This is a genomic window from Pseudoalteromonas sp. CR1, from assembly GCF_019392235.1.
Taxonomy (GTDB): Bacteria; Pseudomonadota; Gammaproteobacteria; order Enterobacterales; family Alteromonadaceae; genus Pseudoalteromonas.
Genome location: NZ_JAHXRM010000008.1, coordinates 115,343 through 171,850, shown reverse-complemented (window position 1 = coordinate 171,850; position 56,508 = coordinate 115,343). Strand labels below are relative to the sequence as shown.

The window sequence follows — 56,508 nt, the reverse complement described above, 5'->3', positions numbered from 1 at the left end:
TGGCGGAGTGGACGGGACTCGAACCCGCGACCCCCGGCGTGACAGGCCGGTATTCTAACCAACTGAACTACCACTCCGCATTTTCGTTGCTGTTTAGGTCTCCCTGACAGCGGCGTGAATAATACGAACCAGCCCCTACTTCGTCAAGGGCTTTTTTGTTTTTTTACAGGTTTTTTAGTCATCTGACATCGAAAGGTTTAAAATTTCACCTGATTTGTCATTTTTTGAACCGTTTTTGTCAACTTGATTTTTTTCTGTGTCGTCTGCATCTTGATTCGCGTGTTTCTTTTTATTTAAAAAAGGTAAAGATAGTTTAATTTTAATCGGTTTTTTTTGTACAAATATTCGAATAGCTAACCAGCCAAGTAATATAATTAAAATATTACAGCCAATTATTAAGCTCACAATAGTTGATGTGGCCATTTTTTCTTCTTCAGGCTCAATTGGTGTGGCTTGTTCGGCTGCAACAACTGTTGCAGGATCAACTTCTGGCACGGCTTCTATTGGCCGGGCTATTTCAAATTTATAGGTTGGTAAAGTGGCCATAAATTCACGGCCGTTATTGTTAGTACCAAAAACAGACAGTTCTACACTGTATCGACCCCAATCATAGTTTTTAATTATCAACTCTCTGGTTTCACTTTGCGTAGCGTTAATTGTAAACATTTGCTCTTCGTTATTTGGGTAGTAAATCTTACCCTGAAAAATAACGGTCTCAGGTTTAACTATTTTATTGTCTATTGCGATCGTTAATTTATGTTCATCAATATTTTCATCTGCAAGTGCAATATCGAAACCAAACGGTGGTTCATGCACAATGATGGTGTTTTGAACGACCCTGCGTTGCAGTAAGGGAGTTGAAATGTAAAGTTCCGGTATCCACTCACCTTCAGGAAACACAAGTTTGAACTCACCGGTAAATACGCCATCTTTTGGCCGTTCATCAAATCCACGCCCGTCGTCTTTAAATTCGGCGACCTCTTGAACACCTGCGCCAAAGTTTGCAAAGCTATCGTTATTCGTACTTACAAAGTCAACATTAAGACTCACAACGTCTCTAAATAGATTTGCGTTAATGGGTTCACCATCATTTAATATTTGGCCAGTTACTTTTATAGTCTCGCCTCTAAAAAGCATGGGGGGTAACGGCTCTGCCTTAAGCGATATTTCACCCAGTACAACAATTCTGCTATCTGGTGAAATACTTCCTATAACTTGCCACGGACCTGGCATTGGTTTTTTTATAGTGACAAGGTCATAGCTAAGCTCGTCAAACCATTCAATATTCGTATCTCTAACTGCGTTGGTGGCAAAATACTTACTGCCATCAGGCCTAACTAAGATAACGGCAGGTGTTCCTGGTTTTCTGAAAAAGAGTAATGTGATTTCGTCTATTTGGCTGTCAATTCGAAAGCGATTGTCGAGTAAGGGGATTTCATTTTGCAGGCCATCCCGTTTTAATACTTCAACTTGCTCTGCGCTGTAAGCATTACTTGGTAACAAGCTTAGTGCACATAACACGATTACAAAATACATTATTCTCATTATAAGGCCTTATTCAGCGCGCCATAGGCATTGGCCGCCTTCTTTATTTACAAGATCCAATCTGGCTTCGTGTGCGCTTTGCTCTTCATCTGTGGCGCGTAATACAACCAATGGCTCTCTTTCGCTGGTTAAACGTCTTATACCACCTTGCTGTTGCTCGCTACCATCATCTTTGTTTTGATTTAAGTTTAACTTTGTTTGTCCGCCTGTCATGGCAAGATAAACATCAGCTAAAATCTCAGAATCCAGTAACGCGCCGTGTAAGGTCCGTTTGGCGTTGTCTATGTCGTAACGTCGGCATAACGCATCTAGGTTATTCTTTTGACCAGGATGCAAATCACGCGCCATTTTAAGCGTGTCGAGAACTTGACAGTAATCATGGGTATTTGGAAAGCCTTGATTAAGCAATGCAAATTCATTATCCATGTGGCCCACATCGAACGGGGCATTATGAATAACAAGCTCAGCGCCTTTTATATAGTCAAAAAACTCTTGTGCAATATCGCGATAAAGCGGTTTGTCGCGTAAAAATTCATTAGTAATACCGTGAACGTCAATCGCTTCTTCTTCTATGCTACGTTGCGGATTAATATAAACATGAAAGTTATTACCTGTTAAACGACGGTTTACTAACTCTACACAACCAATTTCTATAATCCGGTGCCCTTGTTTAGGGTCTATGCCGGTGGTTTCTGTATCTAAAACTATTTGTCTACGTGCCATATCGAATTAAGCCTGACTCTGGTATCTTTCTATAATCACTTTATTGTACATAAGATCAAGGTAAAACAGTGCAAAAAACCGTAGAGATTTACACCGATGGCTCATGTTTAGGTAATCCAGGCCCCGGTGGTTATGGTATTTTTATGATTTATGACGCCCATGAAAAAAAATTAAGCCAAGGCTATAAGCTCACCACTAACAATCGCATGGAAATGCTCGCGGCTATAGTGGCACTTGAATCACTTAACCGTGCTTGTGTTATAAACCTAACAACAGATAGTCAATACGTAAAACAAGGTATTGAGTCATGGATTTCAAATTGGAAAAAACGTGGCTGGTTAACGTCAGCTAAAAAGCCAGTTAAAAATGTAGACTTGTGGAAGCGCCTAGATGCAGCTTGCAGCCAACACACAGTAAATTGGAAGTGGGTTAAAGGTCATAGCGGCCATAAGTACAACGAAATAGTTGACGATTTAGCTCGCGATGCAGCTGGCAGCAAAGATTTACTCGAAGATGTAGGCTACCAACCTTAATTTATTTGCTGCTAACGGTTGTCACTTTTTTGGTCGCACGTTTTGTAATGCTGCTTAGAGGTTTGCCTAAGCCCCGCCCCTTTGACAGGCACAAACTGTGGTCGAGCATGCCACTTAGGCTTTATTGGTGTAAGTGGGGCAACGCGCTTTCGAGCCACCAGCATATAAACACTGCCCATTGGTTTTAAATATTGCTTGGCAAATGATCGCCAAAATTCAAACCGTGATAATCTGTTTCCCCTCGCTAGTGATGAGTAAATAAATCGCTCGTCACTTACAATTTCAAACCCCAATAAATTTAGCCAATCTTTTACTCTTGCAGGGGTAAAAAATCGTCCTGTCCAAGGTAGTTTTTGCCCGCTAAACGGCAACATTTGCGCTAGCCCACACAAACTCAACGGATTAAACCCTGTAATTAAAACGTAGCCGCCAGGTATAAGTGTTCGATGAGCTTCTCGTAAAATGTGGTGTGGATCTGAATGGTACTCTAAGCAATGGCTTAAAATACACGCGTCAACGCTATGCTCATAAAAAGGCAATTCGTCTATGTCTGCCACAACCCCCGTATAAGGTCCCGGCTCTGCGACACACACTTGGTGCTTAATGGTACTTAAACTTGTATTTAACTCACCGCTTAAATTACCTAACTTAAGCATATGGTAACCAAACATACGTGGTAGCCAATATTGCATTTTACGTTCAATATCAGCTTGCAAATAATCCCCGTGAGGGAACTGCTGCCACGACAGTGGTTTGGGTCCTTCTTGAAAACTAAGGGCTGGTTTCATTTTATGAGCTCGTTATACTATGCGTTAAGTGTCACTTTATAGAGCAATTTAACATGGTGCAAGTCAAAGCAATTAAAGCCTTTTCAGATAATTATATTTGGTGTTTAACCACTGAAAATAGCTCTCAAACATGGGTCGTTGACCCCGGGCAGGCTGAGCCTGTGCTAGCGTATCTTGCAGCACAAAATTTAACATTGGGTGGCATTTTAATTACCCACCACCATTACGATCATACCGATGGAGTTGCGCAACTAATAAAGCAAAACCCGACAGTTAACGTATATGGACCTAAAAACAGTCCATTTAAAGGTATAACGCACCCATTGGTTGATGACGATTATATTGAAGTTTTAGGTATTAGCTTCAAAGTGTTAACCACCCCAGGGCACACACTGGATCATATTTGTTTTGTGAATAACGACATAGCATTTACTGGTGATACCTTATTCAGTGGTGGCTGTGGCCGTTTATTCGAAGGAACCAGTGAACAAATGTGGCATTCTCTTAACAAGTTAAAAGCACTGCCTGCAGCGTGTAAAATATTTTGCACTCACGAATACACACAAGCAAATTTAGCCTTTGCCAAAGCCGTTGAGCCACGCAACCCTGCGTTAATTGCGCACAGTGAGTTAGTAGATGAGCTAAGGAAAGAAGATAAAATTTCCTTACCAACCACAGTCGGAAAAGAGCTTAAAATAAACCCGTTTATGCGTAGCGACATTCCAACTATTACAGAAGAAGTACCTGAAGAATTTATCTTGGTTACAAAAAACAATGAACCTTGGCGTAACTTTGCAGCTCTTAGAAAGTTCAAAGATAATTTTTAGCGCATATGCGTTTAATATTTAAAATCATTAACTTGAAATATATAAACACGTCCGACTAAGTGCTGTAATTGTCATAAAGTGGTAATGTTAGTTTATAAAAGGTAACATTTGCCGAGTTTTTTTACCCGATGTATTGGTATTTATGAATAAATCTCCTCTTATAATAACCTTGGCGCTTGCGCTAAGTGGTTGTCAAACATTGACCACCTTAGACTCAAACTCTCAAGAAGCAAATCAAGCCAGTGAGCAGCTTGAAGGTGCGAGCCCAAATGATATTAACAATGCATTAATGGTAAACGCGCAATATCAACAACTAGATAGCGATGAACTAGAAGCGCCTGTGTTTGACGATGTATGGGAGCGAATTCGTTACCAACTATCGATTAATGTTCCTCAAAACCGCCCAGTTGTGGCCGAGCGTAACTATTACGCAAAGCATCAACGTTATTTAGACCGTATTTCAAAGCGTGCAGAGCCGTACCTTCATTTTATTGTTGAAGAAGTAGAAAAACGCGAGATGCCAATCGAAATTGCGCTCCTTCCTATTGTAGAAAGCGCTTTTGATCCCTTTGGCTATTCTCATAGAACGGCCTCCGGTATTTGGCAATTTATGCCACAAACAGGTGAACGTTTTGATTTAAAACAAAACTGGTGGTACGACGGTCGCAGAGATATTGTGCAATCAACCCGTGCAGCATTAGATTATTTGTCTTATCTTCACAAAACACTTGAAGGTGATTGGCTCAATGCCATAGCCGCCTATAACTCTGGTGAAGGGCGCTTGATGCGCGCAATTAAAAAAAATCGTAAAAAGCATTTGCCTACCGATTTTTGGTCATTAGATTTACCAAGAGAAACCACGGCTTATGTACCAAAGCTACTGGCACTGGCTGACTTATTAAAACGCTCGGATGAATTTAATGTAACGTGGAAACCTATTATCAACGCCCAAGTGGTAGACGTTGTTGATGTGGGATCACAAATAGACCTTGCTCTTGCTGCCGAAATGGCAGACATGACATTAACCGAGCTTTACAGATTAAACCCAGGGTTTAATCGTTGGGCTACTGATCCAAATGGCCCGCACTCTTTGCTTTTACCCATTGATAAAGCACAGCAGTTTTCTGAAAAACTTGCCAATACTGATATTAAAAATAGGCTTCGTTGGCAACGATACGTGGTAAAAAGCGGCGATAGCTTGTCTGTGATTGCTAAAAAGTTTACCACTAGCACCAGCGCGATTCGATCTCTGAATAAGCTTGATTCGAATACAATACGCATTGGACAAGAGCTATTAGTGCCGTTAACCGACGGTGCAATAAATAGCGAGCACCTACCAAAGCAAATGCGTATGGCTGCTAATAAAACATCACGCACTAAGCTTTCTCACACCGTAAAAAGTGGCGATACCTTATGGGATATTAGCCGCGAATACGATGTCACAATGGATGAATTGGCAAAGTGGAATAAGCTTAAAAAAAATGCAGTGCTGCGCTTAAATCAAAAGCTCACAGTGTATAAATCACAAAATACAACGGCCAGCGCAACTAAAAGCACTAACCGCACGATTACGTACAAAGTGCGAAGAGGCGATTCACTTGCGCGTATTGCGTCTAAGTTTAATTTAACGGTAAGCGAGATTATTAAATGGAATAATTTAGCTGGTCAAAAGTACTTACAACCGGGGCAAAAATTAAAGCTTAAAGTGGATGTAAGAAGTAGTTAACTACAGCAAACAAAAAGGAGCGCATGCGCTCCTTTTTGTATACCAATAAAAATTAACCTGGTAGCTTTTCAAGCCATGCTTTTAACCAAGGCTCTGTCACTGGCCAAGGCTCAAAATCCTCACACGCATCAATCTCTAAACGGTTACCGACAGGTTTTGCTTGTAAATCACGTAACAATTCGTCAAAGCTTCGACCTGCACCGCAAAAAGTGTCACCATAGCTTCTGTCGCCCATAGCAACAACACCAAAAGGCTTGTCTGTAAGCATAGGGAAACTACTATTAAGCGCATAATATAAGCCAGCTAGGTTACTTGGCACGTCACCCTGTCCTGTCGTTGAGGTAACAATTAATATGTTTGTTGCGTTTTTAATATCGTCAAGCGAAGACTCTGTGATGAGCGTGGCGCTATGACCTGCCTGTTCAATACAAGCTGCTATATCACCGCTTAAACGTTCAGCACCACCATTTACAGTGCCTACAAAAATACTAATATGTGCCATTAATAATCCTTCTCTTCGTTCGGCCAACCAAGTTGCTCACAAATTTGTAGCATATCATGACCTAGTGGCGCTTTAATCGTTATTGGTTTGTTAGTGTAAGGGTGCACAAAACTCAGCTCAGTTGCAAACAGCATTAAGCGTCGTAATTCAAAGTGATCCCTAAAAAATTGGTTGTGCTGGTTGTCGCCATGATTAACATCACCAATTATAGGTAACGATAAATGCTTTAAATGCCGGCGAATCTGATGCTTGCGCCCTGTTTTAGGAAAACACTCGACTAATGAATACCGCACCGTTGGGTATTTGCCTATAGGAATGGGCAATGCAGCTTGATACAAACAATTAAACTGGGTTTGCGCCTCCTGTGGCGCTTTGTTTTGATCTGCAAATTTATCGGCAATTTTATCAAGCTCTTCTTTTAAAGGTTTATCTAAAAAAACCGACTCAGGGGCAAATCCCCGAACAAAAGCTAAATATCGTTTAGAAATAGTGCCCTCAATAAAAAGCTGATTTATATCGCGAGCAGATTCTGAGCTAAGTGCAAAAATTAAAACTCCTGACGTGGGCCTATCAAGCCTGTGAACAGGAAAAACGTGCTGGCCTAACTGATCGCGCAACATTTGCATAGCAAATTGAGTTTCATGTTTATCTAAAAAGGAACGATGCACCAATAGCCCTGACGGTTTATTAATGGCAACAAAGTTTTCGTCTTGGTACAAAATGTCGAGTTCGCCGTATTCAGTTGGCGCTAGGCGCTCACTCATGCGGTTCCCCTAATAGTGTATCTAACTGTGTCAGCACCTCTATAATTTCATCACTCCCTGATTTATTAATCAAGGTCATTTGAGCCATGGGGGCAATAGCAAAGTTTCGCGGTAGTGGTTGATTATGAGTGATTAAATGCTGCATTTTTTCAATAAACACAAACTGCAACCACTGTTCAAACGCCATCGAATCGTGACAAAAAGGAACACTAGAATTTAGTGCTTCTGCTGAAATTGGCTCAGATTGCCAAAGTTGATGCTTTTGTAATAGTGCCTTCAATTGCACTAAAAAAGCTTGGGTTTGTTGGTACATAACCACCCTCTTTTTAAGTTATACGGCAATTATACCCTGTTCCCACACAGCTCGCTATGGCGTATAATCGGCCCAATTTGCAGTAAAAAAACAATCGGGAATACAATGAGTGATCAAATAGCAACCTTAGGCCAACTTTTAGATGGTGCTGGCACGCAATGGCGGGCTTTTGATATTGGCAGGCACATTACTAAACTCGATAAACAACAATTTTTAGCTATTGAACAAGCTCAAGTACCTTACCCTTACCCGCTTGCTGGTCATGCATGGCTTGCAATTCAATTTTGGGATGCCAAAGCGAGTAAAGAACCTTATGTGTGGTTTTTAAAATTTCCGCTTGATGAGCAGAGTAAATTAGTCAGTGCAAGTCGTGATCACTTTGCCGATATGGTTATTCAAGCAATTGGCACTGAAATTACGGGTGAAAAAGCAGAGGGGAAGCTTGATAATAACCCTTATGTATTTACACCTAACGCAAATAAACTGGCTGCATTTAACGCGCAAGTTAAAGTGTTACTAAAACAACCCGCTTCTCAATACTACGAATACGCGCAGCTATACTTTAGCGCAAAGTTGGGCTTTGATAATTGGCAAACTGTTGCACTGCAAGGCATTGCTGATTTTGCTCTGCGTCTTGATAACGATCAAAACTTAAGTAACTTGAAAAAAGCGTGGACGCATTTACCCCTTGAAGTATTGCAACCACTTAGCGCAATGCTTGAACATGTAGAAATACCGCCAACGTTGAGCGAGCTTTTGCTGGTGCACGGTCTAGCAGCGATTGAGAAAAATGATACCGTAGCTTTAACCGCTGCTCTTCGCTCAATCTCTAAAGGTCAGGCGCAAGGCCTATGCGCACAACTTGTTGATGCAACATTAAACTCATCGCTTAAAAGCAACTCGGACGTACTTTTAACTATTGCTGGGCGTTGTTTTATACAGTTAGAAGACCCCGAACGATTGCATATATTTATGGATAACTGTGCACAACATCAAAAAATAGAGGCGCTTTTTCCAAGTATTTTTGCGGATTTAGTTGCAATACCGACCATTCGACCTCACCTATTAGGTTTATTACGAAAAGAAGATCGAAGCGAAGCCCTCGCTCGTGCAATTGGAAGGTTATTCTCTTAAATGGCAAGTTTATGGACGTTTATATTAATTGGTAGTGTTATTTATTTGTTTTGGCTAAATAGAAAAGTTGCCGAAGCGGCTAATGTTCATGCTAAACGTCAATGTGAGCAATTAAATGTGCAACTTATGAGTGTTGCTTGCACAAAGCGTCGTTTTGGTTTTCTAAAAAGTGGTAAACCTGGAATAAAAAGTGAGTTTTCATTTGAGTTTTCAAGTGACGGTGAAAATGCGTATCAGGGAATGCTTATTATGGAAAATGAGTTTTTAAAAAGTGTTGTCGTTCCACCACACAAAATCTGAGTGATCTTATGCATTTAATGTATAAAATTATTACAATTGTATAGCACAAAAAACTAAGGCGTAACTAAAGTTACGCCCCAATTGGACTGCTTCCTGCTAGATATCCACTATCTATAATCCGTTTTTTCATCCCCTGAACGAGTAAACAACCCTGTTTACCCTCACATTGCATCATGCAATATCCATCGCCACCTTGGCAAACCCACGTAAACTAACACTTGGCTAAATCTATAGCGTCATCCATGTTAATCCTTTAAAGTAGCGCCCTGCCACTTTGTGCATCCTGCGGCGTCCCTTCGCTTTCCCGGCATTCACGTACAATCTAATACGCGGCTGCGTCCTGCAACTTTATCCTTTATATCCCTAAAGTAGCTCCTGCCACTTAGTGCATCTTGCACTTCCTGTTCATCCTTGCTGTCCTTGTTAACTTGTCCTTTTTGCATCCTGCTAGCATCTGCTGTTTTGCCTATTCCTTATCCGTGGCAGTAGCTTATTCGTTAAGCTATGTCTTCTTGACAAGGTAAAGTTTAGAGCAAACGGGAGGAGGAAGTAGTATGTGAGATAAAATAATTCTTTGTCATAAAAAAGAACAAATTTATAAACCAATGAAAAACAATAAGTTAAATTAAAAAAGGCGACTGAATAGTCACCTTTAACTGATTACTCTCACGTCAATGTAAGATATATCGCACGGACTCATGTCCGTTTGGGCGTATTAACTTACACAACAAGGGTTACATTTTTACCCTAATGCATCTTTGAATAATAACTCACCAGCAACTTGGTTAAACGTAAGCTGTTTGAAAGTAATAAATCCCTCAGATTTAAATAACGCTGTATGCTCATTGCGAGTTACAAATACAGCTAAACCAGAAGACTCACTATTTAACTTCACCAGCTCATCAAGTCCTCTTAGCAAATACCGGCCAAACCCTTGCCCATGAAAATGCGGATCGACTGCAATAAAAGCTAAAAAGTAATAACGGCCTTTTTCTTTGAGCGTATCTCTAATCGTTTGTTCTTTTTCTATTAACTGATTAGTTTGCAAATAACCCGCACTTAGCATTAATTTTAAACGCCAATGCCAATAACGCTGAGCTTGAAGTTGACTTGTAGAATCGAACATACAGGCCACGGCTTTTAATTTACCACTTCGATAAAGTCCTATTAGCGGTTGCTTCTCTTGCCAAAAACTACTGAGTTCTTCACGTATTAATGCGCGTAACTTTTTTTCGTAAGCTGATTTATTTGCATCATCATAGCTAAGCATTGTTTTTAATACAGGGTCATCATGATATGCCTGATAAATTAAGCTTGCGGCAGTGCTTATATCTTCTGCTTCAATGTATTGTACGCTGAACGTTTCTGCGTGTGCGGTTATACTCATTGTATGTCCTTTATTGTTTTAGCCGTAAATATAATCAAAGCTTAATTACTAAAGCTATACGCGAATAACTGCATTTACGAGTATATTTAACCTAATATATAAATACTAAAAATCCTATATTGCGCCGTTTACCCACTATAGGGGATAAATAAGGTCACGTTACTTGTTATTTTTACTATCCTTAATCAACCTCTTAACAAAGGGGCTGGCAATTTATTATTCAGAACCTAAATTACTATATACCTAAAGTATTTAACCGACAATTCAGCTTGAGTTTAGCTAACGCATTGTAGTGTTGGGTCTTAAGGTAATTTTGTTTATTTAAAGGAGTCGTACCATGGATACTACTAAACACGATATTCATACATTATTTGCACAACTTGGTTTACCAAATTCAGAAAATCAAATAGATGAATTTATTGCCTCTAATGAGTTACAAGACACAACACTACTTCAAGATGCAGCATTTTGGGATGAAGCCCAACAGCACTTTTTAGCTGAATCGCTTGCTGAGGATGGTGCTTGGAGTGAAGTGATTGATGAGCTAGATGTTCGCCTTCGCCAAGGTAAATAAAAAATTTAACTAGATACCTGTTTAAATGCCTTTAAAAATATTAACCCATTATGATTTTTAGTGAGTACAAGGCTAATTTACAGGTCAATATTTAACTTATTTCAAACTTACTCAAGGTAATTAGCGTTAAAATTAGCTAGTAGACGTAGGTTTTTATCCTAAGTATCAGGTTATTTAATGTAGCCTACCCGTTTTATTGCTACCATAGCACCCGCGCAGCATACACATGCTGCGTTTTATTTAATTTAAGAGTTATAAATATAATGAATTCAGTTGTATTTGATGCAATTCAAGTCCTTTTAGATGAAGGCAAAACACCCACAGTCGCATTAACTAAAAGTCGCTTAGCCCAACCGGTTCCTATGCCAATGATTATTGCAGCTGTGAGCCAATACAAAAATAACCCGGATTCTATAAATAACTTTGTTAAAACCGCGCAGCAGCCAGAAAATGCTGAGCTAAAAGCAAGCCAACTAGACAGAATTGAGCAAAAACTTGATCAATTACTTGCACTGCTAGAACGAAAATAATTTGAGACTATAAATGTTTGTTGTTGATTTAACATTTGATTGTTACCAAGACACTACCCTAGAGCAAGCCGAATACGCTATTAATCGATTAGTGAACGCCTTGCGGTTTAACGGGCAAATAATGGGAGAAGAATTTCCCACAGTTTTAAAAGACGGCTTTTTTATAACCCGTGTTATGTGTCCAACCGAAGACGCCATGCACCCACTAAATAATAGCCCTTTTGTTAAACATAGCATTGAAAAACTGCATAATGCGGGGTTATTAGCACCTAAAGTAAAAGTTATTGGCCAAGATATTCACTCTAATGGAGCCGATTGCTGCACTGAGCCATCAAGTTATATTTTATACACTACTTATGTGCATACATGCAGCCCTCTATATTGTGGCGACGACTTTTTACCTGTGCCATTATTTCGCATCCCAGCTATTGCCAATGGCGATTATAAAACGCTTATTAAGTGGCAAGAAGATTGGCAAGCATGCGATCAAATACAAATTAATGGCGCAACACGCTGTGAATTTCCTGCTCTTGAGGAGATATCTAGTACACAAAGTGATTTATACCGCCGTGGAAAAGATATAACCAAACGCATTAGCTTTTTAACTAAAAAGCCCGTTTATTACTATTTATACCGTGTTGGCGGTGTAGATAAAGCCTCTGAACTTGAGCGTAAATGCCCTAGCTGTAATAGCGATTGGAAACTAGATGAGCCATGGTTTGGGCTATTCGATTTTAGATGTGAACCGTGCGGTTTAGTTTCGAATGTGTCTTGGGATTTTCAATAGCCATTACCAATGACTTTTTAAAATCAGCTTAGTGATAACGCTAAGCTGATTCATTAATTATAATTTAAATTTCAAGCGCTTTTAAAAACGACTCTATAGTAGGTGCAAGCACATGATGCGTTTTTTTACCTACATGTTCTAAACATACTTCCCCTGTATGAATTAACACACTCACCAATAAATCTTCTTTATCTGTTAAACCAATGAACACAGTTTCTGGCTGTTTTAGCTTTCGCTTCATTAATACATGGCCAGTTATATTTTGTTGAAGCATATCAAAGTCGTCGCTATTCCATGCTTGTAGTAGTTCAATTTGATGGCCGTCAATTGTAGCTAACACACTACCGCCATACATGTGTCCATAAAGCTCGCTTAACGCTGTTGGAAACTCAAGCTCAAGTGCATTAGCTAAATTGTTCAATGAACCGGCTGGTTGTTGGCGTATCCCCTTCCATTGAATATACCCTTGCTCATCAACCTCACCAACTTCACACGGGCTCGGCCATTGCGTATCGTGCATGATGAGTGGGTACTTTGCGGTATTTTTAAGGGTATTTTCGCTAAATTCTTTGTGAAGTTGTTCTAACTGCATCGCAACAGACATACTGTGAAACTCATTTAAATTAGATATAATGCGCACATTGTAACTATTTAAGAGCAAACATGACAGATTACAGCAACTCTCCAGATCTTAAAGGCAGTGTATTAGGGCAGTCTACCGAATACGTAGATGTGTACACGCCCAGCTTGCTTTTCCCGATTGCGCGCAAGCTAAATCGTGATGCTTTAAATATTGATGAAGCTCAATTACCCTTTAAAGGCCAGGATATTTGGACCGGTTACGAGCTTTCTTGGTTAAATGCCAAAGGCAAACCGCAAGTAGCCGTTGCTTTATTTACTTTTGAGTGCCAAAGCAGCCATATTATTGAGTCTAAGTCTTTGAAGCTTTATTTAAATAGCTTTAATCAAACCCGATTTGAAAGCATCAACATTGTTAAGCAGCATTTAATTGACGACTTGTCAGCCGCTGTAAAAAGCCCAGTGCAAGTGACATTGTACAAAGCCGACGATTTTAACTGCTTACCTTGCACTGCGCTTCCTGGCGACTGTATTGATGAGTTAGATATTGAAATTGATAACTACGATATTGATGCCTATTCACTTAAAGCACAAAGTGATGAAATAGTAACAGAAACGCTCAATAGCCACTTGCTAAAATCTAATTGCTTAATAACGTCTCAACCAGATTGGGCCAGCATTATTATTAGATATACTGGTGAAAAAATGTGTCGAGAATCACTTTTACGCTACTTAATTTCATTTAGAACGCACAATGAGTTTCATGAGCAGTGCGTAGAGCGTATTTATAGTGACTTAACCACGCAACTCAACATTAAAGAGCTTGAAGTGTATGCGCGTTATACACGCCGAGGCGGATTAGACATAAACCCATACCGTTCTACGCATTATAACGAAACACCGTTTGCCGTTAAGATTAATCGTCAGTAAATACGTTAAACACTCAAACATAAATCTTAAAAAAGGAGCCTCAGCTCCTTTTTCAAAGTTTAAATAACGCGCTTTGTTGGGATAGGCATACCACATACATCAACGTAATTATACGATTGGACAAACCAGGGTTCTGTTCGGTTTTTACGCGCATTTATGAGCTGCTTAAACGATGCTGAGTTTGCCTTCATTACCTTAAATACTGTTGCGTCGGTTTTAATATCAGCCAACACTTCAATATTCGTTATTGGATTAAACGCCAGCCCCTCAGTGGGTAAACGCTGCAAACGATTAAAATGCTCCATGCCCTTAAGAACTCTACCAAAAACTGTAATATTTTTGTCTAGGTAACGAGGACCTTGCCCAATAGTGACAAAAAATTCGGTACTTGCGCTGTTTATATCGTTACCACGTGCCATTGCAAATACACCATTGCAATGCACTTGCCATGTTTGAGTCTGTGTTTGGTTTTGCGCGACAGCAAAGCCATTTAAAAACCCCGTTACAGGCGCGTATCCATCGCCTTTTAACTCGGTAATTTTTAGTGGTTGCGATGTTGGTAAATAAAACTCTGCAGGTACGGTTTTATTCGCTGTTTTTATTTCTTTTTTACCCGAGCTGTCGCCACCTTGTGCTACAAACCCTTCTACAAAACGATAAACACGGGTGTTTTTATAAAAGCCTTCTTGCGCTAACTTTTTGATCTGTTGGGTGTGTTTTGGAGCTAGTTGTGGATTTAATGCTATGTAAGCCGACCCCGTAGGTAAGGTTATTTTTAAAATATTTTGAGGGTCGACCACTTGCCACTCATCTGCAGTTGCATTTTTTATTACATCATTGGCACTAAGTGGTGTTTGTATATTTATAACGGATTTATTGTTAGCTGTCGTAGCGCACCCGCTCAGCAAAAGTGCCATAACATAAATTGAAAAACGTGTTTTCATATTCAACCTATTATTTTTATTATTTAAAAGTAGCCTTAAGCAATCTAACTTACCTAAAGCGTTTTTTGTTTAATCCCAGTCAAACTTATAGAGCACATCAACATTTTGGTATAAACCACTGGTTACCTCTATATAGAGTTGCGACAACAATTGGTAACGAATAGCCACTTCACTGAGTGACTCAAATACCCCAACGCTGTATTTAACTTGTAAGCTTGGCGCAACATAGCCTGAAATTTCTACCTTGGTGCTGTCACCACTTCCTGACGAACTTAAACTGACGTCTGATAAACCAAATGTTTCACCTACCTTCGAGACAACCCCTTCGCTTCTACTGACCCCTTGAGAAAGTAATAGCTGGGCAAGCATAGCGTTGCTTGATGCTCCCTCTCCCTCTCCTAACGGTTGCCCATTGAGTAAATATGCTAAGGTATGGGCCTGATCCATTGCAGGCTCAGAAAACAGTTTAAGAGTGGGTTGTTTAACATTCCCCGTAAGCGTAACACCAGCTATAACGCCATTTGCTGTATTAGCTGGGTTTCTGATTGCTTTAATATTCAAATAAGGGTGTTCAATGGAGCCACTAAAGCCCACCAGGCCTGTTCTTATAATTAAATTTTGCCCAAATGCTAAATAAGTGCCATTTATTAAATTGAGCTCACCTGTTGCAATAATTGGAACGCCTTGGCTCATTTTAATCGCTAAATCACCAGCCACTTTAGACTCTAATCCGAACGACTCTACTTTAACGTCATTTTTAACAATGACGTTTAAGTCTATGTCGTAATCAAATGGTACCTTTTCGTTGGTTTCAGTTTTTTGATCAACAATAATCTCATCGTCACTAACCTGCACAGCACCTTCTGGAAGCTCTTCAATCGTAATACGACCATAAGGTACAACTACCTCACCCGCTAATTTAAGTGCATTATTGGCTAACCCTATTTTTAAATCTGGCGATATTTTAAAGGTAACGCCTTGCTGCGCGCGTACAAAAAACTGCTCGCCTTGCACATTTACATTTACTTCAGGTTGCTCACCTTGCCAATCAACATCGCCGTTTAGCTTTACATTGCCACCTTGATTGTCGTTTAAATTGCCCTCTATTGTGGCGGTCGTTTTATCAAATAATATGTTTATATTTGATTTTTGTAGCGCAATAGGAAGCTGATCACCCTCAAGGTTTATATCGTTTATATTAAGCTCACCATTTAATAATGGGTCTTTTAACGTACCCGCAAGTGCGACCTTACCGCTAATATCACCTTTTAATTGCTCAAGAGTTTCAATAAAGGGTTGTAAGTCTGAAAGTAATATTTTATCAATATTAATTATGCCATTAAGCGCCTGCGTATTTTGTATGTCATCGATATTAATGTGTGTATTAATTTTGCCTAATACGCTTGATTCTAAATTAGCTTTGAGCTGCCCCTTTTGAGAATCTGAAAAAGCACTAATACTGAGTGTTTCTATAGGTAATTTAAAGCGATCTTCTTCTGAGGTTAAAACAGTGGATAAGTCACTTGCGTTTAAATTTGCGCGTAATGTTTTAAGAGCGCCAGCATTCCAATTGAGCGCCACATTACCTTTTACATCACCAAGTGTGCGAATATTATCGGGTAAAAAGTGTTTAAGCTCTTCAAGCGCTAAGTTACTTAATTTAGCATTTAGTTGCCCAATTTCTTTTGTTTGAGCCAGTGTATCTATACATAATTTACTTCGATCAGACGCCCAACAATGAGCACTCACATCAAAATCACTCGTTTGACTGTTAAACATAACGACAATATTTTGAGTGTTGTTAAAGCTTAACTTTTTGTCGCTAAGTGTTACATTACTTACCTCACCATTCCAGGTAGCGTTATTAATTTTACCATTTACTTCAAGCTCAATACTGCCCTGCTCGGCATCAACCGAAGCGGTTAGCTGATGATCTGCTTTGTCGCCAATTGCATCTATTTTTATGTTATATATTTGCTGATGACCCACTAACGCTGAACCGACATTTACTGACACATCTGTTTGCCAATCGGCAGCGGTATCTAATTGGCCTTTTACATTAAGTTGATTAATATTAATGTCATCAAAAATAAAACTATCGAGTATTAGCGCTAAATCGACTGAAGGCGTTAACCTCTGCCCTCTTACTTTTAAATCGGCGTTGCCGTTTGCAATAAATGGCATGTTAGCCTCTTCGTTGCTTTTAAGCGTTATTTTACCGTCGACTTTCCATGTATCGTCAACTTGGCCGCTAAGTACCAACTTATTCGTGCCACTACTTAAATAAAGGCTGTCGATATTTGCCTCTAGTGTATTGTTTAGCTGAAAGTTTGACGCAAACTCAAGGGGGACCTCGTTTAGTAATCCGCTTAGCTTAGTATCATCCATTTGTAGTTGCCACGAGCCTTCTTCCGCATTGAATGAACCTTTAAATTGCCCTGAAACATCGCTAGTGGCCGCATCCGTCAAATACTGTGCCTTAAGGTTTGAAAGCGAGCCTTTAAACCCCGCTTTAATGCCCTGCTGCCAATTAATATTAGCTTTTACAATCGCGCTACTTTCACTGGCTTTAATACTTAATGTTTCAAGCACGGCTTGCGTTAAGCCACCTGTTAACTGTGTATTGAGGTCAACAGCCGGGTATGCCCCTAACTGGCTAGTCGCTATTAAGTTAAGTTGGTAATCATCGGCATTGCCTTTGGCATTTAAGCTAACATTATTTACTTTTAGCTGGTTGCTTTGCGCATCAATGACCCATTGATTAATTTTGCTGTTCAACTTAAACGGGTAATTTTGTTGCTTTAAATTAGCGTTCGCAGTTAACGTGAGTGGGTATTGGCCACTCGTTTCTAAATTCAAATTCAAGTTAGCTAAATCACCATTTAGCTCTAAATTTGCTTGGTATTCATTACTGTTTAAAGTCACTTGGCCTTTTAAAGGCAAGTTACCGGCAAGCTCGGCATCTAATTGGGTATTAAGCTGCCACTGCTCGTATTTAGCTGAAAGCGACTGCACATTAATAACGGTGTCTTCTACACTTAATAGCAGCGAAATATTTTCGATATTATGCTGCGCATCGCCCTGCTCAATTGTTACTTTTGCGATATCAAAGGCTTCAATGGCCAAATCAATAGGTGATGTAAATTCAATATCAGGAAGTGCTGGTAATTGCGTAAGTGCAGCTTTGTTGCTTTGAGCAGTTTGTGCCTTGGTGGGTTGTGCTTGCTCTTTTAAAGCAACAAGTATACTAGGGATATTTAAGCTTTTTACAGTGAGCTTTGAATCCTCAACCTTAGCTGATAATTTAAAGTTATTAACGTTCAGATCTGCACTAGGGTGGTTTAATGTAAACTCTTTCACCGCTATATTTTTTAATGAAACATTAAAGGGTAAGCTAATTTTTTCAAGGGGCTCAGAAGGCGTTTCATCTTGTATTTGGGCTGTTTTTGGCAAGCTTAATTTTATAGATTTAGCACTTAAGTTATCAATGCAGATACCATCACACTGCCACCAAAATAAATCGATTTTTAATTGTTGAGCCTTAAAATCTAAACCGTTGTTTTTAAAATTAACATTAAACGCATCGTTATAAATAAAGCGGCCATCTTTAATTTCTATGTGTAATCCATCAACAACTTTATTTGCCGTGTAGGCAATAAATTGATTACCGGGTGCCGTAAATAATAAACAAAATACGCTAATAATTAGCGAGACTAAAATTGCACTTACTATGGCTGTTATTTTTTTTAATATTGGCATTAAATTTCTGGCCCTATGGTAATACTTAAACGTGTACTTTTACTCTCTTTGGTTAAGCCCCATGCGTGGTCTATTCGAATAGGGCCTACTGGCGTTAAATATCGAAAACCAAAACCAGCACCCACTTCAAACTCATCTGAAAAATCGTTCGTAGCGGTACCACCATCAACAAATAATGCTGCACGCCAATTTTGAGCAAACTGGTAGTTGTACTCCATAGTACCCGATAGCAAATACTTACCCCCTATTAGCTCACCGTCCTCGTTTTCTGGTGAAATTGACTGATAAGCAAAACCACGAACACTTTGGTCACCCCCAGCATAAAATCTAAGCGAATAAGGTACATTATTTATGTCATCAACGAGCATTGCGCCAACGTTTGCCTTAAGGAAAACTAAATGCTTATTAAGGTATGTACGAAGCCATGCATGCTGTAATTGGACTCTCAATAAATTCGTACTGGAAAGTACATCATCTAAGCCAAACTCTGCTGAAATAAGCCATTGCTCCCCCCAATAAGGGGTAGTCCCACCTTTTAAATTTTTGCGAGCATAACTAATACCCGGCATTAACATTTCAGTCGACTCTTTTGGATCATCACCAAGACGAAACGTCTCTTGGTCTCTACGTAAAAACGCTGTTCTTACCCATTTATCCTCTGTAAGCCACTGCCTTTGTAGTTGCGCGGTTAATATCTCGCTGTAAGTATCATCAGCAAGTTCGTCTTCCAATTTATAACCAACTGAAAAACGCCATAAATCATCATTAGGATCGTCTACAGGAACAGTGTATGCCATTGAGAGATCTTGTTGCTTTTCGGCGATATTCATATTTGTATCAAGGTAATGGCCATCTTCTGTGATCCAAGGCTTACTCCACTTGAAGCGTACTCTAGGGCCTAAGTCGGTACTAAAACCACCCCCTATTTCAAAGCTGTTTGCAGGTTTAGGAATAACCTTAACTTTGATAGGAACTTGGGCGTTTTTACGCGCTGTAATATCTGCATAAACACGCACACTAGCAAAATAAGGTGTGCTTGATAGCTTAAGGTTATAATCAGCTATGTAAGTTGACTTATATGGTTGTCCTTGGGTAAATGGCGCTAAAGAACGGATATATTTTTCAGCTGGCGTATCACTGGTAATTTCAATACTCCCATATTGATAACGCACACCGGTATTAATCACGAACGTAACAACGGCACTATTTTTTTTAATTGAAATTTCTAATTTTCGAGCAGGCCATTTAGCATCAAAATAACCACGCTCCAAAAGCATGGATTCTATTTTTTTATACGCTGACTCATAGTTACCATGATTCAGCACATCACCCTGTTTTAAATTGGTATTTTTTATGATGGTTTGTAATTGTGTATCGTTCTTCCCTTCACCATTTAAAGTAATATTAATGGTGTCTATACGTGTAGCAGGACCGCGCTCAATTTTAACAACAAGCTCACTGTCGTCTTTGTTAAATTCAACCTCAATAGTTGGGCTATAATAACCTAAGGCTTTTATGCTGTTTTGTACCTGCTTTTTGGCATAACGTTGAAGGGTTCTTGTTGGTTTTTCACCTTTAAGCTGCTTTAAGTAAAGCGCTACGTTTTTTTCTAAATCGCCATTTATGCCTTTAATTTTGTAGTCTTCGATGACTCTTTCTGCCGCATCGGAATTTGCAGCCATAAAAATAGTGGCAATGCACATGCAACGTAAAAACTTAATAAACAAGTAAATATCCTTACTCTTATATACTACTTAAAACGAGCTAATGTGGCGCATATTAACATAGCCATAATGACCAACACATTAACTTAATGACAAACTCAGTTTAATTATGAAATGCGAAGAAGATAAAATTAGTACGCGTTAAGACAATATTTTAGTTACAATAGTGCCAACGAACACAAAATTATTTTTAGATGAGTTTTTAATGCAATTTCCAGATGACGAAAACGGCCAGCTGTTAGCCGAAATAGCCGCTGCAGGCGTCGATTTAAGTAAAATGCAGCAAATCGATTTTTTCATTTTATTTGAACAACAAACCGATGCTGATAAGTTTGCTAAAGATATTGTTTCTGATGCATTAGTACAAACCGCCGACGTTGAAAAATGTAAAGACACCGGCGTTTGGGAAGTAATTACTCATGTACAAATGGTACCAGAGCACACATTACTAGGCCAAGCTGAACAGTACCTAGAAAGTATAGCGAATGGCTATAACGGTTACGGTGACGGTTGGGGATTAATGGACGAAGACGCCGCCTAATATTTTAAAATCAGTTAAGTTTAACGACTTAACTGATTTGCCTTTCTAAAGCTCCCTTTATAATCAAATAACTTATCTGCTACTTTCCAACCATATTTTTTACTTTTTCGCGCAATCACAAAGTCAGGGGGCACTAAGTCAAACTGCGCTTTAACAACCTGCTCTGCTGTTTTAAAATTTGTTGGTTTTTGACCATGCCCTAGCCGTTTACCAAATTGCCTGTTAAATATAAACTGACCGCCTTTATTACTCAGGTTATAAACTTCATCACAACTTGCACCGTCTTCGTCAAAATACGTGATTTTGATTAGTTCATCTTTAAGCTGAGTTACTGTTACACCGCTACAGCGAAGTACTAACGCATCTTTTAAATTTAACGCATTACGAAGCTTGTCGTCTGGATCAGCCATTATGGCGCCACAATCGTGGCATTTACGAGCTGCAATATCATTTTGTGCACCACATTCTTCGCATTCTTTAAATCTAAACCGATAATCACATTGAGCTTTGTTACCTTCATCATCTTCTAATAGCCCTTGGCAACGTCTACCAAAATGCTCTGTTACTTTACCATCGGAGCCTGTTTTGCCCCAAAATATATTGGCAAATCCGCAACCAGGACAAAGCACTTGGACAGGCTCGTTATCACTATCGCCTTTTTTATCACCTACTTCAGGGTGAAACAAATTAAATCCATTTCCTGCATAGTCGATTACAAGGCAGTCCGTTTTCGATTCTGATAATCGTAAGCCCCGTCCTACAATTTGTTGGTATAAGCTAACAGACTCTGTAGGGCGTAAAATAGCAATAAAATCGACATGTGGCGCATCAAAACCAGTTGTTAACACTGACACATTAACCAAATATTTTAATTTTTTACCTTTAAATGCAGAAATGATTTTATCGCGTTCAATATTAGGCGTATCGCCTGTAATTAGCGCGCTTTGAGCTGCTGGTAAATAGCTTAATATTTCTTGAGCATGCATAACTGTTGCCGCAAAAACCATCACACCTTTGCGCTGCTGGCTATATTCTATTACTTGTTTGAGAATAGCCTGAGTGGCTCGCTCGCTATTTTTTAAAAGTGCATTCATATCATCGGCAGTGTACTGACCAAACGCGTTAGTCTCTAAAGACGAAAAATCGTAATGGTTTATAGCAGCATCGACTTCATTTGGGGGGGTTAAATACTCATGTTTGATCATGTATCTAAGCGGTAATTCAAATATACAGTTTTTAAATGGGCTTTCTTTTGTCCCTTTAACAAACCCATGATAGTGATGATGGTATATCCACCCCATCCCCAAACGATAAGGCGTAGCCGTTAAACCCAATACTTTTAAATGAGGATTATACGTTTGTAATGCACTTATAACTTTACCGTATTGGCTTTTTTTATCACCGTTGACTCTATGGCATTCATCAATAATAAGTAGAGAATAATGCTCATTGAGTTTATCTAAATTACGTGAAAGTGATTGCACACTGGCAAAAGTGACTTGATGAGATAATGATTTTTCTTTTAACCCTGCTGAGAATATACTCGCCTCTAAACCAAAACTTTTATATTTTTGTGAATTTTGCTCTACAAGTTCTTTAACATGAGCAAGTACCAATATTTTTTGTTTAGCTATACGCGCAAGCTCAGCGATGACTAAACTTTTACCCGCCCCCGTAGGTAAAACAATCACTGCGGGATCATTGGTTTTTCTAAAATGAACAACAGTGCGTTCAACCGCCTCTTGCTGATAGGGTCTAAGTTTATAGCTCATTCAAAGATACAATAATAATGTTTGATAAATACAATTTTAACAAAAACCTGATTAGATTATTCTACTTATGCCTTCTTATTATATGAGAGTTAGACAAGTATTTCATCCAGATATCATTTTTCAAGGTAGTAAATGAAGCTATTGAATGTGAATTATTATTGGTACCGATGAATGACATTATGTTTTAAAACTCATCATAAATTTAGGACAACCTTTAAAACTCTTAACTACGCTAATCTGAGGATATTAAAAAAACCCCTATCATCAAAATAATAGGGGTTTTATAAAAACAAGTAAATGTCAGCTTTTCAAGCTAATACTCTAATGCAATAAATACAAAGAGTTATTTTAATAACTATAAATTAAAACTTATGGTTAAAACGTAGGCTTAAACGACGACCTAAACGCTCATCCAAACCAAACTGATTAAAACCAAACGAAGTAGCAGTTAGGTCATCAGCAGTGCGGTCAAGTAAGTTTTGAACATTTAATTGAACTGTAGTTGAAGTACCCAGGTTATAACCAATACTTAGATCATGCAGGAAACGCGAAGCATTTTCATTAGTAAAATCGCCTGTTAATGTACCATCTTCTGAACGTTGGTAATTATATGAGTATAATTGCTGTTCGAGCGAATCAATTAACGTTCTATTCTGCCAACGAACACGATGGCTAACAAATAGATCTTCATACATCCAATTAATATCAAATGTACCTGTCCATTCTGGATCTGCGAAATCGCCAACATCTTCTTGAACTTCAGACGTCGCAGTAGCCTGGTTTTCGTTTGTGATATTGTGTTGTGTTGTAGAAGCAATATTCAAATTACCCCACTCACCTAAATCATGGCTATAAAACACAGAAAGTGACACAGCCTCAAATGTTGCTAATGCTACGTTCGCTGGTTGATTTCCTGCACGAATAACTTGATTGTCGTCTCCACGTGTGAATGTATCACAAGCTGTTTCGTTCGGAAAATCAGCTGAGTCGTAACAATTCGCTGCTAGGGTCTCAAATGTAACGTCATTGATTGCACCTTCAATCTCAAGGTTATAATAGTCAAGTCCTATTTGTAAGTTTTCAACAAAGTTTGGAGTCCAAGCTAATCCGTAAGTATAAGATTTACTTGTTTCTGGATTTAAGTCAGGATTACCTGAAACATAACCAGTAGATATAGTACCGTCTGAAATTGATGACGTGAATGTATCAGTATCTATTCCTAATGATTCACAGTTTGCTTTACGTGCTGTTGGGTTAGGCCCAAGACCAACGTAACGTGCATCACATGGATCATCACCAGAGATGAATGATTGTTGTATTGGTTGGAACAACTCATTAATTGATGGGTTTCTGAACGCTGTTGCATAAGTTGCACGTAAAGATAAATCACTGTTTATTATCCACTTCATGCTAGCTTGAACAACATCCTCTTCTGTTGAACGATCTTCAAACCCAGCTGGAGCATTTGTATTGAACTCTTGATTACGGTATGCGCCACTTACTTCGAAGTATTGTACAAAAGGAATATCCATATCAGAAGAAATAACAGGTGCAACTACTTCTACATAATATTCATTTGTATCATACCCGCCGTTAACCGGACGATCAATTGAGCTACGAGTAATTGGAACTCTGCCGCCTACTGCAGGCTCATATTTACTTTTTTCTACACGTCGCTCAACACCAACTACGTAGTCAAGTGGTCCAGCAGGTAGGTCAAAAGCTGCGCCACCAAGGTTAAATGTATAAACTGTTTGCATATTGCTCGCTTGAGACATTTGCGAGCCGCCTGTAATGAAGTCAAGTGACGCATTTGATGCTTGTGAACCAAACAGGTTAAGTGGTTGACATCCATCTAAAAACGGCAGGTCCTCATCAGTTAAACCTGATCCAGACGCCTGTGCATTAAAGCCTTCTAGAGTGCCTGCTGCAAGATCAGCGTAAGCACCACAAATAACATCACCGCGTTGGAAGCCGCCCGTAAATGCTGAACGTGAGCCTTGTAGTGCAGCTAATGCCTCGTCTAATGTATTAATATCATCGCGAGAATCACGTATTTGAGACAACATTGCATCGTCAACACTACGCGCATCAACTGCGTTTAGGAATCTTCCATCAACAATCCCCGTTGTTCTAATGTTCACATCTGAACGGCCATGAACAACAGCCGCATCCCAGTAAAAATCTCGATCTAAAAATTCAAATTCACCTTCAAGAACATTACTTACGCGCCAAGTATGCGTTTCATTTGAGTTACCGCCTGAAGAAACTAAATCATTGTTGAATCGATGAATCGAAAATTGGTCTCCCTCTAACCCTGCATCTACTATTGCTTGTCGAGCTTGCGATGATAAAAACGGGTTGTCAATTGGTACTGTGATTGCAGCTGAAGTGCCTCCAAAGAAACCGGTTTGAAAACCACCTTGGTTAACAAGCTCAGTACCATTTGTGTTAGCGTAAACAACGTCACTTATATAACGAAGGTTATCCGTGATATCGTAGTTAAATGATACATACAAGTTATGGCGGCTTGTTGGTGAACGAATTTGAGAAACACTATCAAAAAAATCTATTCCACAAATATTACCGCGACCATCATCGTAAGTTTCAAGTAATGCTCGTCCAGACGGTAATGTTGGACCTGAGTTACATTGTTGGATTTGGCCATCTTGTGTAAACTCATAGAAATTACCATCTGCCCACGAGCCACGACCAACACTTGGCGCAAAACCAGCTCCTGCAGGTGTTACAGCGCCAAAATCTGTGAACAGTTGAAGGTTAACTTCATCATAAAATAAAGATACAGATTGTAAATCATCATCGTTAATAACACCGTCACCATTAAGGTCGTCTATTTGCCCATCACCGTTGCGGTCTAAAAACTCATTTGTAGTCCCGCCAGAACCTGGGTTATTATTACAAAGAAAATCTTGATCACATTCTAACAAACCATTTGTACGTGTATATTCCACACCAAATGTCAGGTTACCACGGCCATTATCAAAGTTTCCGCCGCCAACAGCACTAATTTGGAAATCACGAGCATTTCCAGCATCGTTTTCACCGTATTGTGCTGTTACTTCAAAACCTTCGTAATCATTTTTTAAGATAACGTTTACAGTACCACCGATGGCATCGGCACCATAAGTTGCTGCACCAGTAAGAGGAACAACTTCAATGCGATCAATTAAAGCAACAGGTATAGTGTTAATATCAACTTGTCCACCACCAATTGAAGCAGATTGTGAGCTAACCATTCGACGACCGTTTACTAACGTAAGTGTACGTTGAGTACCTAAATCAAATATATTTGCCTGATTTTGACCCGCATTGGCAGCATTTTGGTCACCTTCAGTTGTCAAAGAACCACCGAACAATGGCGATTGATTAAGCAAATCGGCAGCGTTAGTGAAACCTCTTACTTGAATATCTTCTTCGCCATAAGAAAAAATGGGAGCACTTTCACTAATTTCTGTACGCTGAATACGTGAGCCTGTAACTGTAATTTTTTCTACTTTTTCGAGTTTTTCTTCTTCTGCAGCAAATGAGCCTGCTGAGAAAGCAGCAGTAGAAACTGCGCCAAAAGCAATCGCTAAGCGAACAGCTTTAGAAACTTTATTATTTATCATTTTGATATCCCTGTTAAAATTTTTAGTTTTATTGTTTCAAAATAAGCAAAAAATTAACAAAATTGCCAACTTTGAGGTTACATACTAGTCATGAATGTACCTTTTTGGCAACACTCAATGCGTTAAATCGTACCTTTAATGGGTTATAAACAATCCAAAGCGATGAGCGTAAAAAATGAATTATGACTATTGAAGTACTTTTTATTTAACTGATGACAGAGAAGAGCGGAGTCTGATAATAACTTCTTGCGACTATCACCCGGGTGATAAGGGATAAAATGGGCTAGTAAATCAACCGAATGAATCATCATATGGGTTAAATTAATAGAACATGTGTACTGAGTTCAGTATTGATTAGCGTAAAAATATGTAGATATGTTTGAAGATGTTTATTGTCTAAAGTCGAGTGTATACACCCAATTTTTTTGGATTAAAGATTTATCGATAAAAAATTATAATATGAAACAAAGCTATCAGTGATTTAATAAATATACCTAAGTAGGTATATTTATTAATTATCACTCGTGAGTATTATTAGTTATTTAGCTAAATACTTTTGAAGTTCAACGCCTTCAAACGCTTTTGGTCGACGACCTCGACCAGTCCACTCTATTACTTCACCATTTAGTTCCATTCGGTATTTAGGCGCAACTTTAGTACGCTTATCTGAAGTAATATCATGTAAGTCTTCTATTGTAAGTCCTTTTTCCTTTAAAAGATCCAAAACTTCCTGTTTTGCTTTTTGCTGTTGGGTATATTTTGAAATTGCATCAGTAACTAATTGTTGTGCTTTTTCAAGTTCAGTTAAGGATGCGGTCTTTATAAAAGCTCGAACTTCTTTCATTTATATCTCTTTAAATTTATAAACATATCAAGATTAGTATAGATATTTTAATTTAAAATAACTATGACAAAGAATAAAGATTTAAACAATAAGAAATTGCTATTACTAAAATTAATAAACGAAATAACTATATATGCTCAAGTTTAATAAAAGCAAAATTGAAATAAACTGTAAACTAAATACTAAATTACAGCTACATTTTCTCAGGAGAAATTTTTATTTGCCAACAAAACAACTCATTATTTACATTGAATGCCGCAATAGACATTTTCATATTTTTAAGCTTTGCAGCTTTAAATTTTTCGTAAATTTCATCTTTACTCAATGCAACGGAAGTTTGATCTGATAACCTTTCAACCTGCTGTTTTAGAGCGTTCTGTAATCCACTCAATTTTGCTTTACTCGTTTGATCGATATTCAGCATTATCTTTGATACTTTAGACATAATATCTGCAAACCAGAATTTTTCTTCATCATTAGATATAACTAAGCTCTGAATCTTTTGGATCGCGTCTTTATTTCGTGTCTGAAATAGCTCAATATTACCTTGAAGCTTCAAAGTTACTAAGTTTTCAAGTTCATTTAATATGTTGTTTTCTAACATCCAATTAAGTACTTTCAAACCGCTTTTACAGTCGTTCGTTATTGCCGAATCAGGGTGATGCATCATTAATATGATTTCACCATCATTCTTAAGTACTCTACATGCCTCATTTAAAGAGTGTGACCAATTAGAATACTCAAAACCAAATTGGCTAACTAATATATTAAAGTACTCATTTGGATAAGGTAGATTTTCTACTGAAGTATTAAACTGAAACTTAACTTTATTAATCGCACTATCAATTTCGTCAACATCACTGGTAATTTTTAACTCATTAATGTTTGCTAAGTCGCAGCCATATACCGAGCCAGATAAGTTTTTTCTTTCTAGAAGGCATTGTAGCCAAATTGCTAAAGCTCCCTTACCGGTAGCTAAATCAAGATAAACAACGCTTTCCCCTTTTTCTGATACAACTTCCCCCCAAAAGTTTAACACTTCTTCTGGGTAACCTAGGGCTGTATTTGCATCACCAAAACTAGATAAAGCTTTTGTAAGGTCCCAGTAATGATCCCAGTGCATTTTATTTTCTCCAAAAAAAAGAGTGACTCAAGAGTCACTCTTTATAATATCTAAACTAAAAACTTAGAAAGACTGTTTAAAGTTTAAGTACATTGTGCGACCAAAACCTGAGTAAAGATCGAAGTTGTAGTCACGACCGCCAGAAGCGAAAAGTGGTGGCTGTTTACCGAATGCATTTTGTGCACCGAAGCTCACTTTACCGTTCCAAGGTGTGTTGTACGCTACTTGTAAGTCATGAGTTACCCATGAAGGAATGTGACCTTCACACTCACCATCTGCAGTAATGTCTTCACACTGGCTATCAATAAGGTTTAGATTCCAAGTGAAGTCAAAATCAGAAATAGAGTAAACGTTAGACAGGTTTAAACGCATTTGCGGTACACCTGGATCATCAACGAAGTTACGACCACCATCTGTGCTGTAATCTACAATGTGAGATAGGTTGAAGTTAGTTCTTAAAGTACCAGCATCACCAAATTCAAACATTGAATTAGCTTTGAAATCGATACCTGAAGTTTCTAAACTACCATCGTTACCAAAACCACGAACAAGGCTAGTAATCGCACCGTTTGGTGAACGAGATACAGTGAATGCAGCTGGCACAGAGTCACCACGTAAACGTGCATCAATGATAGATTGAGCAGAGAACGCACGGATTCGGTTGGTAATTTCAATGTTGTAGTAATCAAGTTCTACAGAAATAGCATCTGTCACTTGGTAAACAACACCAAGTGAGTATTGGTCAGATTGCTCTGAACCTAGGTCAGGGTTAGCAATAACTGTAGCGTTGATTTGCGAAGAACAGTTTGCAGCTTCACCAATTGCCAAACATGTAGCTTCATCAGAAACTGAATCAGCTGATTCAGAAGGCTGTTGAGTTAGGTCTGGTAATGAAGGAGCGCGGAAACCTTTACCCCATGATGCACGAAGTACTAAGTCATCAATTGGGTTGTAACGTGCTGATACTTTAGGTGAGAAATCTGAACCATAGTCAGAGTAATCATCGTAACGACCTGCAAAGTTAAGCTCAAATTCTTCTGTTACTGGAACTAATGTTTCGAAGAATAAACCACGAACTGAACGTGCGCCGCCAGCACTGCTACCTGAAGAACCACCTACTTGGCCTGCTGCAGAAAGTGAATCGTATATGTCAGCATAATCTTCTGAACGGTATTCAAAACCTACGAATGCTTGAATTGCACCAGCGTCAGTTTCCATAAGGTCAAACGCAGCATTTGCATAAAACTCTTCTTGGTTAAACTTACCAGTACGTGAAGTAGTTACCGTCATTGCGCCTCTAACTTCTTCAGATGCACCGAACGGGTCATTTAGCATGTAAGTACCATCGTTAATGTATTGGCGAGCAATACTACGAAGGATGTAACCTGTACCTACGTTATGGCTTTCGTTGATTGTTTTACGAACACCTGTTTCAACAGAAACGTCACCAATCATACCTTTAGCGCCAAAACCGATATCTTTAAGCTCTGTAGATAATCTGTTGTCACGGTTACCTAACGCAGCAAAACGATGCCAGAAATCTAGACCTTGCTGTTCCATTTCTAGAGAAGCATCGTAGATTGGGCTGTTAGGGTTAGTTGGGTTGTTAGGGCTATCTGCACTGATAAATACTGTATCAGGTGATGCATCGTATGCTGTTGTATCCAAGCCTGGAGCATAGCGACCAAATGATTTAGTTTGTGCGATGTTGATGTCTGTGTAAATACTCCAGTCATCGTTCACATCGTAAGTAGCTTTAACGAAAGCTGAGCGGTTTTTGATTGACGCTTCATCAGCAGATACTGCTGCGAAGTTAAAACCACAACGTGCGCCAATACGGTAAAAGTTCTCGTTACCTACGCCTTCACATGTAGCTTCTGGAGAGAAGAAATCAAAATTACTTGCTCTTTCACCATCTGTAGTTGTGAATGTTGTGAAGTTATTTGAATAAACTGAACCACCTGGGCTGTACCATGGGAAGTCACGAGCGTAAACAATGTCACGACCACTCCAAGATGCACCAGCAAGTACACGAGAGTTGTCTGAAGAAGCACCGAAAAGTACAGAACCATTTTCACGGTCGCCGCCTTCATGTTCAATGCGGCCAGAACCTAAAGTAACTTCTGCACCATTAAAATCTTTACGTAAAATTACGTTAATTACACCACCGATAGCATCTGAACCGTAAAGTGCAGAAGCACCATCGGTAAGGATTTCAACACGCTCAACTGCGGCCATAGGGATTGAGTTCAAATCTTGGCTTGAACCAGTAAGAGTTGACTTAGGTAAACGACGACCATCAACTAAAACTAAAGAACGATCAGAACCTAAACCACGTAAGCTTACTGTAGTAGCACCTTGAGCAGAGCTACCAGACTGCGGACGGAACGAACCCAGACTGTTAAATGTAGTGTTACGTAATAAATCAGCTACTGAAGTTTCACCACTTAGCTCGATTGCAGTACGGTCGATAACTGTTACTGGTAAATCACCAGCCATGTCAACACGTTTGATACGTGAACCAGTTACTTCAATACGCTCAACTTTTTCTGCAGAATCTTCTTCTGCAGCAAAAGAACTTGCTGAAAATGCAGCTGTAGATGCTGCGCCAAAAGCGATCGCTAAGCGAACTGCTTTTGAAACTTTGTTATTTAACATTTGATTCTCCCAGGAATACATTTATTAATTATAATTTTTTCAGTCTAGCGGTACAAAACGTATCAAGTACCCCAATGACTGTGCCTTCAATGATAATACTAGTGAAAGAGCAAGGTCAACAAGGAATTAACGTTGCGTTAATAATTAATTACTAAAAATAGCTAAACGTTAATTCCACCAGAAAAAAATTAAATCTAACATACTGTTAAAAAACAAAAAAATATACAAATTAAATTAAATGCATTAACAGTATGTTGCTTTTTTTACTTCTAATTAAAATGTTAACTTTTGCTGGTTTTGTCGTTTAACGTAAATTTATTGAGCAAAAAGCTCAAAAATCAGGCAGCAAAAGTTGCCCCTGATTGTTATTTTTATCATCTATTGCTAAAGCATCAAATATTGCTGCCGATATCGGAACCAGCTGTCTCTGTTGATATAATGGGTAATTGAGTGTATTTTTTCCTGTACTTATCTCCGCGCTTTTAATTGCATAAACGTACTCTATAATTTGCCCGCGTCTAACTTCAAAGTCAGGATGCTCTGCCTTGTACTTTTTTACAGCTTGTACATGAGGCGGGATATTTTTTTCGTAATCGTTTAAATGTCGACCAAGGCGCTTTTTGTAAACAAGCTTTTGATCAAACTCTCCGCTATACAATCGTTTGGTATAATCTTTTACTATTTCGTCAAGTTGAGCAATTTCAAAGTGTGAATCAAATAAGGCTTCAAACAGCTCTTTTTGTAACTCTTGGGCAAATTCCGTCCAGTCGCTTCTAACAGTTTCCATTCCTTTGAAAACTATTTTAGATTCACCATCTATTGTTGTTTTACCGACGTAACGCTTTTTAGAACCCGTTTTTTTATCCCGAATAGTAGGCATAAAAAAGGGGCTGTAGTGGGTTTCGAATTCAATCTCTAAATAGCTTTTTAAATTAAAATGCGTTGCTATATATTGATCCCATTTATGGTTAATATGAGCCATTAATTCATTACCAATTTTATGGCAACACATTGCAGTTAAATTGTCGTCCACTTTTACAAAAATAGAATCCGTATCACCATAAATAACGCTGTACCCAAGCTCTTCCATCCATTTACGCGTAGTTTGCATAATTTCATGGCCACGCAATGTAATAGAGCTTGATAATCTAGGATCATAAAATCGACACCCCTTCGACCCAAGCACACCATATAAGCTATTCATAATTATTTTTATTGCTTGCGATAACATCGGTTGGTTGGTGTCTTTTGCGCTTTGCCGGGTTTTAGTTAGGTACTCTACTAGTTTTGGTAAATGGTGCTCAGTGCGAGAAAACATTGCATCATTAAAGCCTTGTATTGCATCATTTGGCGCATTTAAACCTTTTATTAACCCCAGAGGATCAATACAAAAAGTGCGCATAATAGAGGGATATAAACTTTTGAAATCTAAAACCAGAATATTTTTATAAAGCCCAGGCAATGAATCCATCACGTAACCACCTGGGCTATCAAAAGACAAACCGTGGTCGCCTAAATTAGGGGCTACATAACCACTGCGGTGCAACAAGGGTAAATACAAATTAGTAAAAGCAGCTACAGAGCCGCCCATCCGCTCAAGCTCAAGGCCTGTTAGCTGTGTGCGAACAATAGCAAATTCATATAAGTTTAATTTAGTGAAAATACGATTAACTAAAATACAATCTTGACGGTTATAAGCAGCTAAAGTCAGTTTATCTTCATTAAATTGACGGATAATTTCGCCTAACCGATTGTCTGATTGTATTAATTTAGCTTGACCTAATACTTTTTCGGCAATATTACTTAAAGAATAATTATCAAAGTGGTAAGTCGCATTTTTTAAGGTATCAATTCCATCAATAACACACCGCCCTGGTAACGTAAGGCGAGTATAATGCCCCGTATTGATATTGATTGATTGGTTATCTCTGCCCAATTTAAGTGGGATTCCAAGCGCTTCGGCACGGGTGTTAAGTACGGTAAAATCAAACTCTATGACATTCCACCCAATAATGACGTCGGGATCATTGCTGTTTAAATAGGTATGTAACTTTGTAAGTAACTCAAGTTCATCTAAACACCAATCAATGTTGATTTGTTCACTATGATTGCATGGCTCGCCAATCATTAAAACGCAATCAAGGTCATTACCAACAAGTCCAATTGAAAACAACACCCCTTCCCCATCGCATTCAATGTCTAATGACAGCGATTTAAGTTTGGGTGTGTAATCTGTATTTGCTTTTAACTTGGCATTTTGAATAAGCAAAAAACCTTTTTTTTGACTAACATCTCCAGTAACCCAAACACCCCCTTTAATAAAGCGTTCCATTAAAAAGCGATCGCTGTGGCGAATGTCACCTTCGTAAACGGTTATAGTGTTTTCGAATAATGTTCGAGCCTTATAAATACTGCTGGTATTATTAAAATAACAAGCAACACAAGCAGCACCACTAAAGTGACACATTTCAATTGATTTAAAATCAACAATAATGTTTGCGTTGTCTAATAGCTGCTGGGCATATTGCTGCTGTTCTTGTGGAATAAAAAACACTGCTTGCTGATTTTCAATAACTACCTTGATTGGACCATGATCAGATACCAGCCAGTAGCACAGTGTGATCCCCTGACCATTTTTAGACGAGTATTGTTGCCTTGATAAAATAAAGCCCTGATAGATTGCTTGTGTCAATGCACGATCCCACTTAATATACACACTGTAATTATATACATACTTTAGGCAAATCATTCCATGCTTTCTGACTCTCTAAAAAAAACTATTAGGCAAGTGCACCAGCATGTGGCTAAAAACCTGAATGATTATAGGCCGCGCAGCAGTCAAAATTATCTTGTTGCAGAAATCGCAAAAACATTGGCTGGCGAGTATCACAAAAAACAGCGCATTTGTGTCATTGAAGCTGGCACTGGTACCGGTAAATCACTTGCATATTGTTTAGGGGCTTTGCCTTTAGCATTGGCGCAAAAAAAGAAGCTGGTTATTTCAACCGCTACCGTGGCACTGCAAGAGCAATTAATTGCAAAGGAGCTGCCTTTTTTTAAAACACACTCTGGGCTCGACTTTAAATTTGATTTAGTCAAAGGACGCCACCGGTATATTTGCGCACATAAACTCCACAATGCAGTGAATGGCGATAGCCAAACTCAAATGGATTTTATGCCAACACTGACCTCTCCATTAAGTGATATGGAGAGCAAATGCCTCCAAGGGCTATACGATGCTTACGTCAATAAAAAATGGCAAGGCGATAGAGATAGCTGGGCAGATACTATTCCCGACAGAGTTTGGAATTTAATTGCTTGCGACAAGCATGCATGTCAGCGCCAAATGAAAGCGCATTTAACCTGCCCATTTCAACTAGCCCGCCAGCAACTCATGCAAATGGACGTGCTGGTTATTAATCACTCTTTGCTTTTAGCTGATTTAGACTTAGGCGGTGGTAAAATTTTACCCGAGCCCGACAACACTATTTATGTAATAGACGAAGCACACCATTTAGCCCATATAACACGCGATTTTTCATCAGCCGCAGCCACCATTAAAGGCACAATAGAGTGGCTGGATAAGCTTACAAAATTCAGTGGTAAAATGGCAAAAGTGCTAGTAGGACAAAGAGCCATAGGCCAGAACTTTAAACTGTGTGACAGTATAAACGATGCAAATAAAGACCTAAAAGTAGTGAGGGATATTCTAGATAACGCTGACTTTGAATATTCAAAAGACGACACATACCGTTTTGAACATGGTGAAATACCCAAGTCGCTACAGAGCAAAGCAAAAGATATAAGCGAAGCAACACAAGATGCACTGCGTTGCTTAAACAAAATGCACGACACTCTTACGCAAGATTTGAGCGACGGCGACATAAAACCATACGTTGCCGACCCAATTCTTGCTGAAAGCGGTCACTACATTAACCGTTTAGAACAACTCAATAAGTTGTGGTTTAGTTATGCTAACAAAGGAGAAGGCATCCCCCATGCTCGTTGGATAAAACGCCTAGAGTATAAAAGCCATCACGACCACCTTTTAAGCGATTGCCCTATTGAAGTTGGCTACTACCTAAAAGACAAACTTTGGAACGAGTGCGCCGGCGCTGTTTTATGTTCTGCCACATTAAGTGCCCTTGGTTCGTTTGACCATTTTGCTTACGAAAGCGGTTTAGCTAAAGAGGAAGGCGTTAAATTTATAAAGGTTCCCTCGCCCTTTGATTACCCAAAACAGGCAACATTACGCATTCCTGCGTCTAAAGTTGAACCTACCGATAAAGACTTTAGCGATCACTTAGCAACCACCTTGCCAGAGCATCTAAGCACTAAAAAGGCAAACTTAGTCTTGTTTGCCTCGTACTGGCAAATGGACCATGTAGCAAAGTTTCTTAGAACAAAAGGTTTTAACTTATTAGTACAAGGTGAGATGTCGCGAGAAGCCTTGCTTAAAAAACACAGCCAAAATATAGATGCAGGTAAGGGAAGTATTTTATTTGGTACGCAAAGCCTTTCGGAAGGTCTTGATTTACCAGGAAAATATTTAGAAAACTTAATTATCACTAAAATTCCTTTTGCTGTACCTACCTCTCCAATAGAAGAAGCGCAAGCAGAATTTGTACAAAGCAAAGGCGGTAATCCGTTTTTAACAATCACAGTCCCGGATGCTGCTAAGAAATTGGTACAAAGCTGTGGTAGACTGCTGCGAAAAGAGAGTGACGAAGGCTGTATTACTATTCTTGATAGGCGTTTAGTAACTAAACGCTACGGTAAAGCCATGCTCGACACCCTACCACCATTTAAAAGACAAATAGACTATTAATGTTTGAACTCGCACTCGATCCGACAACTTGGGCAATTTTATGTGCTGTTGCATTGGCAGCAGGCTTTATAGATGCAATTGCCGGTGGCGGAGGCATGTTAACCGTGCCCGCATTACTTACGGCTGGTTTACCACCGCACCTAACATTAGGTACTAATAAGCTAGCAGCAAGCTTTGGCTCGTTAACAGCAAGCTTTACCTATTACAAAAAAAACCTTTTTAGCCCCAAATTTTGGTTGGCATCAATTATAGCAACCGCAATTGGTGCGCTACTTGGTACGGTTATTGTTGATTATTTAAGTATCGACTTTTTAAATAAGCTATTGCCAATTATTATTATTGTTGTTGCCTGTTATAGTCTATTTGGTAATTTAAGCACTACACAAGGTGACCAACTGCCAAAGCTCAACAAAGCCATGAAAGTAAAGCAGTGGCTGCAAGGCTTAGCTCTTGGTTTTTTTGATGGGTTAGCCGGCCCAGGTACTGGCACATTTTGGACCGCGTCTAACGGCATGCTATATAAAATGAACTTGCTTCTAAACTGTGGTTTGGCCCGTTCTATGAACTTTGTATCTAACTTTATCTCGCTCATTACCTTTGTTGCTTTAGGGCACGTAAACTTTTTATTGGGTATTACAATGGGCTTTTTTATTATGTTAGGTGCATGGTTTGGTGCCCACTCGGCAATTAGATTTGGTAGTAAATTCATACGCCCTGTTTTTAATACCATGGTTATACTTTTAGCATTAAAACTCATTTATGAGGCTTACTTTTAACATGCAAGTAAATGCATTAGACAAGCTACGACAACAAGTGACTTCGCTTAAGCAACAAGCTGAGCAATTTGATAGAGCTAAATTATTTGCTAAAAATCGCTATATGCAAGCACAGCCTAGCCTATTTGACCGCGCTGTATTTCAAACTAAAAGTATGAGCTTAGTTGATTACGTTAACGAAATAGAAGAAGAAGTAGCAAGCTTACCACCAAGCGATCACCGCCATGCATACACCTATGCGTTAGAGCGTATTTCATCGCAGGTTCAGGCCGTGTTCAATGTTATTAAATCAACGCCAATTTGGGAAAAAGAAAATAAAAGTCGGTTTAAACCTCGCCCAAAACAAGCTGTTTATAAGCAAGCTGTAAAAAAAGTGATGCAGTCTTCCCACGAGCTTTACGATGAGTTAAAACAAAACCATGAATTTGAACGCCGCTTAATGCTGATGATAGAAGAGCGAAAAATGCAAATGGAAAAAGCATCGCCAGCAAAAGCCCAAAAGCTTAACCTTGAAATTTTAAGTACTCACGCACGCTTGGGTCGATGCCGAAAAGCCATTTCAGCCACCGAAGACAAAATACAACAAGTGGAAAAACAACAACTCCGTTAGGGCTTTTTCATGCAGTTATATTACCACCCTCTTTATTCAAATTTACCTTTACCCGAAAAGCACCGCTTTCCAATTCAAAAATATCAGCGACTTAAAACCGAAATAGAGCACTTAGGCTTTTTGCCAACCGCATTCATGCAGCCCACCAAGGCAAGCCTCTCGCAATTGGCCTTATGCCACAGTACGCAATATATAAATAATTTTTTAACCGGTAACTTATCTGATAAAGCGATTAAAAAGATGGGTTTCCCTTATTCGGCTCAACTAGTTGAGCGTACATTACTGTCTGTCGGTGGAAGTATTCAAGCAGCAGCGGAGGCTTTAAAAAGCGGACTAACCTGTAATTTAAGTGGTGGTTACCATCATGCCTATGGTGACTACGGCAGTGGCTTTTGTATATTTAACGATTTAGCCATAGCAGCCGCGCACCTATTAAACACCCATAAAGCCAAAACGGTGCTAATTTTTGATTGCGATGTGCACCAAGGCGATGGAACAGCACACATTATTAACCAGCAAAGCCATAAAAACATTATTACTTGCTCAATTCATTGCGAGCAAAATTTTCCCCGTTTAAAACAGCAATCTGATTACGACTTTTCTCTACCCGCTAAATCTGGCGACGATGAGTATCTCGACACATTACAACACGCGCTCGCGCTGTGTGTAAGCATTCATCAACCAGACATTATTTTATACAACGCGGGGGCAGATATTTATACGAAGGACGAGTTAGGTTTATTAAATGTATCTATAACAGGCGTTTATGAACGAGATTACTTTGTACTTAATTTTTGTAAGCAACATAACATTCCGCTTATGTGTGCTTTAGGCGGCGGTTATCAGCGTAATTTAGACAGCTTAATCAACGTCCACAAACAACTATTTAAAGCGGCTATCGATTTATAACAATCCTTAGTATAGACTTATCTAAATGGAACATAACAAAGCGGTAGGAACATGCGATTACACGACGATATACATAACTATTACGAAAAGATTGTTGTTGAAGAAATCATAAAACGAAAACTCGACGAAAAATATGATGACGACGTTATGGCTGACTTTTGCTGTACTGTATTAAACCAACTTCCACCTCGCTACATTCGTTACGACGTTGATATGGCGTTTTATTTACCACAAGCTGAGCGCATACATATGGAAGAACGTGTGCAAACAGCTATTGATGTGGCTATTAGTCAAATATCTAAAAAGAAAAATTTAAATGACCAAGCCTCTTGAGGAAGCCCCAACGCATATTAAACTTGCTGTTGATTTAATTATGATATTAGAGCAGCACGATGTAGAGCCCGAAGAAGTATTAAAAGCGCTCGATATAGTAAAAAGTGACTTTGAAAAGAAGCTAGTTAACAACTAGCTTCACTCAATTGTGTCTACTTCATACACAGTGACAGCAGCGTCACGTTTACTGCAATCAATTTTAATTTCGCCAAATGTACGCCTAGCTGTTGTTGACCTACGGCACGTCATTTTTTGAGCCTCAACACCAAATCGCTCAATGTACAATGCAACAGTTGCATCTATTTGCTGTTTCTCTTCTATTGTTGCAGCAGCATAAAAAGTATCATATTGTTGTGACCAATTTTCAACGCCAGCTTCTGCAGCTACACCTAACCAGCCCATACCAAGCTTGGTTGATTGCTCTAAATATTGGCCTTTTAAGAACATGAATGCTAGCGTGTACTGCGCACTTTTATAACCGAGCGATGCAGGCTCCTTTAAATCATAAAAAGCTTGCTCGTATAGCCCTTTTTTATACGCTTTAATCCCATTGTATTCTTTTTTCTTCATTGTATTGTCGCTGTATAAATTAACTGGGGTTGACCCACACCCACTTAATAAACTCAGTGCCAAAACTGCCGCAACTGACAGATGTCTAACCATAATTCGTCCTTTATTATTTTTAATATGCGAGTACCGGATCTGGCTTACACTCTTTGCAAAGCCTGTTATTCTATACCCCTAATCGTATAACTAAAATATTATCATGAGCTTAGCAAGTTTACTTAGATTATTTTTTCTGGCTTCAATTTGGGGCGCGTCATTTTTATTTATGCGAATGGCGGCTAACAGCTTAGGGCCTGCAGTATTAATTGAGTTTAGAGTTGGCTTTGCCGCAGTTACACTATTTATAGTTGCACTGTACTTAAAACGCCGCTTGGCGTTTACTGAACACACCAAGCACTTTTTTATCATTGGTGCGCTTAATTCTGCCCTTCCCTTTTTATTATTTGCGTACGCTGCGCAAACCATTAGCGCATCTACGTTATCTATTTTAAATTCTACAACCCCCATTTGGGGCGCGGTGGTGGGTATTATTTGGAGTAAAACCAAATCCACAAAAAGCATGGTTTTAGGTTTGCTACTGGGTTTAATAGGCGTGGCAATTTTAGTTGGGCAAAATCATTTTGTATTAAATAGCCAATCAATAATCGCCATAGTAGCAGCATTAAGCGCTTCGCTTTGTTATGCCATTGCATCCCATTACACTAAAAATGCGCCAAAGCTTGCACCGTTCGATAACGCACACGGCTCAATGTGGGCAGCGAGTTTTATGGTACTACCCCTTATTTTATTTATGCCAATGCGTGAAGTGCCAACCACCCACGTTATGCTCGGCGTTTTAGCCCTTGGCGTAGTGTGTACAGCGCTTGCTTATATTCTATTTTTTAAACTTATTGACGATATTGGCCCAACCTCTGCTTTAACGGTCACGTTTTTAATTCCTCTATTTGGCATTTTTTGGGGGCATTTAATTTTAGATGAGCAAATTGGGCCAAATACGTTACTAGGCGCATTATTTGTCATTGTGGGCACTATGCTGGTTACTGGATTTTTACCACGAAAAAAGCACTTAGCTAAAACACGCTAAGTGCTTTTACAAAGCGCTTACTTTTGTGCTTTTTTGCTTAAGTTTTCAATTAAGTCTTGGGCGCTAAAGCTGTTCTCGTTTGGCTTTATACCTTTGCCCATTTTAATATCAATAAGGGTGTGCACTTCTTTGCGTTTATCATGGTTGCTTACCTGTACGCCTACACTACTTGTTGGGCGTGCGCGTGTTTCGCAGGTTAATAAACCGCAGCTTCGCTCATATTGCTGGCTTTGTGATGCACTAATAGATGACGTGGAGGCTTGCGATTTAGACTCAACAAAGGTTTCTTTGTTAGTTACAACAAACCAGTCGTAGCCTTGCGCTTGGGTAAGCTCAGCTGCGCGTAATAATGCATAATCACCGGCATCGGCTACATTATTTGACACACTTTTAAACTCTACTCGGTATTGATCGTCGCTAATTTTTTGCTCGCTGTAACCTTGTGAGCCATTATTCGCGGCGCGGTAATCAGGTTTAGAAGCACAACCCGCCATAAGTAAAATGCTGATAATTAAAATAGATGTTTTCATAATTCACCTCGTTTTATACACATTATTATTTGTTTAACTGCCACTTTGCGCTAATTGCTTGCTGCTCTTGCGCTCTATCTAGTGGTGCGCCGCTGATCATGCTGTCTATAACAGTATCTAACTCACTGTTATTAGACGCCGTTTGATATTGCGCGCCATTATTACTTTGCTGCGCGGCTGTTTGCGCTTTAATTTGCCAACCGCTTTGTGTTTTACAAGCAATGCTTGTTTGCGTTGTATTGTTTGAACTTAGTACATACTGCCTACAAAGCTCACCTTGCTGATTTTTAAAACTAAGCTGCGCGCTAAATACTGAGCCATCACTTTGCTCAAACACACTACTACTAAGCTGTGTGTTAAGCGCTGAGGCTGTATTACTAGCCACGAATAAGTTTTGTGCGTTATGAGGCTGTAAATAGCTAGTCATTGCTATACCAAATACCACGGCAATGCTTGCAGCTATTGCTAAGCTTTTATTAGCCGATTGCTTAACCGTTTGCCAAGGCGTTAACGCCACTACATTGCTATTTGACGTGTTTTTAGTCGTTGGCGTATCGAGCTTTGCAACCGTTTTAGCTAATGAGTCACTAAGGGGTGCGTCGTCAATACGTGTTGCGTGCTCTTTTACTAGCATGTCTACTTCGCTTAGTTCTGCAAGTCGCATTACTAGTTCATCATTGGTTTCAAGGGCTTTACGCACTTGCTCCATTTCGTGCTCGCTGAGTTCTGAGTCTAAAAAGGCGCTAAGTGTTTCGTCGTTAATGTTCATATTTGCTCCTTTTTAAAGTCGGGTTTTATTAAGCTATAAAGTGTACTGCGTGCTCGCGATAATTTACTCATTACACTGCCTATAGGTATATCTAGCGTATGTGCTACTTCTTTATAGGCCATGCCCTGCACTGCCACAAGCGATACTATGGCGCGTTGCTCTTCGGGTAATTGCCCAAGTGCTGTATTTACATTTTTAAGCATTTGTTTGTTTTCGAGTGTTTGATGTTCATTGCTTGTAATTGGCTCTGGTAAAACATCGGCCTGGGCCGTATTTTGCCTTACCTTGCGTGAGCGGTATTCGTCTATCCACACATTGCGGCAAATTTTAAACGCCCATTTAGCAGGCTCAACGTCATCCGGAATGCCTTTTACTAATAGTTTTTCAATTGTTATTTGCACTACATCGTCTGCATCTGCTTTACTACCCGTTAGCGAATAGGCAAAACGCCTAAGCATGGGCAATAAGGTTTTTAATGTTTCGTTCATTGATTTTTACCCCTTTTATAAAGAAGACGATTCAAAAAAAAATTTATTCCCAAATAATCAAAATAATTTGAATAATGAAATATTTCTATGTGTTAAACGTTAACTAACAGTGTAATAAAAAATAAGTAACCCACTATGAACATGAAAAAAGTCCGCGTTAAACACATAATAGCCGCCTCGCTTTGCATATTTAGCGCAACGAGCTCAGCCAATATAGTAAAAGTCGATCAGGTGCTTGGGCAGCTAAACCCAATAGAGCAGCGTATTGAACAAACTATAGAGCGTGCACAACGCCTGCCGCTTCCGGTGCCTGTTCCACAAATATCGATTGATGAACTAAAAGCGCAAATAAGTGAGCCAATTACCAATTTACCTAATGTGCTTAACATCAATATAGATAGCCAAAACACCGCATTTGTTGAAGTAGAACTAGAAAACGGCTTTAGAGCAATAGAGCGCCAATGGTTATTAATGGCAAATAGCCAACAACTTAATACCCTAAAACAGCAAAATATAACGATTGTATCGGTAAAAAATTACAACGCACTTAATATGAGCTTAGTGCGCTTTACCGTCCCTCAAGGTGTTAATTCTAAAAGTGAGTTATTAAAAGCGCTTAACTTAGATGAGTCTGCAATACTTGACCGAAACCACATTTACCAAGCGCAAACAGGCGAGCCTACCATTAAAGTAACGCAAAATAAGCCTATTGCGCCCTACTGCACACAAAGCGTAAAAATCGGCATGATCGATAGCGCCATTAATACCAAACACAGTGCTTTTAAAGGCGCAAATATCATCACACAAAGCTTTTTACCACAAGGGTTAAGCTCGCCAAATTTACACGGCACCGCCATAGCGGGCTTAATTACGGGTAAAGGAGCAAAACTCAGCCCACTTTTAAGCAGTGCCAAGCTTTACAGTGCAGAGGTGTTTTATAGGCAATCTGAATATGCCCAAGGGGCTACTTTATTTGCCATAGTAGAGGCGCTTAACTGGTTAGTTAGTAATAAAATACCCGTAATAAATATGAGCCTAACAGGGCCAAATAACACAGTTTTAGAAGCAAGTATTACTGCTGCAATAAAACAAAACGTATTAATTGTAGCTGCTGCGGGTAACCAAGGGCCAGCGTCGCAGCCGTTATACCCAGGTGCGTATAAAAGCGTGATAGCGGTAAGTGCTATTGATTCAAAAAACCAAATTTATAGATGGTCAAATAAAGGTGATTACATAGACTTTACAGCCTTTGGTGTAAATGTTGTTACAAGCCAAGGCAATGGAAAATTTGGAAGGGAGTCGGGTACATCAATGGCGGCGCCGCATGTAAGCGCGGCATTAAGTTGTTTATTGTTAAAGCATGGTAATAATAAAACCAAAGCACTTAAAGAACTTACATCGCTTGCCAAAGATTTAGGCGAGCAAGGCAAAGACACCACCTTTGGTTATGGCGCCATTTACCCACCTAAAAGTGCACTTTAACTGACGCAGATAAAACCGACTGCGTATAGGTATTACTACTAAGCTTTGATTGGTAATCGCCATATTCAGCCTCGGCTATGAGTGTTACGTGCTCAAATACAGCTACGTTATAAAACGCATTAATTACATTGCGGTGCTCATCTCGCGATGGTATTTGCTCAAAAAAATCATCCGTTGTTTGCTCATCGTAATCTTTATTTTGATAACGCCAGCCGGCCCCCACTTTGTTAGCCACATTAAAGGCCGTAAATTTGTGCGTAACTTTAGTAGTAAAACCGTAGCCATTAAAGTCATATTGGTTGTCGTCGGCGTTTTCTTTATCAGCACTTAGCGCTGCCATTAGCATGGTTTGGCCATTATTTATAAAATGATAAAGCGCTACATCGGCACCTACACCATCGGCATTACGTGCTTTTGCAGTAGCAAAACGTTTAGCTTTGGTTTTTATGCTCATACGCAAATACGTATGCGGGTTTAAAAAATGGCCATAATAAGCACTGGCTTGATTAAAATGTAAAAATGTATCGCCATCTACATTTGCTTTTGCACCATCGTAACGAACCCCTACCTCATGGCTATTAAAGCTATAACTACCATCTAAACCATATTGATGCAGGTCTAAATCGTATTGATCAAACTCATCGTAGTCTTGTTGTTCAAACTTATAGCTTGAGGTTAATTTGGCGCTTTTTGTTAATTGCCATTTTGCATTAACACCTGCTGCGGTTTTTATGCCGCTGTCGCTTTGCGACGAAATATCGTCAAGCTCCTGAACAGAGAGCGCCGAGTTACTTAATACCCCAACTTCTGCATCGGCATTTAGCTCAAAACTACTTTTAAAGGGTTTAGTTTGTGCAAGGACCGCTTGGGCACTAAAAACACACAATGTGGCGGTTATAACTGCTTTCATATTTATTCTCCAACAGGCCGAATAGGTTTCCCTATTCGGCATTTGTGCAAACACACTTAGGGCGTATTAAAGGCCTAGGTCTAAATCGTTAGTAATGTTGGTTACTACTTCACTTGCGGTGCTAAGTGCTACATCGTTACTAATTTGATCAGTGACCGCTGCACTCACCTGCCCACTAACACTTTGCTGTACCGTGCTTTGTAAACTGCTAACCGTACTATCTTGCACACTGGCAATTAAAGATTGCTGAACACTGCTTACTACTTCATTACTGGTATTAATTGCATCACCCACTTGCAGTGCGGAACTCACTGAGTTTGCAGCCATATTAGTAATTGCTAACTGGTTTGTAAGCTCACCCGCATTAAGCGCATTCGTTGCATCAGCTTGTGTTACTGAATCGGTAGTGCTACTCACATTTGAAAGTAAAGAGGCATCTGTTGGTGTATCGGTTGTATCAGGCTGAGCGCCTTGATCAGACGTAACAGAAAGTAATGACGACTGACTCAGAGCCGTCGTTAAATTACCTGCCGATGAGGTTAACTGCGATGTTGCATCAAGCGCTGTATTAACTGTGGTATTGCCTGTGGCATTTAAAGACGATGCCGATGCATTTAATGCGTTATTTAAAGATCCGCTTGCAGATGCAACTAATGAATTTGCAGGCTCTGCGGCCTCGCTGCTTTCTTGCGCTGGAGTTTGTGTGTTATTTGCCGTTGAACCTGTGCTTTGCGAGTCATCAGCCGTTACTTGTGTATCGTTAGATACGTTTGTGTTATTGCTACCACTGGCTGCTAAACCGTTTTGTGAAAGCGCAATAGATGTAGATGTTTGTTGCTGCGCCGACGTTGACTGAGATATTTCAATATCAGCGGCGTGCACTGCACCTGTAAAAGTACACACACCGCTTAACATCATTACGCTTACAATTTTATTTAATTTAGTCATTGTTTAGTCCTCTAGTTTGTCGGATTGACATAAAGAAGACGATTTACAAAAACACTTTATTCCACAATAAATTAAAAATTTATAATAAAACTATTTATTATTTAAGTTTCATACACTTAAAAAAAGATAATACGCTACTGCGTTAGCGTTTCACTATTTTGTAACAGCAATAAAAGCTCAGCAGTGGCAGTTGCATCGGCCAATGCACGGTGATGACTGGTTAAATTTAAATTAAAATGCGCACTAAGGTTACCAAGCGAATACGACTTTAGCCCTTTAAACGCTCTGCGCGATTCAACCACGGTGCACATTTTTGGCATTTTAAAAAAGTGCCCTGCAACCTCGCACTCTTTTTTTATAAAGCCGTAATCAAAGTTTACATTATGAGCTACAAAAATACTGCCTGCGAGTTTATCTAATAATGGCTGTGCTATCTCGGCAAATACAGGCGCGTTATAAACCATGTTATCGCTTATGCCGGTTAGCTTAGTAATAAAGCCGGGTATATGGCGCTGCGGGTTAACAAGTGTCGTCCAGGTATCTATTACTTTACCGTGCTGTACTTTAACTATGCCAATTTCGGTAATGCGGTTACCCCCTTTTAAGCCGCCGGTGGTTTCTATATCAACGATGCTGAAAACACGGTTAGGGTCTACAAACCATTTAACTGCGGCAATATGTACCGTAAAGCCTACATTTTTTAAATTATCAATAGTGGTAAGTTGGTTGCGCCTAAGCTTGTCGCCCGGGGCTTTTACCTCTTCAAAATGTACTTGGCCATTATTAATGACCATTAAATCGGGGTAGCCATCTTTTAGCTGCAAATACTGTTTGCTCATGGCCGTTAAATGAGCAATTAAAGCTTCAAGCGGGCTGTTTAAAATAAGCGCCTCTAGTGGCTCTAATAAATTGCTGCGCCATCTAAATAAACCGTTGGGCTGCTCAAAGTATTGCGCTGCATGTTTACATACCAAATTGAGCAGCGCCTGATTAGTACTACAGCTTTTTAAACGTGCGTCAATTTGCGTGCTTTGTGCTTCATAAAAATTACCAAGCTGCAAAACTTGCGGGTAAATATCAAATTCATTACACGGCGGGTAAGGCGACTCTATAAACAACTCGTGCCAAAATACTAAACCAAATAAGCTTTGCCATAAGGTGTTTTCCGTATTAAAAACCGTTAACCCTTTTGCGGTATAATGCTCATTTACGCCTTGCTCTACATCGCCTCGGTAAATTTCGTCAATTTCAAGTACACATTGGGTGTCGGCTAGCATAGTGCTTAAGCGCGAACGCGTTTGTTTATTAAACTTACGCATTAAAAAGTCGTCAGCAAAGTACAGTAAATCGTCGGTAAGCGGGTTTTCTATAATTTGTTCTAGCTGCGCTTTTACCCATTCTTTATTACCTAAGCGGTATTGCTCTCTTATTTGAATTTCTTGGGCTTCGGCGTAATCGGTGCAGCCTTCAAGTAAGCTAAAGGCAAATTCGCTATCGGTATTTTTAAGTTGTTTATACAGCCTAACCAGCAGTTTATTTTTAATATCGTGCGCTTGTGCACCGTGCGCCGGTTGCACTAATACTAAATGCGCAAGTTCGGTGTAAGGCGTTATGTTATCCAAGGTTTCAGCTTTTGCATTACCACCCGTTTTGCCTATGTTTTTAAACGCTAAACGGTAAAGATTTAAAACATAATTAGATTGCGCCTCAGCCAATGTATTAAAGCGCGACAAGCTCTCGCTGTGCCCTTCGCGGGTAGCGGTTAACCCTAAATCTCGCATAACAAAGCGGTTTTGATGATTTACATCGCCACTACTTAAGCGCCCTGCAAATAAAAACTCAAAATACTCGTAATAATCTTCACGATTATTAATGACATACTGGCTGTATAAAGGGGCAAGATCATCTGCCCGCTCACTAAAAAATTGGCACGCAATAGTGACCAACTCCCCTTTAGCTGCGCTTTTTTTAAAGCTTACTTGCTCACTGTAATTACTTAGTAATTCCACCAGCATGGGCTTAGTTAAATGCGCTATAAGAAGCGTGTAATGCTGCGCGTTTGGCTCATATAAAATACCCGCTGTTTTTAGGGTATAAATAGCCTGATGCGGCGAGGTTATTTCTTCATAATTGAGCGATTGCGCCTGCACTAAATAAGGCTTGCGCGAATACACGCGTGCCAACATGCATTGGCTTTGCTCATCTAGTTGGTTAATTTTACTAATAAATTGGCTGTGCTTGGGCTCAAGTAAATGTATACATTTACTTGTTACAAACTCAATAAGTTCTCTAAAATGCGCTAAATAGTATTTTGCTGGTAATTCTTTTTTCATAACATCGCCACACCTGTATATAAAAACAGTATCTAGCATTTGTGCTTATTATTCAATCTTAAACTTGTAACTAAAACGCGCTATAGTGAGCATATAAAAGTAAATTTATTAAAAATAAAGGACTTACCATGAGCGCGCACCCGTACGATGTTTTATCACTCAATAACGGCGCAAATATTATTTTTACGCCTTGCCCTGGTACAAAAACGCAAAACCTAGCGGATTCAATCGCTACATTAAAAGCCGCTGGCACTCACATGCTGCTGTCGCTTATGCCGCAACAAGAACTTGAAAAAAACAACGTACAAACAATTAATACTGAGTGCAATAAGCATGATATAACCTGGTTTCATTTACCTATAAATGACGACGAAGCCCCAAAGCAGCCTTTTACATCAAGCTGGAACACCCACAAAATAGACATACTACAAGCCATACAGCAAAAACAAACCATTGCCATACATTGTAAAGGCGGCACTGGCCGCACAGGGTTGGTGGCTGCACTTATTTTAAATTCGGCAGGTTACACAAAAGAAGAGGTATACAGCCTAGTACAAGGCATTCGCCCTAAAGCACTGACTATAGAGCTACAAAAAGAGTACTTTGAAGAGTTTATGATTTAGGTATTTACGAGGCGTAACATTAACTTGGCATGCGCTTTTGATTTTAAATCTAGAACTAAAAGTGCGTTTATTCAACGTTTCTTAAATAATAGTTGACCTTAAAAGGTCAACTATTATTGTTATTAAATTCAACTTTGGATAGGATTTCCTATGCTTTCTAAATGCTCTGTTTGGCCAGCAGTAAGTGGGTAAATCGATTTTATAAAACATTTTTTTGTAGGTTGTTCAATGGTAGAAATTGAATCCCCTTCCTTATGTATAACAAAATTAGAAAATCGGTTTAACTCAATTCCATGAGATTCATTTAGGTCATGGCAAGTGCCCTGGGTTTCAATCAAATAATCTTTTTTATGTGCCGCTGAAATAATTAAGAATTTATCAGAAAGTGGTTTCCAACCTTTAAACCTAAAGCTATTGATTTTATCTTCACCTGCTAAGTTTTCTTCAGACAAGTACTTTGCATATGCTTGGTCTTTTTCTTTCAGTGAAATATTGCTTGTTGCTGAACAGCCTAAAAGCACTGTTGCTGCTAATGTAATAACTAAAATGTTTTTCATAAATTATCCCTTTTAATTAAAGTAACTAGGTAGATTACAAATGTATATTTATTGCGAAAACATACAACTTAGTAGATCTTAATTTTTACACCCACTCTAAGAAGAACAAAAAATATACAGTCAATTTTACAATAGAATATTATTTTATCTTTGTCATCTTTTGTTAACATTTTAGGTAAATTTAAAGTGTTTTATTTCATAAAAGAGGTGGCAATAAATCACCTTTTATAACTTTAAGATATATGAATTCTAAAAACCATTTATAAAAATCAATTTATAATCATATAAATTAGCGTCTAGCCGCTGCAAACAACACATTAATAGTCAGCACATGACCACAAAACTACTAATAGTTAAACGCCCATTAATTGGATCGCAGGCATAACCGTTAGCCGCATTTATATTACCTGAATGCAATAAGTTGCTTGGATATATAAGAACTCGATTTAGCTTTGCCTCTACACTGGAAATTTGCTCAAACAAAACTGTGCTGCCATTTATGTAATGTGGGTTTTTATGAAGCTTTTGCGCCATGGCTTGTTGCTTTATAGCTTGCCTATAAGGCATGAGTCGCTCTTTTGTTATGCGTTCATACCCTAGGGCTTTATGTTTATAAAATGAAGTACCCCCATGTGTTTCATCACATAAAAAATGCACCATAGCGAGTTGGTTCATATTGGATGTGTCAAAATGGGGAAGCATCTGTATTGGCCTGAGTTCATCAGGCTCAGTACATGCAATTGAAAAGGCAGAAAGTATTACATCAAACTCGCTTTTATCTGCCATATCAAAGTGTGAATTAATAATTGGAGCCAGTGCTTTTAACTGCTCTATATAATTAAGCGGTGCTGCTTTTCTTACTCCTGGGTAAAAATCACTTTCTTGTGCGCAAAATGTTTCCCTCGCTTTTTGAGAAAACACAGCAAAATTAATAAGTGCATCTACATTATTTACAAAATTATCAATAACAATAATTGGGGTTTTTTCCTCCCCTACAGTGTGTATCTGTAACACCATATTTTTGTTAAGTGTAAAATCAATCATCGGCTAAATTAAGCACCGCATTTTTACGCTCTATTAATGGGTATATCTGGCCAAGTGAGGTTATTACTGTATAAATGGCAGGTAATAAAGCACTTTGATGTAAAATCGTAATTTGCTCACTATTAAGTTGTGCGAGTTTGTCTTGATTAATAGTGTATAGGCCGTTTAACTTTGTTTTTTGGTTATTTTCAAACGTTACTTCAAGCGATAATGGCTGTAGTAGTTCATACTTTAACAACGCAGCGATTAACTTTTTATTGTCTAATTCGCCTTGTAGTAAATGCCCTAAACACTGCTTTATTTGTTTAAAATAGCCACTTTCTTCTGCGCTTTGGGTATAAATTGGTTCTAAATTATTTTCGCTTTGCGCAGAGTTATCAACTACTGCAGGGCTATTCAAATTAATACACACAGGGTATTGCGTTTGCTGCGCATGCGTATCACCAACAAAAAATGGCTGACGCTGTAACTGAAGCGGTAAATATACGCCCTGCCACTGTGATTGCTGATAAAACAAGTTCTCATGCTGCTCAAAGCCTAATAAAGCATTGAGTGTAAACTCGCCTGTTTCTGAGTTTTTTGCAAAAACTATAGGCTGCTGAACGGCAATTTGGCTAAGCTCCGCCATAACAACGGGGATCATATTAAGGTTTTTAGCGTGTGATTGTGCTTTTTGTGTGTCTATTTTTATATGCTGATGAGCACTTTGCTCTAATGCGACTAAATTTTCCATGCGTGTCTCTTTATTGTTTTTATGCGTAAATTTTTAAGCTAAATAGCACTAAAACCATGGTGCTTGATTTTATTAAGCAGCTCTCGGTTACTGGGTAAGTTAGTGACTGCTTGGTTTATCATGCTCTTATTTTTATCAAACTGACTTTTAGCGAAAACAGTGTCTTTAAGCATATAGGCAGTTGTGCTGTAATCACTTTTAAAGCCCATACCGTATAAAACATATTGATAACTCGCCGCTGGAAACACCTCATTATTACTTGTAAAGTCGTGGTCAGCAGGAGCGCGGTATTGCCATAACTTCATTAGATCTTGTAAGCTTTGAGGAATCGTTTTTGGGTCTCTGTTGTCGCGCCAAAATGCGTTATCGTCACGGTTTGATAAAATATAATGCAGTTTTAAAAAGTCGATTATTTTTTCCCACCTATAGGTAAACGTCTCGTTAAAGCGTTTGGCGGTAATATCCATAATATCTCGGGTATGGGGGAGCTGTTCGCTGATCATCTGTGCTGACATTTCTACTAATACCAATGCAGAAGCTTCGAGTGGTTCTAAAAAACCAGCCGAAAGCCCAACTGCAACACAGTTATTTTGCCAAAAGTGTGAGCGATGGCCACTTTTAATAGGGATTTTTCTAACTGTTAACGACTCTATTTTATCGCCCACATACGCTTTAAGCTTTTCTCGTGCTTGAGCTTCGCTACTGTATTTACTCGAATACACGTAACCTACACCACGGCGGTGCTGTAATCCTATATCCCATATCCAACCCGCTTCTTGCGCTGTTGAGATTGTGTGAGATGCAATACTCTCATCTTCATTATCATAAGGGACTTGCACTGCTAAGGCGGTATCAATAAATAGCACGTCATCGCACGGCTTAAAAGGAACCTTATAATGCTCACCTAATAACAATGAAGAAAAGCCGGTGCAATCAACAAATAAATCACCGCTAATTTCACCTTGTTGCTTTGTGGTAACACTTGCAATATCGCCATTATTAGCACTATTAACCTGCATCACATCGGCTAAAATATGTTTAACGCCAAGCTGCTGCGTACAATGCTTTTGTAAAAAAACGGCAAATTTTGCAGAGTCTAAATGGTAGGCATAATTGGCTATAGCTGCGTATTCTGGGGTGCGAATTGTTTTAGGAGCAAGCCCTTGCTCACAAATAGCTTCTTGGTAACACACTGCATTTGAAAAAGATGCTGGCTCAGCGGTGTTATTTAACCAATGGCCTGCCATATCTGTTTTTGAAAAGCCCTGTGGCAAAACTAATGGGTGATAATAAAAATCATCATTGCTGCCATCCACCCACTTGGCGAATTTTGCCCCCTGCTTAAAGCTTGCTTCGCACTCACGTATAAAGTCGGTTTCGCTAATGCCAAGCGCTATTAAAGTACTGCGCATTGTTGGCCAAGTGCCTTCGCCAACACCTATAATTGGTACGTTAGGAGATTCAACGAGTACAACATTAAGACCATCCGGGGTATTACTTTTATGGTGCGCCGCTAATCGACCGGCTGTTAGCCAGCCCGCTATACCCCCACCAACGACAACCACTGTTTTTATTTTTTTATCTTGCTGGTTCATACTTGTTACCTATAAAGGCATAGTTAAAAAGTGGCCATTACTAAATGTAAAAGCCACTTTATTAATTAAAGTTAAAAACTACCGCGAATACCTAACGCAAAACGTCGCCCGCTATCTTCAACCAACAATAATTGATTAGAAAAACGACCACGCTTGTGCACGTATTCTTCGGTTAAGTTAATACCTTCAAAAAATACCGATACATTTTCGGTAATGTCATAGCTTCCACTAGCATCAAGTTGTGCGTAATCTTCTACAATGGTTACACCATCACCATTTAGCTGTGTTAGCGACTGTACAAAGCTATCGCGCCAGTTATAGGCTAAACGCGCTTGAAATGGGCCATTCTCATAAAAGCCAACCACATTATAAGAGTCGCTTAAGCCTGTTAATGCAAAAACTTGAGTTATATCTGCAGAGTCTAACTCTGCATCGCTGTCTACAAATGTTGCATTAACCATAAAACCAAAGCCACTATCAAAACTATGTTGTAAGGCGACTTCCCAGCCATCAACAATCGCCGATTCACTATTGTTGGGTAATGTATTAGTAAATACAGCCGTCGAGTCGGCAGCGTCAGGGTTGTCTACATCATTACCTGTTGAGGGGTCAGTTAACAATCCGCCACCAGACAACTCAAAAGTTAAGTCTTCGGTCGTATTAATAATGAAGTTAGCAACGTTTTTTCTAAAGTAACCCGCAGATAAATAACTAGCATCCGCGTAATACCACTCTAATGATAAATCTAAATTATCAGAGGTAAATGGCTCAAGTGCAGGGTTACCAGAGCTTGATGTTAAATTGCCGCCTTGGCGAGTTGTTTCAATGACTGTTACAGGCGACATACTATCGAGTGTTGGCCGTGTAATTGTTTGCGATACAGCGGCACGTGCTATTAGCTCATCGCTTATTTCAAGCTTTACACTAAAGTTAGGTAAAATAGCTTCATAATCTGAACTGGCTGAAATATTTTCTACCGCGCCAAAGTTAGCAAGCATTTCTGTTTTATCTAGAATGGTTAAAGCACTAACTGGCTCATCGGTCCCCTTTACTTTTACATCAGTGCTTTCGTATCTAAAGCCCGCTGTTGCGTATAAAGGCATGCCTGCAAGCTCAGCTTCAAAATCAAACTCAGTATAAAACGAGAAAGTATCTTCAGTTATCTCAAACGACTTATTACGTTTAACTGCATCAAAACTAATAGGTTGACCATTCGCCGCAGCTATTTGCTCAAGGTACGCAAAGTTTGCTTCGCCATCGTGTGCAAGCCATGACGTTGGCATACGACCGCTGCCGCTTACATCGCCTAAAAAGTCATCCCCTGCATCAAATACAAATTGTGCTAAGCCATCCATGCTTGGGTTATCCGGGTAACCACAAAAAGTACAGTGAATACCAACACCTTCGTTATCCCAACGATCAAGGTTTTTAGTTTCAGTTGAATACATAGCACCAAACTTGACCGAAACTAAGCCTGAGCTACCATCGTTATGCCAAATGCTATCCCAACGAAACTGATCCACGGTATCTTCTACAGCCCAACCACGACGAAGCATTACGTGTGCTCGACTATTGGCGGTATCTAAATGATTAGATACACCATCAGGCGTAACTGCTGGGTTATAAGCAACCCCATCAAGTTCTTGCTGACCGCTATAAATATTAGGATTAGCAGAGGCAAACTCACTTGCGTAAGGTAGTATGCCACCATCTACTTCAAATCGAACTCGGTTAGCATAGCCAATCAACGATAACTGATCGCCACCGCCGTTATTAGCCTCACGCTCGGCTTTTGAATGGCTCAAATCAAATTTCATATTTAAGTTATCGTTTACATGCCAATCAAAGTTTAAGCCTAGTGCGCTAGAGCTTGTTAAGCGATCAAACTTTTTAGCGTGCATATCGGTAGCAAGGCCTACCTCTTGATATAAATCTACCACTGTGCCATTTTGGTCCACAGTTGGCCCTGCAGCCCCGCCAAAGCCTTCTAAGTTTGGCGCTGTAAACCAATGCCCGTAAGACGTGGTGTCAGCTTCAACATCAAAATCAGAATAAAGCCCATCGGCTGTTATAACTAAATCATCTGAAGGTGCATATTGTATAACTAAGTTTGCATTAGTACGTGTACGTGTTTCTGTAGTGACTTTATGATCGTAGTTACGCGGCGAAAAAATATTACCGGTATATGCTTGCCCGCTTTGAGTTTGCGGATTTGGGACACCCACGTTTTCTAACCAACCGTCTACCTGTGCCTGGTTTAAGCGTGTTTCGCGCTCCTGGCGAGAAACAGCAAACAACACACCTAGTGTGTCATCATTAAACGTATTGCTAATTAAGCCTGAAATTTCAGGCGTGGTTTCTTCACTATTTTCATCGTAAATACCTTTAACACTGCCCGCAACTTTAAAACCGCTAATTGCAAATGGTCGCGCTGTATTTACATTAACTGTTGAACCAATACCGCCTGACTGCTTTGTGGCTGTTGAGGTTTTAAATACATCCAAGCTTTTAACCAGCTCTGATGCAATAGTATCAAAGCTAAACGCACGGCTTTGGTTTTCAGATGCCATTTGGCGTCCGTTTACCAGGACTGTATTAAACTGCGGGCCAAAACCACGTACCGTAATGAGCTGCCCTTCGCCGCCTGAACGGTCTATTGAAACCCCGGTAATACGCTGTAAAGACTCAGCTAAATTTGTGTCAGGAAATTTACCAATATCTTCAGCTGAGATGGAGTCGACCACGCCACCCGCTTCTCTTTTTGCATCCATAGCTCGACCAAGCGAGCCTCTAATTCCACGTACTTCAATTATTTCTGGTTCTTGTGCTGCTGTCTCTGCTACTGCAGGAAGCGTTGTCATTGTGCTTAGTACGGCTAGTACAGCACTCGACACGCCATTTTTTTTATAGTTAGCCATGTTGTCAGTTCTCTCGAAACTTGGGTCTATTAAAATAGATATTTGCCCATCTTCGCTAACATGCGGTTGCAACCCTGTGCCATCGAGTAAAATATGTAACGCGTTTATTATTGAATACTCGCCAGCAATAGTATTTGTTTGTAACTGCTGAATTTTATCCAGCGGAAAAAGCAAAGTAATATCGGCTTGCTCGGCAAAATTTATTAGCGATAAATCGGCCCTTTGTCTGGGAATATTAAACACTGCTTTATCGTTTACAGTACTCGCTTTTACCTCGGTGGTGAGTAAGCTAAAAACCAGTACATAAATAGGTAAACAAAGCGGCAAATTTAAATATTCCTTGCGTATAGTTTTTGGCCATACACAGAACAAAGACGAGTGACTTTTTATTTTCCTCCATAAATATTTTTTATTTTTATTTAATAAATTATTTTTTTGACCAGCCATGCTAAATTTTTTATGCCTTTATTATTTTTATTGTTTGCGCTTTTAACAATATTTTTAAACAATTAAAAATACAGCCCACATTACAATTTTTTACTTATTAATTAAAAAGTTAAATTTTCAAAGCGAATAGTCATTACCTAGTAGGGTACTAGTAATGGCAAAAACTGTAGTACAATTCGCCTTTACATTACAAGCTTTATGCCTCGTTCGGTCAGTGAACATTAAATTAAAAAATAAAATACTGATTTATTTTTTAATTTAATGGCGGATTTTTTCTTACCATTCGTCTTAGTTTGTATTGGCAAATAAAATAACAATAATTGCCGTAAACACACACGAGACACACACTAAATGACGAAAGACACACTTTTTTATAAGGTCTATTTGGCCTCGCGCAAAAGTCTATCAAGTGTAGTTGCACGCATAGTGCCACCACATGAAATTGAAGATATAGTGCAAGAAACTTATGTGCGAATTTGTCAGATTAAAAACACTGAAAACATAAGCTCACCAAAATCTTTTATTTACAAAACGGCGCGAAATTTAGCGCTCGATTACCAAAAGCAAGCCAATATACGCCTAGTCGATGGCATCGACAACATGGAAGCGTTAGAGCAACTCTTAGCAGAGCACCAGCAAGACGAAATGTACGAAAAAGCACTAACCGATAGTGAATTTTCTAATTTTTGTGAGGCCATACGGCTTTTACCCGTGCAGTGCCGTAAAGTGTTTGTATTAAAAAAAGTGTATGGGTATTCGCAGCGAGAGATTGCTGCTCAATTAAACCTTAGTGAAAGTACCGTGGAAAAACATATAGCAACAGGCATGAAACGTTGTACGCAATTTATGCGTCAATCTACAAAAAGTGTTTATGGGCAACCAAATACTTCTTCGCAGCTAAATGCAGGAGGTGGAAATGACTAATATTCATCATATAAACGAGCGAAATTTAAGCGACGATGTGCGCCTTGATAAGGCAAGTGAATGGCTAGCTAAACTTGACCGTGGGCTGACTAAGCCCGAAGAACAAGCGCTAAAACAATGGTTAGCACAATCTTATAAAAATGTAGAGGTGTTACTTGAAGTAG

At 39.2% G+C, this 56,508-nt stretch carries 50 protein-coding genes and 1 tRNA gene (1 of these 51 running past the window's edge); 21 read left to right on the top strand and 30 right to left on the bottom strand.

What is annotated here, in order from left to right; translation table 11 throughout:
• From KZZ04_RS09545 to dnaQ, 3 genes are all read right to left on the bottom strand, one after another.
• Positions 1-77 (bottom strand) — tRNA-Asp (locus KZZ04_RS09545).
• 97 nt (positions 78-174) lie between these two features.
• The gene (locus tag KZZ04_RS09540; RefSeq protein ID WP_219422565.1) at positions 175-1,545 is read right to left on the bottom strand and encodes a TIGR03503 family protein; all 1,371 of its coding nucleotides are present in this window, start codon (positions 1,543-1,545) and stop codon (positions 175-177) included.
• Between the two features lie 9 nt (positions 1,546-1,554).
• A complete protein-coding gene (gene dnaQ, locus KZZ04_RS09535) occupies positions 1,555-2,268 on the bottom strand; it encodes a DNA polymerase III subunit epsilon (RefSeq protein ID WP_058405643.1) in 714 nt (237 codons plus the stop codon).
• Positions 2,269-2,336: 68 nt separating this feature from the next.
• On the opposite strand from dnaQ, the gene rnhA reads away from it, so the two are divergent.
• The gene (gene rnhA / locus KZZ04_RS09530) at positions 2,337-2,801 is read left to right on the top strand and encodes a ribonuclease HI (RefSeq protein ID WP_058405644.1); all 465 of its coding nucleotides are present in this window, start codon (positions 2,337-2,339) and stop codon (positions 2,799-2,801) included.
• 11 nt (positions 2,802-2,812) lie between these two features.
• On the opposite strand, the gene KZZ04_RS09525 is transcribed toward rnhA, so the two are convergent.
• Positions 2,813-3,589 (bottom strand): class I SAM-dependent methyltransferase, encoded by a 777-nt coding sequence (locus KZZ04_RS09525; protein ID WP_058405645.1) that lies wholly within the window; start codon positions 3,587-3,589, stop codon positions 2,813-2,815.
• A gap of 53 nt (positions 3,590-3,642) precedes the next feature.
• Between KZZ04_RS09525 and gloB the strand changes: the two genes are divergently transcribed.
• The gene (gene gloB, locus KZZ04_RS09520; RefSeq protein WP_219422564.1) at positions 3,643-4,416 is read left to right on the top strand and encodes a hydroxyacylglutathione hydrolase; all 774 of its coding nucleotides are present in this window, start codon (positions 3,643-3,645) and stop codon (positions 4,414-4,416) included.
• A gap of 142 nt (positions 4,417-4,558) precedes the next feature.
• Positions 4,559-6,142, top strand: coding sequence for a LysM peptidoglycan-binding domain-containing protein (locus KZZ04_RS09515; protein WP_219422563.1), 1,584 nt, complete (start codon positions 4,559-4,561; stop codon positions 6,140-6,142).
• A gap of 52 nt (positions 6,143-6,194) precedes the next feature.
• On the opposite strand, the gene KZZ04_RS09510 is transcribed toward KZZ04_RS09515, so the two are convergent.
• Genes KZZ04_RS09510 through KZZ04_RS09500 form a run of 3 tightly spaced genes read right to left on the bottom strand, consistent with a single transcriptional unit; the run spans position 6,195 to position 7,721 of the window.
• On the bottom strand, positions 6,195-6,644 hold the full coding sequence (locus KZZ04_RS09510) for a flavodoxin (protein WP_058405647.1): 450 nt from the start codon (positions 6,642-6,644) through the stop codon (positions 6,195-6,197).
• The gene (truC, locus tag KZZ04_RS09505) at positions 6,644-7,408 is read right to left on the bottom strand and encodes a tRNA pseudouridine(65) synthase TruC (RefSeq protein ID WP_219422562.1); all 765 of its coding nucleotides are present in this window, start codon (positions 7,406-7,408) and stop codon (positions 6,644-6,646) included. Before truC ends, KZZ04_RS09510 begins: the two co-directional genes overlap by 1 nt.
• Positions 7,401-7,721 (bottom strand): YqcC family protein, encoded by a 321-nt coding sequence (locus KZZ04_RS09500; RefSeq protein WP_058405649.1) that lies wholly within the window; start codon positions 7,719-7,721, stop codon positions 7,401-7,403. The genes truC and KZZ04_RS09500 overlap by 8 nt, the downstream gene beginning before the upstream one ends.
• Before the next feature lie 105 nt (positions 7,722-7,826).
• Here KZZ04_RS09500 and KZZ04_RS09495 point away from each other — a divergent pair, with 105 nt between their 5' ends.
• Both KZZ04_RS09495 and KZZ04_RS09490 read left to right on the top strand, forming a co-directional pair.
• Positions 7,827-8,855, top strand: a complete 1,029-nt coding sequence (locus KZZ04_RS09495; protein ID WP_058405650.1) for a DUF3549 family protein — start codon at positions 7,827-7,829, stop codon at positions 8,853-8,855.
• Positions 8,856-9,155 carry a DUF3301 domain-containing protein gene (locus KZZ04_RS09490; protein WP_010557125.1) on the top strand — a complete coding sequence of 100 codons (300 nt, stop codon included), beginning with the start codon at positions 8,856-8,858 and terminating at the stop codon, positions 9,153-9,155.
• Positions 9,156-9,897: 742 nt separating this feature from the next.
• On the opposite strand, the gene KZZ04_RS09485 is transcribed toward KZZ04_RS09490, so the two are convergent.
• The gene (locus KZZ04_RS09485; protein ID WP_219422561.1) at positions 9,898-10,542 is read right to left on the bottom strand and encodes a GNAT family N-acetyltransferase; all 645 of its coding nucleotides are present in this window, start codon (positions 10,540-10,542) and stop codon (positions 9,898-9,900) included.
• A 337-nt stretch (positions 10,543-10,879) separates the two neighbouring features.
• Here KZZ04_RS09485 and KZZ04_RS09480 point away from each other — a divergent pair, with 337 nt between their 5' ends.
• The 3 genes from KZZ04_RS09480 to KZZ04_RS09470 all read left to right on the top strand — a co-directional run bounded on the left by KZZ04_RS09480 (position 10,880) and on the right by KZZ04_RS09470 (position 12,433).
• Positions 10,880-11,116, top strand: a complete 237-nt coding sequence (locus KZZ04_RS09480) for a DUF2789 domain-containing protein (RefSeq protein ID WP_058405652.1) — start codon at positions 10,880-10,882, stop codon at positions 11,114-11,116.
• A 263-nt stretch (positions 11,117-11,379) separates the two neighbouring features.
• Complete coding sequence (locus KZZ04_RS09475; protein ID WP_058552830.1) at positions 11,380-11,646, top strand: hypothetical protein; 267 nt, start codon at positions 11,380-11,382, stop codon at positions 11,644-11,646.
• Between the two features lie 13 nt (positions 11,647-11,659).
• A complete protein-coding gene (locus tag KZZ04_RS09470; RefSeq protein ID WP_058405654.1) occupies positions 11,660-12,433 on the top strand; it encodes a Zn-ribbon-containing protein in 774 nt (257 codons plus the stop codon).
• Positions 12,434-12,497: 64 nt separating this feature from the next.
• Here KZZ04_RS09470 and syd read toward each other — a convergent pair whose 3' ends face one another.
• The gene (syd, locus tag KZZ04_RS09465; protein ID WP_058405655.1) at positions 12,498-13,037 is read right to left on the bottom strand and encodes a SecY-interacting protein; all 540 of its coding nucleotides are present in this window, start codon (positions 13,035-13,037) and stop codon (positions 12,498-12,500) included.
• A 59-nt stretch (positions 13,038-13,096) separates the two neighbouring features.
• Between syd and queF the strand changes: the two genes are divergently transcribed.
• A complete protein-coding gene (gene queF, locus KZZ04_RS09460; protein ID WP_219422560.1) occupies positions 13,097-13,942 on the top strand; it encodes an NADPH-dependent 7-cyano-7-deazaguanine reductase QueF in 846 nt (281 codons plus the stop codon).
• A gap of 59 nt (positions 13,943-14,001) precedes the next feature.
• Here the strand turns inward: queF and KZZ04_RS09455 are convergent, their stop codons facing one another.
• The 3 genes from KZZ04_RS09455 to KZZ04_RS09445 all read right to left on the bottom strand — a co-directional run bounded on the left by KZZ04_RS09455 (position 14,002) and on the right by KZZ04_RS09445 (position 20,372).
• Positions 14,002-14,886 (bottom strand): peptidylprolyl isomerase, encoded by an 885-nt coding sequence (locus KZZ04_RS09455; protein WP_219422559.1) that lies wholly within the window; start codon positions 14,884-14,886, stop codon positions 14,002-14,004.
• Between the two features lie 69 nt (positions 14,887-14,955).
• Entirely contained in the window at positions 14,956-18,645 is a 3,690-nt protein-coding gene (locus KZZ04_RS09450) for a translocation/assembly module TamB domain-containing protein (RefSeq protein ID WP_219422558.1), read from the bottom strand.
• Positions 18,645-20,372, bottom strand: coding sequence for an autotransporter assembly complex family protein (locus tag KZZ04_RS09445; RefSeq protein ID WP_219422557.1), 1,728 nt, complete (start codon positions 20,370-20,372; stop codon positions 18,645-18,647). The genes KZZ04_RS09450 and KZZ04_RS09445 overlap by 1 nt, the downstream gene beginning before the upstream one ends.
• A 202-nt stretch (positions 20,373-20,574) precedes the next feature.
• Here KZZ04_RS09445 and KZZ04_RS09440 point away from each other — a divergent pair, with 202 nt between their 5' ends.
• A complete protein-coding gene (locus KZZ04_RS09440; protein ID WP_058405746.1) occupies positions 20,575-20,910 on the top strand; it encodes a ribonuclease E inhibitor RraB in 336 nt (111 codons plus the stop codon).
• 20 nt (positions 20,911-20,930) lie between these two features.
• Here KZZ04_RS09440 and KZZ04_RS09435 read toward each other — a convergent pair whose 3' ends face one another.
• The 6 genes from KZZ04_RS09435 to KZZ04_RS09410 form a co-directional block, all read right to left on the bottom strand.
• Positions 20,931-22,682, bottom strand: a complete 1,752-nt coding sequence (locus tag KZZ04_RS09435; protein WP_219422556.1) for a DEAD/DEAH box helicase — start codon at positions 22,680-22,682, stop codon at positions 20,931-20,933.
• Positions 22,683-23,044: 362 nt separating this feature from the next.
• Complete coding sequence (locus tag KZZ04_RS09430) at positions 23,045-26,311, bottom strand: TonB-dependent receptor (protein ID WP_058405660.1); 3,267 nt, start codon at positions 26,309-26,311, stop codon at positions 23,045-23,047.
• A gap of 538 nt (positions 26,312-26,849) precedes the next feature.
• A complete protein-coding gene (locus tag KZZ04_RS09425; protein WP_058405661.1) occupies positions 26,850-27,155 on the bottom strand; it encodes an H-NS family nucleoid-associated regulatory protein in 306 nt (101 codons plus the stop codon).
• Positions 27,156-27,348: 193 nt separating this feature from the next.
• Positions 27,349-28,278, bottom strand: a complete 930-nt coding sequence (locus KZZ04_RS09420) for a class I SAM-dependent methyltransferase (RefSeq protein ID WP_058405662.1) — start codon at positions 28,276-28,278, stop codon at positions 27,349-27,351.
• A 63-nt stretch (positions 28,279-28,341) separates the two neighbouring features.
• Positions 28,342-30,936, bottom strand: coding sequence for a TonB-dependent receptor (locus KZZ04_RS09415; RefSeq protein ID WP_138528022.1), 2,595 nt, complete (start codon positions 30,934-30,936; stop codon positions 28,342-28,344).
• A 331-nt stretch (positions 30,937-31,267) separates the two neighbouring features.
• Entirely contained in the window at positions 31,268-33,628 is a 2,361-nt protein-coding gene (locus tag KZZ04_RS09410; protein ID WP_138528020.1) for a DNA polymerase II, read from the bottom strand.
• A 60-nt stretch (positions 33,629-33,688) separates the two neighbouring features.
• On the opposite strand from KZZ04_RS09410, the gene dinG reads away from it, so the two are divergent.
• From dinG to KZZ04_RS09380, 6 genes are read left to right on the top strand one after another with little or no spacing between them, the layout of a single operon-like run.
• The gene (dinG, locus tag KZZ04_RS09405; protein WP_219422555.1) at positions 33,689-35,764 is read left to right on the top strand and encodes an ATP-dependent DNA helicase DinG; all 2,076 of its coding nucleotides are present in this window, start codon (positions 33,689-33,691) and stop codon (positions 35,762-35,764) included.
• Positions 35,764-36,540: a TSUP family transporter gene (locus tag KZZ04_RS09400; protein WP_138528016.1), complete on the top strand. Its 777-nt coding sequence runs from the start codon at positions 35,764-35,766 to the stop codon at positions 36,538-36,540. The genes dinG and KZZ04_RS09400 overlap by 1 nt, the downstream gene beginning before the upstream one ends.
• 1 nt (position 36,541) lies before the next feature.
• Positions 36,542-37,150, top strand: a complete 609-nt coding sequence (locus KZZ04_RS09395; RefSeq protein WP_058405664.1) for a primosomal replication protein — start codon at positions 36,542-36,544, stop codon at positions 37,148-37,150.
• Positions 37,151-37,159: 9 nt separating this feature from the next.
• Entirely contained in the window at positions 37,160-38,059 is a 900-nt protein-coding gene (locus KZZ04_RS09390) for a histone deacetylase (protein ID WP_058405665.1), read from the top strand.
• Positions 38,060-38,110: 51 nt separating this feature from the next.
• A complete protein-coding gene (locus KZZ04_RS09385; RefSeq protein ID WP_058405666.1) occupies positions 38,111-38,392 on the top strand; it encodes a late competence development ComFB family protein in 282 nt (93 codons plus the stop codon).
• A complete protein-coding gene (locus KZZ04_RS09380) occupies positions 38,376-38,528 on the top strand; it encodes a YbaM family protein (protein ID WP_082653639.1) in 153 nt (50 codons plus the stop codon). Before KZZ04_RS09385 ends, KZZ04_RS09380 begins: the two co-directional genes overlap by 17 nt.
• Positions 38,529-38,530: 2 nt before the next feature.
• On the opposite strand, the gene KZZ04_RS09375 is transcribed toward KZZ04_RS09380, so the two are convergent.
• Positions 38,531-39,055 (bottom strand): sel1 repeat family protein, encoded by a 525-nt coding sequence (locus tag KZZ04_RS09375; protein WP_138528014.1) that lies wholly within the window; start codon positions 39,053-39,055, stop codon positions 38,531-38,533.
• A gap of 103 nt (positions 39,056-39,158) precedes the next feature.
• Between KZZ04_RS09375 and KZZ04_RS09370 the strand changes: the two genes are divergently transcribed.
• Complete coding sequence (locus KZZ04_RS09370; protein ID WP_219422554.1) at positions 39,159-40,043, top strand: DMT family transporter; 885 nt, start codon at positions 39,159-39,161, stop codon at positions 40,041-40,043.
• 17 nt (positions 40,044-40,060) lie between these two features.
• On the opposite strand, the gene KZZ04_RS09365 is transcribed toward KZZ04_RS09370, so the two are convergent.
• From KZZ04_RS09365 to KZZ04_RS09355, 3 genes are read right to left on the bottom strand one after another with little or no spacing between them, the layout of a single operon-like run.
• The gene (locus tag KZZ04_RS09365; protein ID WP_058405669.1) at positions 40,061-40,573 is read right to left on the bottom strand and encodes a hypothetical protein; all 513 of its coding nucleotides are present in this window, start codon (positions 40,571-40,573) and stop codon (positions 40,061-40,063) included.
• Positions 40,574-40,598: 25 nt separating this feature from the next.
• Entirely contained in the window at positions 40,599-41,342 is a 744-nt protein-coding gene (locus KZZ04_RS09360) for an anti-sigma factor (protein WP_058405670.1), read from the bottom strand.
• Positions 41,339-41,830: an RNA polymerase sigma factor gene (locus KZZ04_RS09355; RefSeq protein WP_138528010.1), complete on the bottom strand. Its 492-nt coding sequence runs from the start codon at positions 41,828-41,830 to the stop codon at positions 41,339-41,341. Before KZZ04_RS09355 ends, KZZ04_RS09360 begins: the two co-directional genes overlap by 4 nt.
• Before the next feature lie 135 nt (positions 41,831-41,965).
• Here KZZ04_RS09355 and KZZ04_RS09350 point away from each other — a divergent pair, with 135 nt between their 5' ends.
• Positions 41,966-43,312, top strand: a complete 1,347-nt coding sequence (locus tag KZZ04_RS09350) for a S8 family serine peptidase (RefSeq protein ID WP_219422553.1) — start codon at positions 41,966-41,968, stop codon at positions 43,310-43,312.
• On the opposite strand, the gene KZZ04_RS09345 is transcribed toward KZZ04_RS09350, so the two are convergent.
• The 3 genes from KZZ04_RS09345 to KZZ04_RS09335 form a co-directional block, all read right to left on the bottom strand.
• Positions 43,296-44,222, bottom strand: coding sequence for a hypothetical protein (locus KZZ04_RS09345; protein WP_219422552.1), 927 nt, complete (start codon positions 44,220-44,222; stop codon positions 43,296-43,298). The genes KZZ04_RS09350 and KZZ04_RS09345 overlap by 17 nt on opposite strands.
• A gap of 66 nt (positions 44,223-44,288) precedes the next feature.
• Positions 44,289-45,170, bottom strand: a complete 882-nt coding sequence (locus KZZ04_RS09340) for a hypothetical protein (protein WP_219422551.1) — start codon at positions 45,168-45,170, stop codon at positions 44,289-44,291.
• Positions 45,171-45,304: 134 nt separating this feature from the next.
• Positions 45,305-47,542, bottom strand: coding sequence for an exonuclease domain-containing protein (locus tag KZZ04_RS09335; protein WP_219422550.1), 2,238 nt, complete (start codon positions 47,540-47,542; stop codon positions 45,305-45,307).
• 89 nt (positions 47,543-47,631) lie between these two features.
• Between KZZ04_RS09335 and KZZ04_RS09330 the strand changes: the two genes are divergently transcribed.
• Complete coding sequence (locus KZZ04_RS09330; protein ID WP_219422549.1) at positions 47,632-48,126, top strand: dual specificity protein phosphatase family protein; 495 nt, start codon at positions 47,632-47,634, stop codon at positions 48,124-48,126.
• 128 nt (positions 48,127-48,254) lie between these two features.
• Here KZZ04_RS09330 and KZZ04_RS09325 read toward each other — a convergent pair whose 3' ends face one another.
• The 5 genes from KZZ04_RS09325 to KZZ04_RS09305 form a co-directional block, all read right to left on the bottom strand.
• Positions 48,255-48,683 (bottom strand): DUF6491 family protein, encoded by a 429-nt coding sequence (locus tag KZZ04_RS09325; RefSeq protein ID WP_010557150.1) that lies wholly within the window; start codon positions 48,681-48,683, stop codon positions 48,255-48,257.
• 324 nt (positions 48,684-49,007) lie between these two features.
• Complete coding sequence (locus KZZ04_RS09320) at positions 49,008-49,727, bottom strand: DUF6445 family protein (protein ID WP_219422548.1); 720 nt, start codon at positions 49,725-49,727, stop codon at positions 49,008-49,010.
• Positions 49,720-50,460 (bottom strand): SapC family protein, encoded by a 741-nt coding sequence (locus tag KZZ04_RS09315; RefSeq protein WP_219422547.1) that lies wholly within the window; start codon positions 50,458-50,460, stop codon positions 49,720-49,722. Before KZZ04_RS09315 ends, KZZ04_RS09320 begins: the two co-directional genes overlap by 8 nt.
• A gap of 38 nt (positions 50,461-50,498) precedes the next feature.
• Positions 50,499-52,055, bottom strand: coding sequence for a tryptophan halogenase family protein (locus tag KZZ04_RS09310; RefSeq protein WP_219422546.1), 1,557 nt, complete (start codon positions 52,053-52,055; stop codon positions 50,499-50,501).
• A 71-nt stretch (positions 52,056-52,126) separates the two neighbouring features.
• Positions 52,127-55,420, bottom strand: a complete 3,294-nt coding sequence (locus tag KZZ04_RS09305; protein ID WP_219422545.1) for a TonB-dependent receptor — start codon at positions 55,418-55,420, stop codon at positions 52,127-52,129.
• Between the two features lie 351 nt (positions 55,421-55,771).
• On the opposite strand from KZZ04_RS09305, the gene KZZ04_RS09300 reads away from it, so the two are divergent.
• A complete protein-coding gene (locus tag KZZ04_RS09300) occupies positions 55,772-56,344 on the top strand; it encodes an RNA polymerase sigma factor (RefSeq protein ID WP_058405681.1) in 573 nt (190 codons plus the stop codon).
• Positions 56,337-56,508: the beginning of a FecR family protein gene (locus KZZ04_RS09295; protein ID WP_219422544.1), read on the top strand. It continues 923 nt past the right edge of the window; 172 of the gene's 1,095 nt are visible here — the first part of the coding sequence; the start codon lies at positions 56,337-56,339; the stop codon falls past the right edge of the window. The genes KZZ04_RS09300 and KZZ04_RS09295 overlap by 8 nt, the downstream gene beginning before the upstream one ends.

Coding starts and splice junctions, on each gene's coding strand:
- KZZ04_RS09540 (WP_219422565.1), bottom strand. CDS start 1,545: ATGAGAATAATGTATTTTGTAATCGTGTTATGTGCACTAAGCTTGTTA.
- dnaQ (WP_058405643.1), bottom strand. CDS start 2,268: ATGGCACGTAGACAAATAGTTTTAGATACAGAAACCACCGGCATAGAC.
- KZZ04_RS09525 (WP_058405645.1), bottom strand. CDS start 3,589: ATGAAACCAGCCCTTAGTTTTCAAGAAGGACCCAAACCACTGTCGTGG.
- gloB (WP_219422564.1), top strand. CDS start 3,643: ATGGTGCAAGTCAAAGCAATTAAAGCCTTTTCAGATAATTATATTTGG.
- KZZ04_RS09515 (WP_219422563.1), top strand. CDS start 4,559: ATGAATAAATCTCCTCTTATAATAACCTTGGCGCTTGCGCTAAGTGGT.
- KZZ04_RS09510 (WP_058405647.1), bottom strand. CDS start 6,644: ATGGCACATATTAGTATTTTTGTAGGCACTGTAAATGGTGGTGCTGAA.
- truC (WP_219422562.1), bottom strand. CDS start 7,408: ATGAGTGAGCGCCTAGCGCCAACTGAATACGGCGAACTCGACATTTTG.
- KZZ04_RS09500 (WP_058405649.1), bottom strand. CDS start 7,721: ATGTACCAACAAACCCAAGCTTTTTTAGTGCAATTGAAGGCACTATTA.
- KZZ04_RS09495 (WP_058405650.1), top strand. CDS start 7,827: ATGAGTGATCAAATAGCAACCTTAGGCCAACTTTTAGATGGTGCTGGC.
- KZZ04_RS09490 (WP_010557125.1), top strand. CDS start 8,856: ATGGCAAGTTTATGGACGTTTATATTAATTGGTAGTGTTATTTATTTG.
- KZZ04_RS09485 (WP_219422561.1), bottom strand. CDS start 10,542: ATGAGTATAACCGCACACGCAGAAACGTTCAGCGTACAATACATTGAA.
- KZZ04_RS09480 (WP_058405652.1), top strand. CDS start 10,880: ATGGATACTACTAAACACGATATTCATACATTATTTGCACAACTTGGT.
- KZZ04_RS09475 (WP_058552830.1), top strand. CDS start 11,380: ATGAATTCAGTTGTATTTGATGCAATTCAAGTCCTTTTAGATGAAGGC.
- KZZ04_RS09470 (WP_058405654.1), top strand. CDS start 11,660: ATGTTTGTTGTTGATTTAACATTTGATTGTTACCAAGACACTACCCTA.
- syd (WP_058405655.1), bottom strand. CDS start 13,037: ATGTCTGTTGCGATGCAGTTAGAACAACTTCACAAAGAATTTAGCGAA.
- queF (WP_219422560.1), top strand. CDS start 13,097: ATGACAGATTACAGCAACTCTCCAGATCTTAAAGGCAGTGTATTAGGG.
- KZZ04_RS09455 (WP_219422559.1), bottom strand. CDS start 14,886: ATGAAAACACGTTTTTCAATTTATGTTATGGCACTTTTGCTGAGCGGG.
- KZZ04_RS09450 (WP_219422558.1), bottom strand. CDS start 18,645: ATGCCAATATTAAAAAAAATAACAGCCATAGTAAGTGCAATTTTAGTC.
- KZZ04_RS09440 (WP_058405746.1), top strand. CDS start 20,575: ATGCAATTTCCAGATGACGAAAACGGCCAGCTGTTAGCCGAAATAGCC.
- KZZ04_RS09435 (WP_219422556.1), bottom strand. CDS start 22,682: ATGAGCTATAAACTTAGACCCTATCAGCAAGAGGCGGTTGAACGCACT.
- KZZ04_RS09430 (WP_058405660.1), bottom strand. CDS start 26,311: ATGATAAATAATAAAGTTTCTAAAGCTGTTCGCTTAGCGATTGCTTTT.
- KZZ04_RS09425 (WP_058405661.1), bottom strand. CDS start 27,155: ATGAAAGAAGTTCGAGCTTTTATAAAGACCGCATCCTTAACTGAACTT.
- KZZ04_RS09420 (WP_058405662.1), bottom strand. CDS start 28,278: ATGCACTGGGATCATTACTGGGACCTTACAAAAGCTTTATCTAGTTTT.
- KZZ04_RS09415 (WP_138528022.1), bottom strand. CDS start 30,936: ATGTTAAATAACAAAGTTTCAAAAGCAGTTCGCTTAGCGATCGCTTTT.
- dinG (WP_219422555.1), top strand. CDS start 33,689: ATGCTTTCTGACTCTCTAAAAAAAACTATTAGGCAAGTGCACCAGCAT.
- KZZ04_RS09400 (WP_138528016.1), top strand. CDS start 35,764: ATGTTTGAACTCGCACTCGATCCGACAACTTGGGCAATTTTATGTGCT.
- KZZ04_RS09395 (WP_058405664.1), top strand. CDS start 36,542: ATGCAAGTAAATGCATTAGACAAGCTACGACAACAAGTGACTTCGCTT.
- KZZ04_RS09390 (WP_058405665.1), top strand. CDS start 37,160: ATGCAGTTATATTACCACCCTCTTTATTCAAATTTACCTTTACCCGAA.
- KZZ04_RS09385 (WP_058405666.1), top strand. CDS start 38,111: ATGCGATTACACGACGATATACATAACTATTACGAAAAGATTGTTGTT.
- KZZ04_RS09380 (WP_082653639.1), top strand. CDS start 38,376: ATGACCAAGCCTCTTGAGGAAGCCCCAACGCATATTAAACTTGCTGTT.
- KZZ04_RS09375 (WP_138528014.1), bottom strand. CDS start 39,055: ATGGTTAGACATCTGTCAGTTGCGGCAGTTTTGGCACTGAGTTTATTA.
- KZZ04_RS09370 (WP_219422554.1), top strand. CDS start 39,159: ATGAGCTTAGCAAGTTTACTTAGATTATTTTTTCTGGCTTCAATTTGG.
- KZZ04_RS09365 (WP_058405669.1), bottom strand. CDS start 40,573: ATGAAAACATCTATTTTAATTATCAGCATTTTACTTATGGCGGGTTGT.
- KZZ04_RS09360 (WP_058405670.1), bottom strand. CDS start 41,342: ATGAACATTAACGACGAAACACTTAGCGCCTTTTTAGACTCAGAACTC.
- KZZ04_RS09355 (WP_138528010.1), bottom strand. CDS start 41,830: ATGAACGAAACATTAAAAACCTTATTGCCCATGCTTAGGCGTTTTGCC.
- KZZ04_RS09350 (WP_219422553.1), top strand. CDS start 41,966: ATGAACATGAAAAAAGTCCGCGTTAAACACATAATAGCCGCCTCGCTT.
- KZZ04_RS09345 (WP_219422552.1), bottom strand. CDS start 44,222: ATGAAAGCAGTTATAACCGCCACATTGTGTGTTTTTAGTGCCCAAGCG.
- KZZ04_RS09340 (WP_219422551.1), bottom strand. CDS start 45,170: ATGACTAAATTAAATAAAATTGTAAGCGTAATGATGTTAAGCGGTGTG.
- KZZ04_RS09335 (WP_219422550.1), bottom strand. CDS start 47,542: ATGCTAGATACTGTTTTTATATACAGGTGTGGCGATGTTATGAAAAAA.
- KZZ04_RS09330 (WP_219422549.1), top strand. CDS start 47,632: ATGAGCGCGCACCCGTACGATGTTTTATCACTCAATAACGGCGCAAAT.
- KZZ04_RS09325 (WP_010557150.1), bottom strand. CDS start 48,683: ATGAAAAACATTTTAGTTATTACATTAGCAGCAACAGTGCTTTTAGGC.
- KZZ04_RS09320 (WP_219422548.1), bottom strand. CDS start 49,727: ATGATTGATTTTACACTTAACAAAAATATGGTGTTACAGATACACACT.
- KZZ04_RS09315 (WP_219422547.1), bottom strand. CDS start 50,460: ATGGAAAATTTAGTCGCATTAGAGCAAAGTGCTCATCAGCATATAAAA.
- KZZ04_RS09310 (WP_219422546.1), bottom strand. CDS start 52,055: ATGAACCAGCAAGATAAAAAAATAAAAACAGTGGTTGTCGTTGGTGGG.
- KZZ04_RS09305 (WP_219422545.1), bottom strand. CDS start 55,420: ATGGCTGGTCAAAAAAATAATTTATTAAATAAAAATAAAAAATATTTA.
- KZZ04_RS09300 (WP_058405681.1), top strand. CDS start 55,772: ATGACGAAAGACACACTTTTTTATAAGGTCTATTTGGCCTCGCGCAAA.